The following is a 45,332-nucleotide window of genomic DNA, read 5'->3' on the forward strand; positions in this document are numbered from 1 at the left end:
AGCGCTTGGGCTGGAAGACGCCGTACGAAGTGCATACAGGGGTGAGCGTTGCACTTATGTGTTGAATTCAGGCAGCGCATTGATCTGTTTTCCTGAGCTAGTTCTGCTTCGCCCTAGGCCTGAATCGACTCAAGCCTTCGGGCTTGTGCTGGTCAGGTTTATACCTGCATTACCCGCCAAGCCCTTAGAGCTCTTGGCGTTTTAACTCAATGCCTGCGCTCTACAGGTCAGAGAAAAACCATGAAATCCAAGTTGAAAATTGCTGTATTTGGCGCCATCGCTGCCCTTGCGGGTATTAGCTTCGGTGCCCTGGACCAAATCCAGCACGACCGCCTTGTGGCAGCCGAACTGTACGAAACCTGCAAATCCCAGCCTGCCCTGGCTGCGTGCGTAGATCGTGATTTAGCTGTCCGTAGCGTCCACTACATCTTCAATGGTCAAGAAGTCCGTGATCGCAACCCAATCACTGCCTTTGGCGCCAACGAGTAAGGAGGTGGATATGGAAACTCAAAAACTACGTAATGAGTTCGCAGTTCGCGCTGCGCACCTTCGTGAAAACTTCGTGGGTACTACTCCATCGCTGGTGAAACTTGACGCTTTTGTCGAGGAAGCCGCCAAGGAGTTGGACGCGAAACAGATCATGTTGGACGAAATGTTCAAACTCTTTGATGAGTTGGGCATGGGCATGATCTATAAAAACTCGATCAACCAGTACGGCTTTGCCCTGGCTGATCCGAGTGAAGAAGGAGCCTTCCGCTATCAGCTTTTTGATGCGAAAGGGTTCTTTGGCCACTCTACGTTTACCACTGCCGAAGAAGCGATTCTGGAGCTGTGCGATAACGGATTTACTGAGCTGGTTGCTATCGACACTTTGGACAAGTTCTCAGCTACTCGGGAATGGAAATTCTCGACTGAGGCACTTGCTCTACGCACAGGCGTGGAGACAGGCAAGTACACTTGGAAAGAGGCTCAGCGTAAATACGCTGACCTTGAGATGAAGTACGATCCTGACCTCTGGGTCGCTTGATGGTCTGACAAAAGAAAAGCCCTCTCACGATTTCGTGGGGGGGCTTTTTTTCGTCCTCAGTTTCTTGGCCGGCTTGCTCGGACGCCATCTGTTGTGGCAAAGCTCTACAAAAGTCCAAAATCCGAATCTGTCGCAAGTTCGGTTGAACCCGGCAGGTGCTATCAGTAGGTTGAATCTCCCAGCGCCGAGGTACACATGACCGAAATTCTAATAAACACCGCTCTATTCCTACTTTGTGCCTTCGCAGCCACCTACACCCCATGGGTGAAACGGTTAGCAGGTATTCGCGCATCATCTGCCCACCAAGTTTCATTTGGTTTATTGGTGCTTGATCTGTACATTTTTTCACTGAATGAGACGATCCGTGAATCTGGCACTCTTTACGGCGTGGCGTTTAGCTTTATTCCGCTCGCTGTCGGTGGATTCGTTTTTTACTCCATTCGCACTTCCAGCCGATAGGAGCGGGGCTCAGACCCTGTGGTGGGGGATGACAGAATTTTCGGCATGTCGCTGACACAGCAATTCAAAGGCGATCATGGTTCCACTTAAACATGAGGCCACACGCCATGCCGACTCAACTCCATGCCATTCTTGCTGACTCTAAGGCCGTCTTTGCTCGCGGCCTAAATCTGTACCCGAGTACCCCTGACGCCGCTGTCTTCAATGCACCGCGTCCGTTGTTAGGCGCAGAGCTTCCACGTAACGATTGGCTCCATGGGCGCTTCTTTGTAGAGGTCAATTTGGCGGATTTGAACGCTTCGGAAATCGTAAAGAGGAATAATGAACTCGATGCGCGTTTGGTCATTTCGTGTACTGATGCTGAACTGATCGAAATGATGCTGATCGGTAACAAGTATCGAGAGCGCTATCGCGAGTATGCTTTCGCGGATCAAATGAGCATGCTGCTGCCGAACCTCTCCAAAATTCAGTCCCTGCCATATGGTGAGGCTGTTTCGTTGCTCGATGCGGCTCAGGCCTTGATTACGGCTGATAGTGCTCCCTAGTAGCCATTAACTAGTGAGTGAGAGTCCCGCTAGATGTTTGGATACCTCTTACCTTTGCGGTCTCCCCTCCTTGGATTTGAGGGAGCGGAGGCAGTAGTCGGGCGAATGGAGCATTGTTAAAGGCGCGAATCGCCTTCGAGGTGTACCATCAGGTTAACCTCAGTGCTACTTGCTGGAGCCCCTGCGATCCAAGCCGATTTTATATCGGAACCTCTGCGCGAACCGATTTGACACCCTCATGCCCCGGTTGGCACCCTCGCAGTTGCCAAGTGTTCATTTAATTGTTCAAGACGTGAGGGGCATAGCTTTGAAGGATTGACGCTGAATGACCTTGCTGACCCGTTTCTATGTAAACCCTGATGCACAGGGAATCCTATGACGAGGCTTTTCGAGAATCAGGATGGAATCGCACTATCTGACAGCCCTGCTTTAGAACCACGTCCTACGGACACCGTTCTGCCCTTCCAAGCAGCTGGCCGATGGAAGACGGTTGATGCCTACGCCATGCGCCGGATAGTCCCTTTGAAGGGCGAAGACGGAAACATCATTGGCTACCGACCGATGATCCAGCAGGGTCGCGGTGTCAATCGCAAAAACTACTACGAGGTTTTCAGGATCACGCCAGAGGTTGATGCTGCAATGGCCTTGGCCATGGCGCAAAGGTGGCGCGATAACATGGAAGCCGAGCTGGGCATCGACATAGGCCAGATAAGCTCCAAGTCCGCATCGAGGTTTGTTCCCGGAATCAGCTTGATCGTTTTTAGCAAGCCTCCGTATCGAGCTTGCTGGAAGTGGTCATCCCCAGGCAATACTCCTGTCACGAAGTACATGGGTAAGCGCTTGGGCTTCCAAGCATCCTACCGAGAATTGGTTCAGCGTATCTGCGAAGCCTTGAGCCTAGAAATGCCTGACGAGCTTATCGCTCCCACTCCTAACCCCTCTCAATACGCGTCACTCTGCGCGATGGGTATCGAGGAATTGCCTGATCGGCGCAGCGTCCAACTTAGCTGGGCAGCTCGCCAATTACAGTAAGTCCACCCAGTTGAGTAGCGCCGGCATACGCGCTGCTCCTACCCTTGAGTCCTTACTTCTCAAGGCCCAAGTTTTGAATATCAAGAGTATCGTCGTCCTACTCGCCGCCAGCTTGGCTTGCAGCTCTGCCCTAGGTGCTGAGCCAACTATTCAGGCCGTCACTTTCAAGCACCCTGATGGCCGTTCGGCCCCTGCTGAAATCTACATTGATGGCGAGATAACTCCTGCCCTGCCCCGTCAGTTGGCGGCGTCACTGGCCAGCAACAGTATCGAGCGCGGAACGATCTATCTCAACTCCATTGGTGGCGACCTTCAAGCTGGTCTTGAGTTGGGAGAGTTCATCCGCAAGACGGGTTTCAATACAGCCATTGGGAAGCGAGGGAATGCTTATGGCAAGCCCACTCCGGGATCGTGCCAGAGTGCTTGCTTGATGACTTTCGCCGGTGGCGTGTATCGCTTCGCTGAGCCACGTACCTTCTTCGGCATTCATCGTTTTTATTCTCGATCATCTGGTTCGGAAGATTTGGCTTTAGGACAGGTTTTATCAGCTGCGATCACTGGGTATTTGCTTCGCATGGGGGTGTCTCCCTCGCTATTTGAGAAGATGGTTAATGCCGGCGCTTCTCCGCAAAAACTCTCTGTGGGAGAGGCATTGAAACTCAATCTGGTCAATAACGGTGTACTGCCAGTTAACTGGTCCATCGTGGGAAAAGGTGGCAAGGTCTATCTCCAGGGTGAGCAACGGACTTGGAACGGAACAGGTCGTGTGCAAGTCGCTTGCTCCAGGGCGGAGGGTATGACGCTCACAGCCCAGTACGACGCCGAGCAGAACACACAAAAGATCAAGGCTGATGCCAAGCACCTATCTCTACGCTTGGATGGGGGGTTCATGGGCGTTGAAAAGGGGGCCTTAACGCGCCCTATAAGTATCAATGACGGATTCCTTACAACGACATTCAGAGTGTCGAGAAATGCCGCGTACGAGCTTGCAGGCGCTAGAAGCGTCGGGTTTGCATGGTTGCCGGCTGAAACCTGTAGTGGTCTAATGAAACCGGACACCCATTTAGGCGAGAATGCTCGCCATATCGAGGTGTCAGATGACCAAGCAACGTCGTGTCTTTTCCGCTGAATTCAAACGCGAGGCTGCTGACCTCGTACTCAAACAAAATTACAGCTGCATCGAAGCCAGTCGTTCACTCGGCATTGGCGAGTCGGCCCTGCGCCGTTGGGTCAGTCAGCTTCTGCAGGAACGCACAGGCGTCACCCCGCAGAGCAAGGCGCTCACCCCAGAGCAGCAAAAGATCCAGGAGCTGGAAGCCCGAATCGCCCGTCTTGAACGAGAGAAATCGATATTAAAAAAGGCTACCGCGCTCTTGATGTCGGAAGATCTCGAGCGTTCGCACTGATCCATCAGCTAAGCGCCCATGAACCTGTTGACTGCTTGTGCAAGGTGTTCGAAATCACCCGTTCGACTTACTACGCCCATCGCCTCAGGCGGCGTTCTCCGGGCGTTGAGAGAATTCGATTACGCAGTCGAGTCAACGAACTGTTCACCCAGAGCCGAAACGCTGCTGGCAGCCGAAGTATCGTGTCGATGATGCAGGATGATGGCGAGCAGATCGGGCGTTTCAAGGTGCGAGGCTTGATGCGGGAACTGGGGTTGATCAGCAAGCAGCCTGGCTCGCATGCCTACAAAAAAGCAACGGTCGAGCGGCCTGACATTCCAAATACACTGAATCGTAAATTCGATGTTCCCGAGCCAAACAAGGTTTGGTGCGGTGACATCACCTACATCTGGGCGCAAGGGAAATGGCACTACCTGGCCGTGGTTATGGATCTCTATGCTCGCCGGATAGTGGGCTGGGCGTTATCAGGAAACCCGGATGCTGACTTGGTCACCAAAGCACTGGATATGGCCTATGAGCAACGCGGGAAGCCTCAAGGGCTGCTGTTTCATTCGGATCAGGGATCGCAATATGGAAGTCGCCACTTCCGTCAGCGTCTGTGGCGGTACCGCATCAGCCAGAGCATGAGTCGCCGGGGCAATTGTTACGACAACTCGCCGATGGAGCGAGTATTTCGCAGCTTGAAAACCGAGTGGATACCTTCAGTGGGTTATATGTCGGTTCAGCAGGCACAACGAGACATCAGTCATTATTTGATGCATCGCTACAACTGGATACGGCCTCACCAATTTAATGGCGGGCTAACGCCGGCTCAGGCCGAGAAAAAACTTAACGTCGTGTCCGGGATTAGTTGACCACTACAACCACAATTTTCTATGGCTTTGACCTCTCCACTTCCAAGCATACGGATCTTGTCAGTTCGTTCATCCACCATTGCTCCGACAATTAATCTTCAGTGCCGCCGATGACACAGCAATTTCGGCCCGAGAATTCAGCAATCACCAAACAGGAATAATCAGATGCTGATTCCACACACAGAGCTTGATCCTCAGACGCTCGATCAACTGCTGAACGACTACGTTACTCGCGACGGCACCGCTGATGGCACGTATACAACGCTGGAAGAACGGAAAGCCCAACTTCTAAAAAGCCTTGAGCGTGAAGAAGCTTTCATCACCTTCAACCACGAATATCAGCAGGCATGCCTCATTCCAAGGCAAGAGGCACCCGCCGAAGCTTTGAGTGAATTTGAATCTGCAAAAGCTAAGCGCGTTTTGGAGCGCGAGGAAGCTGCGTACGAGGCTAAGTGCAAAGAGGGGTTCGATCAGCTTTACCAAAAGATGCAGGATAGCGAAACGTTTCCGATCCCCCTTGGCCGCACAGTCCAGACCCATGGGGTCCATGTGTTACAGGTTGAAGGCAAGGTTTCGCTTCTAGATTTGCAAGAGGTGCTTCGCAAGCACTCCCTAGGCGACTACGGATTGGTGTCTTGGGGCGACAAGTTAAAGAACTTGGAAGCGATAGCCAAAAAAGACTACATGCTCTCTCGATATGAGGTGCGTGGCCATTCTCTGTGCGTAGAAATGATGACCGGGCACCCACAGACAATGGTTCGACTCCCAAGCGACTATTGATCCTTTCTGACTAGATCGAAGCGGCCACGAAGCATGGTCGCTGCAACGCATAATAATTTAGGAGTCCACCTTGTTCAGTAAGAACCCCTCAAAGGAAAGTCTGCGGCAAATGCTGGAAGCTCACAGCGTGAACGCAATTCTTCTAGATAGCTCTGTACTCAAGGTCTACGCAGCCGAACAGGCTCCGTCTAAGTCCCCATACCGGCCAAAGAAAAAAACGGAGCCCGATGTTTACCAGCTGGAAATTGAACGTCTGGCCCAAGCTCAAACAACTGGAAGCATTGCGCATGTACCTTTAGCCTCGACCAGTGCGGAATTGGATTTCAAGGCACTGGAAGTGGAAGCTGTGGCTTTCATGCGCAAGCGTTGCAGGAAGTGATAGCAGTTCAGTTGAAACCAACAGGGATGTGGGGCAATTCTGGCACGATGTTCTTATAGGGCTCTGCCATGCTCCCCCGTTTTGTACCCCTCCCCTTAGCGCTCGCAATCCTATCCGGCTGTGCCGCTACCAACAATTATGATTCGACAGCCAATCCTTTTGATGAACCCCCACATCTGATCGTTTCTGCTCCAGCTCCACAACCTGCACTGGAGCCTATTCCGTCAACTGTTGAGCAGCCAAGTTCCAGGCAAGCGCGAACCAGTGAGCAGCCTCAACGAGGCGAAGCCCAGACATTCGGTGTAACCGATGTACCGTTGCAGGTCAGAGTTGTGGAGTCCGTTGATACTGCTGTGAGCCACCATGCCGTGGAAATGACTGAGGAAGCGGACAGAATTGGATCGCTAGGTGACGTGCAAGGTAAAGCCGACCTTCTTTCCCAGGCTGGGTACTCAGGAAACCCGAAGGCTTTCTACGACCTCGCTCGGATGTATTTGGATGGGACACTTCCAAAGGACATGTCCCTGGCAGTCAATTTCATAACTATGGCCCATGAGGCCGGGTATGCGGAGGCTACTCGCGTTCTCGGTATGCTCTACATCCGTGGTCAGGGTGTGGTGGAGGATGTTGGTTACGGCAGGAAGCTTTTGGAGCATGCCAGTAAATCCAGCCCGAGAGCAGCGCGTGAATACGGCCAACTGCTCACAAACCAGTCACAACCCCACCTTAATGACCCAGACCTTGGGATGCAGTATCTGCGGGATGCGTCGGATCGTGGGGACCGCGATGCTGCTCTTTTTCTCTCAGCCGCTCTTGCCAAGGTTGGGCGGACTGCCGAAGCGGAGCAATTCACTCTGCAAGCTGAGTCGTTACCCTCCCCGGCCCCTCAACCGGTCCCCAGGGGAGACGTTAAAAGCAGGGCATTGAAAGGGGACACGTCAGCAATGTTCACATATGCCCAGCAAGTGTTGCTTCGCAAAATCCCGTCTCCGAACCCAGAGTTTACGGCTTACTGCTGGCTGAGCGTAGCCAAGGATATGGGGAGTAGTGAGGCTGCAAATGAATTGGGCTTGATAGGTGGCGTGCGATCCATCAGCGATAAGAAACAACCTGGACGCCTCGATCAGTGCATCAGTGATCTGCACTATCAAATAAGCGGCTCCAATTAATCAGGCAAGAGCCTGGCACTGCGCCGGGCGACAAAGAATCAAGGAGTGCTGCATGACGGCAAAAAAACGGGTGATGGTTCTCGATGATTCGAAGACTATCCGAACCACCACAGAAGGCTACCTCCGTGAGTTGGGCTATGACGTTCATTGCTGCACCGATGGCATCAACGGAATCAGCCATATTGTGAGCTTTGCTCCAGATATTTTGCTGATCGACATGGAAATGCCCCGCCTGAACGGACTTGAGACAGTCCGATTGATCCGTGGCAACAGTACGTTTAAGAGCACACCCATCGTAATGCTTTCGTCTAAAGACGGCATGTTCGACATGGCCTTGGCCACCGATGCAGGTGCCAACGACTACATCGTCAAACCCCCACGAAAGGACGCAATCGAAGCTGTTATCAAGAAGCATCTTGGGTGATGGGGATGAGCAACCGTCCCACGACGCTAATCTTCATTCAGGCACCAAATTTCTTCCTGGCAGGCGCTCCGCTTGACACTTGGGAGGTGCTGTCCGATGCCAACTGTACGTACGAGGTTGAGTCGAATGGTCGGCTGATCCGTAAGGATAAATTCGACGGTTCACGCTGGGTGTCGCCAGATTTCACAGGCAGCTTTACGATTTCGATTACGCCGAGGTACGAACAGACCGCCCAGGTGTACGTTCTTTTCGTTGTGTGTGGCATGGTTACTCATATGCACCAGACCGAAGGACAGTCCATAACAGCTCTGTACTCAGGCAGCTGGAAGTGGATTCTTGAAGCTTTGGTGGTGGACAAGGCGGCCGTTGAATCATCTGTGTCTTACAGAGGTTGTATTCAGCTGATCAAGAAAGCAGAGTCTGACCCTGGCTACAAGACAGGAGACTCAAAATTAGACTCGATGATCGGCATGGCACTTTGCCGTCCAGCGCTTATCCAAGGCAAATCACCGCGCAATGCGCTAGAGTACTTGGAAGAACACCAGCTGCGGGCCGTTACCGGCTGGTTACGAGCTACCATCACCGACTGACAGTGCAGCATGACTTTGGGGCACTGTCAGCGGTTGGTTGAACCAACTTTTACTGAGTGTCCCCATATGGGCAACACGTGTCATGGTGCACATATCAGACCTAACCTCACACTTGCCGTTTCAGGCAAGAAGCTAGGGTCTGAGAGCAGCAAATCTGATGATTTAGCTGCAATACAACAATTCCTTTCCCGTGAAATCGAGGATCGGCTCGGTGCAGATTTTTCCACGAAAATGCCCGTCGAGTTGATGGAATCTTATTGTTTGGCGACGGTTAGACACAATGAACCTACCGCCGCGCTTCTTTACGAGCTGATTACGAACTTTATGAAGGCGTACGCGAATCCTGAAACCAATGCTGACGCGTTGAAGGCTTTCGACTACCTCGCTCATCTGGCTGAAAAAGCTGCGCCGTAGCCAGATTACTTTCGCCACTTCCAGTTCTGTTGCCTGACGATTTCTCTCTCGGGTAATCCTACCCCCGCTGACACACCCCCTTCCCCACTGACCATTACTCCATCAAATTTGGAGTATTGGTCATGACTGATCAGCAACTTTCTTTCCTTTCTGCTGAACCTGCTGCGTTTGACGTGAATGCAGTTGATGACGCTTTGATCCGGTCTGTTCCTTTAGACGGTGGGACCGTTGGCGCTGCGCTTGCTCAACGGGCAGTCGATGACTGGGTGTTAGGCCTTGGCTTCACCAATTGGAAGTCGCTTATCGACCATGCTCTCCAGACAAGCCATTTCGAGCTTTATGCTTCCGAAGATGGTTGGCTCGGGTTGCGCAAGCATGGCTATAGGTATGCGCCGATCCCTCGGCTCCCTGCGGGTGGTTCGGCATACGTTCAACAGCGATTGTTGGTGATTGCCTCAGCGCGGAACGCTGCCCTGGACCGACAAGAGAAAATGGTCGCAGCAAACCCTCATTTTGCTCACAAGTGTGTAATCGAAAATGGTTACTGCGACCTGACGGTGAAACAGGGCGTTCATGTGATTCGTGCCGGCCTCCAGGTCGATGACCTTAATTTCGATGATTGCCCTGGCCAGTCCATCCAGTTGGTCAAACAACTGGAGCATGTGCTGTTGAGTGCTGGTGTTCAAAACGATGCGCATTTGACTAGCGGGTGCAAATCCCTAGCGGCACACATTGTCCGATTAGCACTCGGTGTCCGCTGATGGCTCGGCGTAGGCAAATTCACCATGGCTTGCTGCGTAGCTGTAGAAAGACAATCGGGCTTTCCCAGCAAGAGCTAGGCGACCTGCTGGGCGTTTCAAGAAATACGGTCAGAAGCTGGGAAGTAGGAAAGGAGCCGCAATTCTTGCCTCACATCTGCAAGGGTTTGATCGCCTACGTTGTGCTTCCGCATATCGCCATAGAGCTTTCCGGGGGGTGCTTGTCCACTATCCGTTCACGTATGCGGCTTCATCAGGAACAACTCGCTGAGCAGTTGGGAGTTTCGCGCTCAACATTGTCACGCTGGGAAAATGACACACCCCCTCGTTGGGTATCATTTGCGATTACTGCTTTAGCATTCAAGGACTAACGACTATGTACACCTTCACACACCCTCTTGCTCCGACTATCACCTACACGTGCGACCTGCCGGTTTCCATCGCGTCCTACGCTACCGATCATTTGTCCGAGTATGATGTTTTCGTGATTGAGTCGTTGTCGTCGCAACACGGTATCGGCATCGAGGTTGTCGAGAAATCTACCGGCATTGCTCTGGGCATTGTCACCATTCATTAGGGACTAGGTAATGACGAACACCGTTTGTGCTCAGCCAAAATTGTCAGCTGTTCAGGCTAATGTTACGCGTTGGCTCAGCCAAAGCTGGCACGCTCGCGTATCCCACGGCACAGCAGTCGAAATCAATGGCGAGCGTATTTGCAATACTGCAACTCTCTTAGTGCTTGAGCGGCACGGCCTAGTTTACAAGCAACCCTGCGGGCTCTGGTCTGCTACCAGCGCCGGGAAGCAGATGAACGCGCAGTTTGGCGAGTCGGTTGTTGACTAGCAAAATTTCCGCGCATGCGCGGAAAAAAATCCGCTTAGCAGCGATTCAAAAAGCCGCGCATGCGCGGAAATAACAAATCGGGTTGCACTGTTACATTGCCAGGAAATTTGTACATGCGTGAGATAACCGATCCCTTCGCTCTCTACTATCGCCTCAAGACACCCTGTTCCAAGTGCCCTTTCCGAAAGGATTCACCGATTGAGTTAAGGCCTGGGAGGCTTGAAGGGATAGTCGAAACTTTGCTTAAGGACCAGACGAGCACATTCACTTGTCATAACACCTTTTCGAGCACTCGCGATGATGATGATTGTGATGATGATGCCGAAGATTCTGGATCAATCGACTACCGGAATGGTGAAAAAATGTGTGCTGGGGCAGCAGCCTACCTTATGAAGGTGCAACGACCATCGGTTGGGATGCGCTACGCCATGCACTCTGGCAGCATAGCTTTTGACCAATGGGACAAGGCCGCTGTTACGGTTATTGACCCGATCATTTTGAACACAAAATACTGAGTGCTGGCAGACCCTATTAAGGGCTAATGGCACCATTGCTAGACAAGCGGTGACAGCTGCTTGGGGGGAGCTTTACTTGAAACTCTGCAACTTTGTGAGAGCCTATGAACGTAGCCTCATAGCCCTGAATCAAGAAACACTTGATCTGGATGGGCGCATTGCCCGTATAGAGGTCAAATGCGATGCAAGACTCGAAAGTCGATTGGCGTCGAAACTTGCGCTCTACAGGCGCCAGCGGGAAGCCTTGATCTACAAGCACCGTGGCGCAGCGAGTTGGATCACCACAGTCGCCCAACCAATTTTCTCTGTCATTGGTAAGCGTCTAGGCGGCGCCTATCAAGGCTTTTTCAGTCAGGCGAGTGAAACTCACGTCAGTATGCGGTTCCTGCATTCCAAGCTTGGCCCTGAGTGTTCGCTAGAGCTGAAAATGACGTTGGCTCGGCTGTGTACCGAGCCATCAAGCGAGTTGGCTAGCTTTCGCATCAAGCGGTCCATCGTTACGCCCATAGCCGGGCGTAAGGATGATGACCTGCCACTCGAAACTTCAATCTGTGACGTACTTATTCCGTTGGAAGCAGTTTAGTTCCGTCAGCAGTGACCTTCGTTCCGCCAATCAGCTTGCCTTCGATCTTCTCAACTACGTCGTGTTTCAGACTGGGAATGCCATTGTTTTGTTGCTCAATCCGGTATCGGTTGAACACCAAAATATCAGGTTCCGGGATGCAACCGTGTTTAGCATCGCACTTGGCTGGTTGCTTGTTCCGAAGGGGTTCTATTTGAAGACACTCAATATCCGAATGACGGGCCTTGCAATCAAAGCCTTCGAGGCGAAGATCGTTAACCGTATTCCTTGTTGATGGGCTTGGGTTCTCGATCCAACTGCTCGCGCAGCCGGTGATCAAGCCGCTTGCAGCGACGACAAAGCAGATTTTAAGCAGCATGTTCAATTTCCATAGCATGAATACCACAACGCTACTGCGGGGGCGCTGTGAGTTCCACTCAACTCGACGTACTTAAGGGTCATTTATCAATGCGAATGAGATACAAGGTTCAGACAGCTCTATTGGCTGCTGTCTGTCTGGGAATCACGACTTGGGTTGGCGCACTGGCATTCAAGGATGCGAAACCATCGGCTAGCTCTAATCAGTCAGAATCTCAGAAAACTTCTGCGTCAGGAAATGGGGCGCAGAATTTCGGCCAAGAACATTGGCAATCGATGGATGATTTCCGCAAGGGTTTGCCGGTACTACTTTCGAACTCGGACAAAACCCCTGGTACATTCAACGTTGAGGCGTTGGCTCGACAACTCTACAACGTTCGGGTTGGAGGGCTACCTGTTTGCACACCTGATGAGGTTAGCGCCCAACAGTACATTTACCTTTCCGAGATTGCTCATAAACTGGAGCGCTACCAGAATGCCACCATCCAACTAAATGTACTGCTAGATAATCCACACGGTATATCGGACTGCCAGTTTCGAGTACTTGATGGTGCAACATATATTCCTGGCGTCACACAGAAAGCACGTTAGTGAAATTTCCGCGCATGCGCGGGTTTTTTATTGAGCCTATCAATTTTGCGTTATCGATAGGACTTATCCATTCAAGACCTATGGCCATGGGCAACTGACGAATCTCCATCTTGCTCCTACGCGAAATCTACAGGCCTATCACCCTGTCGAAATCACAGATTTCGCGTAAGCGCGCCCTCACCATTCGATCATTCTGCATATTCCAGAGAGAAAACCCTTTGTTTACAATAGGTTGCGCTCTGGTTTGAACAGAAATATATCCATATGACTGATCCCGTTTACGGGCTCAAAACTCCTAAAAACTGGCCATATTCCGCGCATGCGCGGGATTTCCGTTTCTACCTATTAAAGGCGAGCATCTAATAGCAATTATCAATTATTGCTAGCCTGATGACACATCAGAGCTCAGGGTCAAATAGGTCATCACTAAAGCGACCGAGGTTCACCCTATGTCTGATGAAGAAAGCACTTTCACTGAGCGTGCTAGCTCTTGGCTGAAAGAGTTCGAGCCGACGCCAGAGCAGATTCAAAATGCGTATTCGAAGATGCTCTGTAAGCTCGACAAGAATCCTGAGATTATCTGCGCAGATACCGAAGAATGTCTTGAGTTGCTTGTTAAAGCGTATGGAGGTGCTGGTGGCGCTGTTGACGATTTACTTGCCACTGTCGAGGCGGCGAAGGCCACTCAGCCTCAGATACAACAAGGCCACGGCACTGCCACTTTCGATTTAGGGAATCTCTACGAGGTCAACGATGGACCTGCTGTAGAGCTTTCAGCAGAAGAGAAACGGGATGCTTTTTTGAGGCTCAAAGCCCAGATTGGCGGAATGCCACTAAAGCGGGACTTGATCGGCTCCAGCAGTGTGTTCTGACCAGGAGGGTGGATCAATCCAGTTGCGCATTGCTTGCTACCGCTTTCTACCTTTTAGCGGCTCAAGTGGCAGGCAAGGTGCGTAGTGGGATTCGATGTAGATATTGGCCGAAAACATTTCTACGACCTGCTTTAAGGTTTCCTCTTTGAGCAGGTCGGCAAGGTCGGAGGAATTCGCTCGTATCTCACCCCACGCACGGATTTTAAGTGCCTTGGGTAATTGGCTCAGCTTGACGAGTTTTTCATTTCCGGCGTAGACCAACACTGGAACTGGCCAGCTATCCAACCCTGATGACGACACTTGATCCATACACCCTCCAAATTCGTGAGTGCGTCTATTTGAGTGCATTTTCGTTTTCGGTGCATGTCAACTTGATCGCTTTACTCGTTATGCTCCCATTATCGAATCCTATTGAAGGATTTCTGTCTTAAGGTATTCAAATGATCGTGGTTGTGGGCTCTCGTTGCCCAGAGGCAGTTTTCAGATACGCGATGTTGATCAAGGCTCTAGGCCACACTACGCTTGGGGTGAAGGCAATCTCACCCCTATTGAGTTGCATCCAAGACCCCAGGTCGGGTTTGCTGTTACTCGAAGACGGGTTCGTTCCGAACGCGTCAGCTGGCACCCTGATCAATCAGATTCGAAGCACGCCAGGGCCAAAGTCAGCCATTCCGATAATCAGGGTATGGAAGGGTCTGGTTCTTGCGAGTGGCTACGACTTAGAGTCGGTCGTCACTGTCAGTGGTCCCGTCACAGGTTCAGACCTTGAGGGCGCAATGCGAAGTCTCGGATTGGGTAAGGGAGGATAGGGCAGGAAAAGCAATGCACAAACTCACCATGGCAGCTCTCGCTGCTGTCGTTTTGGCCGGCTGTTCATCGGCTCCCCAAGAGCAACAAGTAACCACTTACTCTTATGAGTCAAAGGTCCATTCGGGCACTGTTAATGTGACTGAGAAACAGTACACAAGTAGTGTTTTGACGTGCGCACCTAACTGGCGCGATGGGCCGATCTATACCCCAAAAGGCATCATCCCTATTGGCCATGACCACCTCAACTTTGTCATCAATTTGTTCGCTGATGGCCAAGAAGAGAAGACTTACACGTTCGATGTTCCGCAAGCCCTCGGCAGCCGGGTGCTGGCAAAGGACTTTCAGCAGGGCAAGGAATTCATGCTCCAAGCTGAGTCCAATGGCATCGTCCAGCAGGGTGAGCATTTCGCGTATCCAGAAGGCTATTACGTTCGGATAAGTCAGCCATCAGTGCAGGGTAGTAACTTCGTCTCCTGCATCGGCATTGACCACATGTACGTTCTCGACTCCGACCTTCAAGCATCTTCCAATCCACCGATCCAGCTTGATCGAGTTGTAGTGCCGTTCGTCATGGATCAGGTGAATCAGCCCGTTAAAGTATCTTTCGGTAGCAAAATCCAACACATCGCTGAGATACGAGTTCAACCATGAATGCCTGCGTGATCAAGCTCGACCAACAGCGCTTATACACCGATTTGCCGGCTAGCCTTGTCCGCGAACTGCTTTCGGACGTACTAGCCAGGTATGAGAGCTTCTTCACGTTCAGCGAGCCTGTATACCCTGATGGTCAGCCGGAGCTGCTTTATGAGGTGCTATTCAACGGTTACGGGCTCAAGCCATGCGGAGCAACCGTTGGGATAGAAGTCGTTGATCTTCGCGCACTGCGCGTTGAAGCCAGCGCTTCACCGAATGACCAGTGGAAGGACGTTTTCGCTGGACGGATTCTCGCGGCGACTTTCGCCAGCACCATCAATTGCCCATAGGAACTGGAATGCGTTACCAAGCCCTCTTTCTGCTGTTTGCAGTTGGCACCGCGAATGCTACGACCCTAGAAGTCGAAGTGTCTCAAGGCAGCCATGAAACCGAACGCTACACCTATCAACTCACAGATGAGCGGCAGACACTCGATCTACGCGAGTCCGGTCGCTACACCGTGGCGATACAGGACAAGATTCGAGCGAAGGAAATTTGCCGAGAGGCAGAATTCCGTACCGGAATCATGATGACTCTGAGGCAGGTCGAAAAACCTGCTCATGGGAAATACCTCGTTGAGGTGGTTGGGCAAGTCTCAAAGCTCAAGCGACTTGAAGAAAAGGAACACCTCGACTGTGGAACCAACATGGTTCCAATCATTGAAAATGCGGCCTTTTCTGATACCTCTTTGATTGAGGTCGGACGACCAAAAGCCATGGTCGTGGACGGCAAAACAACCCTACTGCTGACAGTGAAGGAGTAGGGTTAAGCCCCAGTGTACCTAGGGTCGAACTGATAGATTCGATTCTAGTGGGGGTCGCTGTATTTCCGGTCATAGGGCGCTCCGTAGTGGGCGCCTTATATTTTTGACGGGCGAGGGGGGTGATTAGGTATGCGTAACCCTGCTTTTGAAATGAGGATCAACGCCATCAAACCGGGAATCGTTGGCTATGTAATGCAATTGAAGATTCAGAGGTGCTTGACCCTGCTGCGTTCGATTCGGCATTTACACACCGACATGCCGCCAATCAAAACAATGCAAGCTGATTTGGATGGGCTTCCAAGGTGTCTAACAGTGGGGCGTAATGAACCCTGTAGCCGATCAGGTTGAAGCGCACCTCACACCCTTTGCAGATGAAGAAGTTCTGGATGTTCTCCAAGCTTCCAGGATGAACCTGAGCCCTCGGGGCTTCGAGTTGCACTTCTCGACAGAGCGACACGGCTGGCATATCTATTGTGTCGAGCGAATCGATGCAGAGATGAAGTAAGCCATTGTGAACTGCATACGCAATGTTGGTTGATGCTTGTCTCATAGGCGAAGCCACTAAGGTTTAGACCTGCATGATAACTGGGGTATGGCAGCTAGTAATCACAACCTATGACCTTTGTACCCTAGTTGGGTGGAAACACGTCGGGCACTTCGTGGATAGTGAGGTAGCACATTGACTTGATGACCAACTCACGGCATGCAACCAACCATTCACTTCTATGATTCCCAATTCATTGGCGCTCCTGCGTACGGGCAGCTGGTGTCATTTGACTCTCTATTTCTGGCCGCTGGTGATGTGGCCGACTATCAGGCTAAGATTTACCTGCGCCCAGATGTTTCGTTTTCCCCCCAGGCAGTGGAGCAGGGCGATTGCTTTGCAGTTGACATGGCCAGCGGGATTTCTGAGTACCAATGGTCCCGAAAAGCATTCGATCTATTTGCTACCCCAGGGGCGCTGCACATTGGGATCGGTAACACTGGAGCTCTGGACAGCTTCATACGCTTCGCGCAATACCGCTGCCTGAGCACTTTACCCAACACCTCATTGCCGTCCGGTGCCCATTATCTGGACCTTCTGACGTTGTGCAGAGCTATCAACGCGTTGAGGCCCGAAAGCGCAGCAATCTCTCTACCCAACGAGTGGGGGGAATTGAGGAAGCGCGAGTACATCTGCAACCAGATGCCACATGAATCCCGAGCTCGTACGGTAAAGGAGCTTGCTTCCAGCATTATGGCTGCAAGTCCTAAATTGATGGCCCACGCTATAAAGCATTCATCCCCGGCCAAGATTGGAGCTTTATGCGGTTTGGTTCATGGCCAAGTCGAGAGCCTATCCGAAATGCGGCCCGTTTTTCTCTGCCATGAACAGCTACTCACTGATCGAGGCTACGGGGTCTTTTTGCCTTTGGGAACAGACCCTCAATACCAAAACATTGTTTACATGATTGACCTTCAAGCGGACCTATCAGCGTTAATCGCAGATCGCGGTTCCAGCGTATCCCGGTTCATTCGCACCGAACCTTCACAGCAGGACAGACCTGTTGTTCGGGTGAATCTCAACCGAATCCCGTTCGCAAGTCCACTGGGTGTTCTTGATCGCGCCACCGCGATGAGGCTTGGAATTGACCCTGGCGAGGTAAAGCGAAATGCGGGGCTCCTACTCGACAAAACCGATCTGTGCTTGGCACTGTTAGAGGTGTCAGGGGCTTCCGATGCCAATCTTAATGGGGACCCCGATTTCCAACTATTCGGCGCAGAGTATCTGCAAACCGACCTTGCTCTGCTCCAGCAACTTCATCGAACCGATCCCTCAAAATGGGAAGCCCTAATCTCGACGGCTCAAGACGCAAGGATTACGACGCTAGGGTTGAGGCTGATCAGGCGCTGCGCTCCTGCACTATTAGGTGAGAACGATTTAAAGCTATGGCATGCGCACTGCGCGAGCCGGCTGATCGGCAGAGCTGATTTATCTCGAATTAACGCGACAAAGGATTACTGCAACACCATCGCAAGCTCGACCGCTTACCCGCAGGGTATGCGTGCTGCTGCACGCCATTGGCTCCACACAACAGAGATCAGGAATGAGTCCAGGAACAACTTTTGACCCATTCGAAATTATGGGTTTTACCGGGTATATCGACCCTGCAACTGGCAGGCAAGAGCAGTACCTGACACTCGCGCATTTCGTTTACTCCGAACGCTTTGCAGGTGTAGACGAGCATTACCGGCGATATTTGCTCCAGATGGATGACCCGGAGATATTCAGGCTGGAGGTGGATGGTGTCGGAATGGTTGGGCAAGAAAATGAGGACTGGATTGCAGCAGGGCAGCATCTGCTATACGCCGGCATATTCATGCAGGCCCTCTCAAACCGTGAGCGATTTGGACAATTGCTGACGAATGCCGATCAATTGTCTATCGCGAGTTGCGCATTCAGTCAGGATGCGGCACAGGCGATGGGGCAATTCATCGGCGATGTACTCAACCCCCAGGACAAGCTGAAAGTAATGTTCCTTGGGGATTGTCGTTACGAGGACTACATCGGCAATTGCATGAGCGTGATCTTCGGAAAACGTGCGCCTCAGTGCTTGCTGGCTTTGGAGGATGATGGGTGCTCGCTTGGAGTTTCCGCGTTTGCACGTAAAGCGCTAGCACCGTTTTCGTTGCTCAGTGCCTCCCTAACTGACGAAGCACTGGTAGAAAACATTCGACGCCGCTGCACTCACGTTTTTCATTTTGAGGGTGGCCATAGTTCGGACCTTACGGAGCGAGTGCTTGAGCAGTTGCGATCTGCCGAGTTCGCAATTACGCCCATCCCGGAAAAGCCATGAAGGTGTTGTTCACGTATACCCCTCGGGTATTAGTGCTTGCTTCGCTGTTTCTCTCGGGCTGCGCGGCTAAGAATCCAGAATGGCTAAGATCACCATCTGGAGCATATTGCGCTTCCGGCCTCAGTGGTTCTTGTTTAAAAGCCCTTGCTGCAAACATTTATACCGACGCAACTGCAAAGCAGGTAGCTGCGCAGGCGGCCTCAGCTGCGAAATTGTCCGGCACTGCGACCAAGGTTGCACAAGTCGCTAGCGCAAGTCCTGGGGCCGGCTCAGAGGCCGTGAAGGGAGGGGAGGGGGCAGTGTCGAACGGAACTGGCGGGGAGGGCGCGGAATCAGTTTCGGATAAACCAGCTGTAGAGAAAGTTGTCGATGCCAGCGCAGTTGAGCCTGCAAAAGACGCAGATGGTTCTAATTTCACTACCGCAGCTGCCAAGTTCGATGGCTCAATTCCCAAGCTTGTATTTGGCATTGCTGCTATTGGAGCCACAGCTGCTAGCGCTGATGGGTACACGCCTACCGATAAGGCCATTCAGTCTAAAGAGGCTGGTGCCATTTTGAATGTTGGGTCAGGCCCGGTTTCACATGCGCAGGTCGCCCAGGCGGGAAAGATTTCTGACAAGGAGCTTCGTGCTGATGCACTTTCAGGGCTTATTTCTCTGCATGCTCGATCAATGTCGGAGGATCAGATCAACACTGTATTGAATGAATTGTACTCTCTCGACAAAGCGAAGTATGCAAATGCCCTAATCGTAAAGCTTCCCGGACTTTTGAAATCTGGCGATTTGGAGCGAGCCAGTGCGTTGCGTGGAGTGTTACTTGCCTCCAAGTCCGAGACGGATAGGCCGTTCTCGATGCTCGCTTTCGTCGCTTCCTGCTACACGATGGCAGGCATGAAGCAAGATGCTGGAGCAATCGTCCAGGATTTCTTAGAGGATGGGGGCGAGCTATCCATTGATGACCAGAAGCTCATCACCTTAGCGATCAGTGTCTCGAACGGTTCATACCCAATGATGCAGGAGTTCTACGACTTCAAGTCGGACGAAGCACGGCTCAGCGCTTACCTAACCATTGCAGTGATCGCACGGCAACTCGACAACCTAAAGGTCGCTCATCGAGCTGTTGCTGATGCGGTGAAATTCATTCAGAAAGCTGCTGTGAAGGTGGACCGTGAGAAAGCCCTCAGCCAGATTCTTGCAGTTTCACCGGGCATCATCTGATTTGGCTGAATAAGCCCGGTATCAATGGACGAGGGTTTTGGCTAGCAACTAACCCTCTAGGCGCCTTAAAAAGCACCTACAAGATGGTTTGATCCACCCCAATTAAAATTTGGGAATTTCACACCCTTCGTCGATGACACAGCAATTTAGCCTTGAAGATTGACCCATCAAATGAAAATTCGGTGGGAGCAACACATGGCCACGCAAGCACAAGTAGTCACCAGCACTGAACGCATCGGGTTCGTTATTCCGACTGAACTCGCCGAGTTCCCAATCAACCCGAGTACCGACCTGCGCCTTACTCGTGAGCAGGAGCAGGCTTTCGGTTTCAAAATCATGCAGCTGACCCTCGATCAAATGCAGGCTTTTGCCTGTGATCGTGAGGTTGTATCTCAAATGCTCAATGATGTTGAGGGCGCATTTACTAAGGACAACAGTGCGGAGAAGGCCGTGGCCCTGGTCAAAGTTGATGGTTTGTGGGTACGCAACGGCTCTGTGCCAAGCGCAGAGTTCGCTCATCTTGCACGCCAGCGGATTGCACGGGTTCGTTCAGGACTAGCAGCGATGAGCGCTCTTGATGGCCAAGACCGAGACTTGTTCTACATGGGGGCGTTGGATTCCCTGCGCGTTGCGCTGGCCGAGGTTGTTCCCTACGACATGATTCTGGCGAAGGCCACCAAGTCTTTCGCGGAGCGCTGTTCAGACTTGAGTTCAGCCTGCCGGGATTTGGTCATGTATGTGTCTAAAGAAATGCACCTGAGCCGTCCTATGGTTCAGCGATTGTGCGAGCAGTTCTGGTTGTCCAACAAACTGCCTGCTATCTGCTTTGGTGCCAACCGCTACGTTCAATCGATCATGCCTGCCAGTGCAAAACGGGACTTCCGTTTCGGCATCCTGGAGCGCCAGCAACGAATCGCCCGAGTCGCATTGGCAACCGGCGTCCCTGTCATTGAACTGCTTGGTAGTTGGTCGGTATTCCACAAACAGCACCAGCAGATTGATCGACTGTCTGGAGCGTTCGCCAAGGTGAACACCAAACTGGCAGATAAGGTGGCGCGAGAGTACGGGTTCGCCACTGACTTCGGTGAGGTTCGATCTGCTGCTGACCAAGGGCTGACACGCGCAATCACCCTTTACGCTCCTGAGAAGGGAATGAAGTTTTCCACTTATGCCGTTACTTGGATCAAGCAGACGATCATCAGAAGCCTAATTCAGCAAGACCTTATCCGTCTCCCCGAGGGTAGCTACAAGTTGCTCGGGCGCGTGCGAGCCGTATTCGCAGACTCTCCTAATGCAAGTGACGAGTACGTTTGCTCAGCTGCCAACGTAAGTTCTGCTGAGCTTGATTCACTGCGGCCCTACTTGCTGGGCAACGGTGCCATGTCTCTGGACAGCATGATTACTTCTGACAACGAAGAGTTAGGGCTTCATGGGGTGATTGCTGACGAGAACAATGACTTCGCCGCCGATCTGGAGAAACAGAACGAGGGAGAGTACGTGGTGGGCCTGATCCGCGAGGCTCTGTCGGAGCAGGAGTTTTTCGTACTGTCACATCGTACTGGCCTGGGCGGCGTGAAGGTGTTCCAAGGCATTGAGCTTTCTCGCCGCCTGGACACATCGCCACAAAACATCAGTCGTCTGGAGAAAAAAATCCAGGCAAAGCTTTCCGCTATTCCAGGATTGAAAGCAGTGTGGGAGCAAATGTCTTGCTGATTAGCAGCGGGCTTTCAGTTCTAGTGCTGACTCGATTTGTTGCGCGGATGCTGAGGGGTTATCCAGTACGAGTTGGCACATTTCAATCACACCCTCAAAGTCACCCATGTTGAAAAATAGCTGCGCCATTTCGATGTGGTTGTCAGCAGTTTCATCCCGTTCTTCAACAGTAGGGCTAATCGGCAGACTGTGTTCGACACCGGCTCTAGCGGATTGAACTGACCCGCTGCTCATGGCGCTGTTTGAAGGCTCTAGCTGATCAGTGGCTTGGCGCTTTTGCTCTGGTGATAGTGAGTACCCGCTTTGACGCATCGGCTGTTCTGGCGCAGCAAGGTTGTCGGCTGGCACCTTTTCCCCTTCTACCGTTTTTGATCGGTTGCTTATCGTGTGCAGCCAGAGGGCGAAGAATGCCCCCAAAGCCACTAGTAGGCAGATCAGGCCTGCATATTTGAATCCCACAAAACACCTCAACAAAAATCAAGTTTGGCTACTGTATCTGGTTCGACAAGCTGTTTCCGCTCAACCATATGCAGTTTAGGGGATTCTGGGGTAGCACTCTGAGATATAAGACTTGGAGTAAAAGTCCGTGATTGAAACCCTACCGCTAACCCGCCGTCGCTTTAATAAGTTGTCTGCCGCAGCCATCGCTGCAAGCGCACTCGGCCTAGGTGTCGTATCCACAGAAGCAAGGGCCACGATGGCAAGCGTTGCAACGCTTCTTTTCATTGACCCTGCAACGCTTGAGTACAAAGTCTTTGGCCCCTGCTGCTACTTCTGCCAGGACTATATGATCGTCTCCCACTATCAGCCGGTCGTGCTTTGTGAGGTAGTCAAAGGAGGCGGGGATACGGTGGTGGGCCAACCTATTGGTGGGCCATTGTCTGCCGGCGTTGATTCGAACAGCTACACCAGCATGCACGTACGGCTTTGGGAAATCCCAGACTGGGCTGTGAACATCGCTATGCTCGGCCAAGGCTGCAAGATGTGCGGGGTTGATCAGGCCAAAAGTAACGCCACACCGTCAGTAGTCGGCGCTGTCACGGGTATTTGTTCAGCGGCCACAGACAAGATTATGGGCGCAGCCACATCTGCCGCGAACAACGCAATGCCCAACTGCTTCCCCAAGCTTTTGTACACGACCGAGGTAGACCCGGCATGGAATACCGGCTGTAGAGACTGGTTGATGTTCACTCCCACAGAAATTGAGTGCTCAGCAATCGGAAGTACGATTTCGAGTATGTTTGGGCTTGAGCGGTGTATCGGCACTCAGTGGGGTCCGCTCTATCCCCGTCAAATGGCCAGTAACAATGACAATCCTGTTATTGCTGCTGGGATTGCTGCCTACCGTGCTCTTCATACCGCTCGTAATGCAGTGGGCACCTTGCCCTTCGACACCTCGATGATGGTGGGCAGACTTCAACAAACATTCCCAAGCACGACGATTGGTCTGGGAGCCGGCAGTTTTGCGCTCGACTCATTCATGAGGCTTCACAACGTTAACCTCAGCGAAATTTACGCATTTGTCTGGTGGCTACCAGTGGTCTGCTGCAAAGAATATGAGGAAATATTTGGATTCTGTGAGCCTTCGGTTCCTTGTGGTTAATAGTTTTTTCCGCGCATGCGCGGGATTCACCACGTTTATCTTGAGACAGATGGGATGGCAAATTTCCGCGCATGCGCGGAAAAATGTGCTGTAAGCGATGACACGCTTATTTATCGCTCATGCTTTTGGCAGCCTAATGAGGAAGCCATCATGAGCAAAAGCACGCAAATCAATACTGCACCAACATTGCGGCAGTTCGCGACATACCTTGCCGAAGGAGAATTGGTTGTTACCTCTAAGCTTGGGACTTCCACCGTCAGTCGAGTGAAGTTCAGGCAATTAGAATATCCAGCTGGCGTGGGGGAGGGTGAGGCCTTCATCCGCCAAAGAGTAATGACAGAGTTCCCAGTCGCCGAAACCATGCTTGGGCCCATGTTTGAATTATGCATCTGCGATCAAGCCAGGGCAGTTAGCAGTCTTTTGGGGGCATGAAAAAGGGGGCTTAGCCCCCTTCTGTTAAATGACGCCTACTCCGTAGTGTTTCGCCAGTCTCTTAGCAAGTTGAACAGCAGTGTGGCTTTCATCCACTACGCCGGCAGCGCGAGCAGAATCTGGCATTGAGCGTGCGGCACACTCATCACCTTCCTGCGCGAGAACCATCACCGTCTTGTGCTTAATCTCTTTGAGAGCAGCTGTCCCATCGTCCCCCAGCCCTGAAAGAATTATGACCCCCATCCCCCCTGTCTTCGAACGCCGAATAGATCGGAGACTGGCGTTGATCGAAGGGCTCGGCTGGTTGGGCAACTGAATACGGCGTGTAGACAACCGCTCTCCCGAAACCTCAACCACAGTATCTCGCTGTACCAGATATGCGTACCCAGGATGGATTAGGATTCCATCAGTGGCAGTTTCAACCTTCCAGCTGTTCTGGCGGCTGTTCAGTACCTTTTGGAGGGATGCTGAACCACTGTCGCTACTGATGTGCTGCGCGATGATCAGTGCGATAGGGAGGCTGGGAAGGCTAGTCAGAAATTTGGCCAAGGCATCGGGACCGCCACTACTGGACCCAATCAGCCAAATGTCGTTTCCGTGGGTAGCCTGCTTTGAAGTGTTAATTTCGGCAGCGAGGTCTGGTAGAAGCCGGGTTATTTCATCCACGATCTTCTTGCGCCAAGCCAGTCGCTGATCGTGTTGGAGAGGGTATAGCTGGGTTTCACTGAGGATCGACTTCGGCTCACTCTTATCGAGCATTTCCAAAACGCAATCCAAGTCCATGATCGACGGCTCGGAGTAGTCGATGACAATGATGTGATCATTGCTTTGGGAAAACACACCGTCCTCCAGCGCAGCAGTGTCGTAGACAGAAATCTCCCCAAACAACGGTTGCAGAAGCTCAACCATGATTCCTGCTTGAGTTCCGTTTTTTGTAGCTATTCCGATTCTCATGCTGCTCCTACTGCGACGATTTCTGGGCACACATTCCGCACCGCTTCGGTGAAGGTGGCACGGTCATATGGTTTGGGCAGGAACTCAGTCACTCCGACCTCAAGAGCCATGTCTTTAATGTTGCCGCGAGTCGTCAACATGATGATTGGGGTTTCATGGAACTGTTTGATTGCTCGAAGTCGTCTGGTCAGCTCAAGGCCGTCCATTCGTGGCATTTCGCAATCCACAACAAATAGAGAAGGCACTCCGATGCGGGGTAACTTGTCTAGGGCATCGTGACCGTTATTGGCCGTGGCTACATCCCAACCATGGCTGACGAAGTGTTTGGTCAGAAGTCTTTGGTAGCCAGTGGCGTCATCCACAATCAACACCAGCGGCTTGGCTTCGCGTTTCACTCGGCGAATGCGGAACATTTTCGCTTTGTAACCGGTCTCGGTCATCTTGAGGTTCAAGCGAGCCATTTCGATTACATCAAGGACCAGGGCAGGTGTGCCGTCATGCACTTCTGTACTGCCGATGACACCTTTGACTGTGCTTAGGATGCCTTCGAATTTCGTGACGTGGATTTCAGGCATCGAGATACCGTTCTCAACCTCGATGGCAAGGCGCGTGCCTCCTTGCTCCACCAGTACGAGGCTCGTATGGCTTGGGGATTGTGCGGTATTCCGTTTCAGGTCTGGCACTGCCATCAGATCAGCTAGGTGGACAACATCGTAGGACTGGTCGTCATAGGAAATGCTGGCTTGGCCCGGTTTCGCTTTAATAGCCAGCAGTTCGGTCGTCGGATAATCGAGCACCTGGGTCATGTTGAAAGTCGGAATGGCAAACCACTGCCCGCTGATACGGCAGACAAGCGCACGATTCGAGCCGACTGTAATAGGCAACTCAAGGGCGATTGTTGTCCCGGCTCCCATCTTAGAGGTAATGTGCAAGTGGCCACCCAGGGCGCTGATACGGCTTCTCACAATATCCATTCCCACCCCGCGCCCTGCGAGTTCTGTAACGGAGTGTGCCGTAGAAAACTCGGGCTCTGTGATCAGATGTAAGACTTCCTGCTCTGACAGGGTATCGTCAGCCTTGATGAGTCCCTGGGTGATAGCTTTCTGCTTGATCGCCATCGTGTTGATACCGCACCCATCATCAGTCACTTCGATGACGAGTGATTTCGCTCTACGGCTCGCTTTCACAGTGATAACCCCAACAGCTGACTTGCCCACCTTTGTCCGTTCATCTTCTGTCTCTATGCCATGAGCAACCGCGTTCGTTACAACGTGGCGGAGGGAGTCACGGATAGATTCAAGAAGCTGGCGGTCGATTCGGGTGTCACTACCAATGATCCGCAGGTCAGCCTTCTTCTGGCTCAGTTGCAACGCGCTACCCAAAGCGCCCAGCAGGCTTGGCTTTTCATTGTCGAACATTACTAGCCGTGATTGCAGGAGGTCGCGCTGCAAGCTCGCTGCCACCTCACCTTGGAATGTGATTGCGCTGGCCATGATAGATGTCTGCGTAATGATGTCGTTTGCGTCTTGCAGCAGCTGTTCAATTTGCGCCAGCGTTTGAGTATGGCTGTGTGATAGGTGATTGAACCTTTCCAGATAAAGCCTCTGATCATCAGTGGTGCCTTCGACCTCTGATGTTCTGGAAACGGTGTTGGTGATGTTGTTGAAATGGCGCAACTGTACTGTGGTTTTATTACTGTGCATCAGAAGCAAGCTGAGCTTTTCACGCAGTGCTGCGACAGCTAGGGTCATATCCCGATTCAGCGTTGTCTGCCGATAGGATGATGCTTTGAGTTCGTTGGAGAGCTTGACGGAGTTGTCGAGCATAGCCAGCTCGACCTTTATCTTTTCTGCACCTTTGTTGCCTTTACGTTCGTTGCGAGAAGCATCGCGGTGGCTCTCGGTAGCCTTGTTGATAAGGCTCATCACCTGCGGGCTGATTTCCCGCACAGGGGTTTCAATTTCGGTGTAGTCCGGCTCGCCCTGGAAGAAGTCAGCGTCGAAAACGACTCCTTGAGCGGCAAGGGATTTTGTCGCCTTCTTGGCGTCGAACTGGCGTTGACGCTCACCAACTGCTCGGCCACGCATACCTCTGAAACCACGCCGGGTATGGCTTTGTTCTTCGTCAGAAGGCGGGGAAACCTCTGCAATAGCATTTTCGCTTTCATGCTCGCTGGCTGCTTTAGTGCCGCTATCGCTTTTAACTGGAGTTGCAATACTTGGGACCAGCTCATCTTCGATTAAGACAGCTGGTTCTAGAGTTTCCGATTCCGGCTCAAGCTCTGGATAGGTTTCAGTCTCGACTTCTATTGAAGCAGAAGCAGCCGCATCAACAGGTTCTGAGACGGGCGTGGGCTCAGTCGGTGTAGCTGTAATGGCCGGCGGTTGGGCGGCTACTGGAGCACCGTAGGATGCACTAATGATCGCCGCGAGTTGGTCTCCGTCAACTCGGCACAACTCGCAGGCATCACTCACGAAGTCATTCAGCGCGGGCAGTGATCTGTAAGGTTCCCGGTTTCTTACCGCATCGCTCATTGTGATTAACTGGTTGAGCACAAACGTAGTCAGATCAATGCAGTTTTTATCGGGCTTAATTGCACCAGATGCCATGGAGTCAAATAGGGACTCCATATGATGGGTGAGCGTTCGGATGGCCCCAGCACTGATAATCCCGGCAGAACCTTTCAGTGTGTGCATGTGGCGACGAATAGTCAGCGTCACCTCACGGTCAGACGTGTCTTCCATCCAGGCGCTGATATTCTTCTGAAGCTCAGGAATTACCTCATCAGCATCACAGACGTACAGGTCATAGTCTTCCACGTTGTAATCAAGCTCTGGCTTAACCAGCACTAAATCTGTGGTTGATGTAGTAAATTCGTGTCGATGGGGTTCCGCAGACTGAGGCAATTCCAAACCTGGGATTTCTTGGTAGGCAGCGACTCCGTGAGTGGAGTATTCGTTTTGTCCCTCGCCCATCGGTTGCATTTCAGCGTCATCAATCTCAGTTGCTCGCTCAGCAAGCAGATTTGCGCCGATTAGCGTTCCTGCAATCTCAAGCCATTCTGGGAGTTGGGCACTACCGTTTTCCCACGGGAAATCCTTCTGGTACAACTCAACGCTATCCAGCAGTCCTCCGAACGCATCGGCTTGCTGGTTGGTGAGTGAGTCGTCTTTGCCTTTTAAGGCGTAAAAGCGCGCCTCAAGCACGTCAAACAGAGTGCTGATTGCTACGGACTTAGCCGAGCCAGAACAGCCGTGGATCGTGTGAATGGCTCTGCATTCTTCCTCGGTAACAACCAGCTCGCCGCGATTTAGGTAATCGCGCAACTTAGTGAGGCTTTCAGCGAACTCTTCGTCGAATAGCTTTTGTAGCTCTGGATCGTACCCCTCTGGCATTGCCGGATCAGACTGAGGGTTTGCCAATTCAGCATAGGGGGGTGTATCGGTTGTATGAGAGTTACCGTTGGCCTGCGTGTGTCCTGTAAGCGTGGCCACCTCACGGATGGCATCAACTAGGAATAGGTTGATCTTGCCCTTTGCTGAGTAGTCATCCATGCACCGGAGAATTGTTTCGCATGCACGCACGAGGGTTTTAGCTGCGCCTTTGTAGTCGAACGAACTGTCGTCACTTCGCCCAGGCAACATAATCGCAAGCTCAGAGGCATGACGGCACAGCTCAGCAAACTTCTTTTCACCCTTGATCATGGACGCGGCATTGAGCCGCAAGCATGCAGCTGAATAGCTGTTGAGTTGGGAGCTGACGTTGGGTGCTCCGTCCTTGTGAAATTCTTCGATGATGGGACGAAGTTCGAAGATTTCCCGTAGCAGGGGGTCCATACCATCGTCTTCGGAGCCGCTGGCCTCGAATTTAGCCAAAAGGTCGCTATGGGTGATTGTTCTGAATTCAGAAACATCGAGGCCCATGTCGCGCACTGCGCTGGTCGCAACTTCGATCAGCGTTGAAGGAGGCTGTAGCTTGCTGGTGATGTACCCCAGGTACATTTCTATAGACACCAGAGCCCTTGCTGCAAGAATCAGCTTTGGCGACTCTGCCAACACGCTGTCTCGAACCTCTGCGCTGATGACTGTGACAATCGCGGCCAGAATGTTGGCGATTGTAATTGAACCGGCGAACTCGTAGACGTTGGCCAGTTCGCGGAGCGAATCCAAGGCCGCAAGAAGCTTGTCAGACCCAACACCACTGTCTACGTGGGTGGCAATCATCTGGCTGACTTTTTTCAGCTCGGCAGTTGTCTCGGTAGCAATTCGGTCGATCACATCAGGGGTGACGTTTTCGATTTGTAAGAGATCAGCGGCCTCATTTCGCCGCATGTTGGTCAGCCTCGAATCCAGGAATAGGATTTGGGTTTTGACTGTCTCAATCACCTCTGGGGTGAACTGCTGTGGACTTGTAACGCCTTTCAATGAGTCGGCCAGATAGAAGCTGACCTCAGATAACTCGTCCTCATCGAAGATGCCAAAGATGTTTGCGATGGTACGCATTGACGCGTCAAAAGCTTGGACCTGAATCTCAAAACCTTCCGGGTGCCTGGCATTTACGGCTCGACCAAACGCAATCATCGCGGATTCCAGGCGCGGTTTGATTTCAGGCAACACGTCTGTGATTGAGCGGACACTCTGGGTGGCAAGCTGGTTTTGCAGCTGGTCAATCCTTTCTTCCTCGACGTTTTGCTTAATGTCGAAGTGGCTCACAACCGCTATAGAAGTTTCCGTTTTCTTGCGGCTGATCGACAGTGCGTTGAGCAGCGATGAGAATTTTGCCGGGGAGAGGTTGAGTTTCGCTTCCGTTTCCCCCAGTGGGAGCCGCTGGGTCGCAACCATTACAACCCGTAGGGCTGTCGTCATTACCGGAGGGACGTAGTAATTGTCAGCAATGATCACGTCGATGATTGCTTCGCCCACCCACCAGTAGCAGCCAAGCTCTGGATCATTCGTTACACGTTGGAGTTCGCGCAGGTGGTCCCGCATATCCGACCATGCAGCATCACCGGGCTCTTTCAGAGCCTTCGCATACATCGGGCCAAACTGAGAGGCAGCCTTCTTGAATACGCGCTCACGCTCATTCAGGTCGCAATCACTTTCGTGTAGTGGCGGACTTTTAAACCCGAAGGTGAGATTCACCGGCAGGGCGCTAGCATCTGACATTGGGGGCACCCCACGCAGAGCACGCATCTCATTGATGTACTTGAGAACCACGCCCGGAGAGTCGTGAGCGCCTTCGATGACCATGCTGATGTAGCTTGGCAAAACTTGCAGGGAGCTTTGGATTGCAAGCAATGCCTTATCCTGCTCTGACGGCTCAAACCTATCTAGGGCGACACTTGCCAGCGTTCTTGCTTCGTTTGCCAGCTCGAAACTGCCTGTGCTAGCAATAACCCCTAGGGAGGACGCTATGGTGGCCAGCAGATTGTTAAGTTCTTCCTTGCTGGCAGCAAGCTTTTCGTTCTGGTTTGCAAACCAGATAGGTTCTGCGCCGTTAGGAGGGGTGAAGATGCGGTCGCGAAGGCTGGTGATGCTCACCATGGCCAGCTTGCAGCGCTCGATGCTCTTTTCAATTGGGGTGCGGACCCAAGACAGGTGGGCAACTTTCACAGCGTTCATGATTGTTTCCTAAAAACAGGTGCGGCAAGTGAGTGAAGGCGCTCAAAACCTTGGGCGCTCCAGTTTGCTTCTTCGGCGGGGGCAGTGATCAGATAGCCCCCGTCAGCTAGGAGGCAAGACAGGAGGTCAAGAATTCGCTTCCGCGTCCTGCTGCGGTAATAGATGAGCATGTTCTGGGTGATGATGATGTTTGGCGCTGTGAAGTTGATCGGACGTTCGCCCAGGATGTTGTGTTGTTCGAACGTAACGAAATCTTTGATCCAGCCAAACCGCATCCGCTGTCCGCTCTCGATCCGTCCAGCAAATCGTTCTGGTATGGCTGCGTTGGTGCGATAGATTCCAGACAGGGCGGTGTCAATGCAGGGTTCTGACACATCGGTGCCATGGATGTGGAAGTTTGGGAAGCTTTGCTGGGACAACTCAACCGCCAGGGAATAGGGTTCTTCCCCGGTTGAGCAGCCAACCGACAGGATGCGAGGTCTAGGAAAGTCACGGGCCAGCTGTGCGACTAGCTGAACAACCGATGGGTTTCTGTAAAACCTAGTTTCGTGATTCGTGGCGAGGTGAATAATTTGTGCCCAGGTCGAACGCGAGAGCTGCCGGCTGATTGCTAGACGGTACAGCGATACTGCTGTTTCGTTTTGAGCAGCCGCAAAGCTTTCCAGAGCCCGAAATAGCGCCGGCTGGCGTTCTTGAGCAACCTCAATTTTGAATCGAGTGAATAGCAGGTCTATCCACACTTCCTGATCGTCGAGTTCAGCAATAGCTTCGGCCATTCCACCACCTAGACTTTAAAGCGTGCGAGCGTCATACCCACGCGCTGCGCTTCGCTATTGAGGTTGCTGATCGCTGTTGCCGTCTGCTCGCTGGCCGAACTGTTGTCGGACGAATAGTGGTGAATTTTGTCCATCGTGTCGGCAACTTCATCCGATCGTGAGTTCAGGTCTTTCGTTTGGCCCGCAACGCTGATGATCCCATCGACAACCTGGGTTACGTGCTCACTGATCGCCTGCATAGCTTTGATAGCGTTCGAAGACATGGATGTCAGCGACTTAATGTCTGACTGGCTTTCCTCCAGGACGTACTGTGTGTCCTTTGCTGCCGTATTGATGGATTGCAGATTCGCGTAGATGAGGTCAGCTGCCTCTTTGGCGCTATCGGTCAGCTTTTGCATTGCGTCGCCGCTGAGTTTGATCCGCTTCGCTACCTCGGGCTCGGTAATAGAGTCCGCTGCAAGGTATGCGTTGAAAGCTACCGTTGCCGACTGGTTAGCGACTCGCCGTACAACATCTACCATTTGCTCCAAGCTTTGGATGTTTTCACTCATCGCTTTGGCTTGGTGCATGATGTTCATGTTGGATTGGGAGAGTTTCACGACTCCTTCGTGTACCTCTTGCACAGCATTGGAGCCCGTCTTGATTTGCGTCCCTACGGCAAGAGATGAATCTTTGGTACGACTAAATACGCCGTCGAGTTGTTTGGTGAAGTCATTCAACTCAGTCACCAGCTTGGCGATGTGTTGAATGGCTTGATCCTGCTCAGCGCGGCTGCGCTCAGTGCTTTTAGCCATTGCAAGTGTCTGTTCAGATGCAGCAGACAGGCTAACGATGGTTTGCTGCACGTCCTGGACGACTTCTCGGACCCGAGGAAATACCAAGTTAAGGGCAGTAGCGATTTCGTGTGTCGAGTCCCGTTGCTCGGTAAAACTCACTGTAAGGTCGCCATCCCCTGCCGTTTGAATCTCTTCGTTAAGCATGCGCAGGTCTTGCGAGCGCTCTTTCTGAGACGACTGAATCGTATTTGCCAAGGACTCGGCTTCCCGAGTGTGAGCCCGCGCCTCGCGCAGGATTAGCGTCACGCCGCTGATCACGACAATTAGCATCAGGCCTATCGAACCCATCATCAGCAGTGGGGATACGAGCCGCGATTGAGGAAGGGAGGTAATCGAGTGCTGGAGGCCATTGATTGCGGCTTCCAGGTTCTCTCTTTCAGCCCAAATCGACCGGGCATAAGGTGCGTTTTCCACCGTCCCGCTGGAAGACTCGACTGCTTTAATTGCTAAACGAGAAAGCGATTGCGCTGACTTATAGCTTTTCAGCAAAGGCTCGATCAGGGAGTTGTCCCTAGGCATTGAGCTGCCCACAGATGCCAGGGCAGATACATAGGATTTGCTAGCGTCGAGAGCCAGATTCAGGCTGTCTGAGGTTGGTGAAGATGAGCTGGACAGCAACTCGATGCCATCAGAGAGGCTGCTTTGAGCTTTTACCAGAACCTGTTTAAGACGCGCATCCACTGCTTGGCTTGCCTGAATCCGCTGAATTGCTTCTGCGGATTCTGTCAGTAGTGTGCCTGCCATTTGACTGGCTTCGCTTGCTTGTCGCTCAAATGCGGTATTGCTTCCCCGAGAGTTGCTGATTTGCTGAATCGCGGTCAGCACCTTGCCCCATGCTGTATCGAAGTGCTCAAGGCTGCCATTGCCATTGCCGATGCTGGGAAGTGGCGGAATGCCCGCAGTATTGTTGCCCCGGCGAAGGGCAGATACAGAGGCGTCAACCTGACCTGCAATCTGTTGGAGCTGGCCTATGTAGCTGGCATCTGTAGATGCTTTGATAGATAGGGTGATGGCGTTGAGCGCTGAGCCTTGGAGTGTGTTGGCCTGGGCGCTGTAAAAGCGATCCGCATTGACCCCGGCGCTGTACTGGTATGCGCAGAAACCAGCGAGGCTCCCAGTCAAAACCATTGCGGCGAGGCAGGTTGGGATAAGGAGATTCTTGCTCATTTAAGGCCTCTGGACTGGTAGTTCGACTGCACGGAAGTTCGGGTCGCGGATGATGTTGTCGAGGTGGATCAGTGCCCACTTTTTCGATCTGGCCGAAACAACCCCCACGCAATACGGGGTTAGCTTCGCCGGAATAGCCATATCCTCAAGGGCCGCATCCTCCAGCTCGTAGACCGGGATCATGTCTATGATCTCGTCTGTTTGAAGACCGTAAATTGAGGTGGAAATCGGATCGCGGAGAATCAGCGTTGTAGTTCGGTCGTCGTTCACTTCCTGCTGGCTGCCGGTGGAGAGCCCTAGGAAGGTCGGGAGGTGGAAATACGAAACCAGATCACGACCGATCCGTGCGTTCCCCGTGAAATACGGTTTAGTGCCGGGGATGATCAGCGGGTCGGTTGGTGTGGGCGTAACTGCGTCCAGGTTCGATGTGACGCATAGACACAAGGTATCGCCGAGGCGAAACGCGGCGAGGCGTTGGTCTTTGCTCGCGACGTTACTCATACAGACCCTCCATGGTAAGCAGGGCCTGCTCAATGCTGTCTTTCGAGAATGGTTTGGTGATGTACAGATCGGCGCCGGCAATCAGCCCTTTCTGCTTGTCAAAAATACTGGCCGCGCTGGAAAGCATGGCTATAGGCATTTTTTCAAATTTTGGGTTGGCCCTGATGATGCTCACCAGTTGGAGCCCGCTTAGATCAGGCATTTCCACGTCGATGAAACACGCATCAGGCATGTTTGAGTTGATTATGTCCAAGGCTTGAAAGCCGTTGGTTGACTCGATCAGCTCTTTTCCAAGCTGCTGTACTAAAACTCGATTCGCGAGCTTCCGCACAGCTGACGAGTCATCCACTACGCAAATTCGATGAAGTCTCATGGGTCTATGTTTCGCTCAACCATTTACTTACAAGTGCGAACCCAAAGGCCACGAATCGGCGGGTTCCGATGGCAAAGCGATGAAATAAATGTGGTCGTTATCCTCTAGGTCGAATTTCTGACTGGAGGCAGCATGGGGAAAAGGTGGGCTATCGCGAGTGATCCGCAGCTATTGGCGCGGATCGCGGAGCAGGAACGTACGAAAGGCGAGAGAGGCCGTACAGGAGCTAACGTAGCAATTCCAAAACTGGGGACTGAGGTTGTTGGACAACCACTAGCTGAGAAGAAGAAGCCCTCTGCCGCGAGCAAGCGAGCTCAGAAGGTGGCGTTGAATAACCAAGATTCAAGGCGTGACAGTCTGCACTTCGATGCGGAATCGACAACGTTAAAAATTGTGTTTGCTGGTGCGGAGCTCCTAAGCCTAAACACATCACTGAGGATGCACCTCGCAAAACAGGGGCAACTCAAGACCACTTGGCTTAAGAGGGTCGAAGCTCTGATGATCTTGAACCTTGGCGTGTACGATCTTTGGAAAGCCAATCAGGCGTTGGCGTTCCCACTGATCGTCGAGGAAGTCTATGCGACGGGAGCGGTTAACTGTCTGGACGTGGAGTCAGTAACTGCTGCCTGCAAACCCATTATTGATGCGCTTGTCAGGACGCGATTCATCCCGGATGACAGCCCTGAGTTCATTGCACAGCCCATCGCATACACGTACCGCCAAAAGCCGAGCGGGCTAGTACTGGTACTCCGGCCCGCCCCCAAACCTTGGGGGTTGATTTCAGAAAGTACGATGGATTTAGCCCGGAACATCCCCGAGTTGCCTTTGTGATTAAAGCGAGAACAGTGAGTGTTGACGTACCCCGTCAGGCCGTACCTGACGATCTGCGGTTCAAGAACGAGCGTCCCAGGGCATGCCAACCCCAAAATTGTGGGTTAGAGAACTAAACCTGTCGCTGCGGTTGCAGGAATTTCGAGCCATCAAGCCTGCTTTGGAGCAAACGTAATACTGTCGCCGCCCTGAGAATCAGACCGGACAAACCTTGCTCTGGAGAATTAAAACTGTCGCACCGTGAGTTGCACGCAGAGTTAATCAGTAAAAGAATGCCCGAGACCGGGACTCTAGGACAGATTCCCTAGCCGGATGCTGGGGTGCCATCCTCGTTGCACACCTTTGTTTCGGAGGCGCCGCGACAGCTTTTATTCTCCCGCGACAGTTTTAATTCTCTAAAAGGCACAAGATCGGTCCATCCGCCGTTATAGTGATGCGGAACATGTTCCGCGCTTGCGGTTTTGTTCCGCGCGGAACAATCGACTCGATTTTGAAGGTGGTGAAAAATGGCGGCAGCCCAGACAACACGCGGGGTCGCGGGTGGTAGAAAGCGCATGCGAAGGGATGTGCTGGACGCCTCACGCTTCGACATTCGAGCGGTCAATAAGGAATTTAAGCAGATTCCTATCGAGCTCATGAAGCCAGGCTTGTTCCAGACCCGCCGCAGTTTCAAACCAAAAGCTCTTAAGGAGCTAGCTGCTAGTTTGGAAGCTACGGGGTCAAACATCACGCCCTTGATTATCAGGCCTCTCAAATTTGCTGTGGGTTACGAAATCATCTGTGGTGAGCGCCGTTGGCGTGCTGCCCAGCTAAATGGGTTTGAAACATTGCTGTGCTGCGTAGGGGAGTACACCGACCAGCAGGCACTGTATTTAAGCGGTGCGGACAATATCCAGAGGGAAGACCTCAATCCGCTTGAGGAAGCCCAGTCATACGAGTTGATGCTTGAGACTGGTATGACTCAGCTGGAAGTGGCAGATGAGATTGGCAAGTCCCGCTCCCATGTTGCTAATCACCTGCGCCTTCTCACCTTGCCCTTATCGGTTCGCGACATGATTGGGCATGAACAATTGAGCTTCGCTCAAGCTCGACCGCTGTGCAGCCTATCTATGCCTGGACTCCAGATCGACATTGCCAGGAAAGCTGTCGCAAAGCGCTGGTCCTCAAAGAAGATTGAAGCTGAGGTTTCCGAAGCTCAAGAGAAGCGTAAGCGTCCTCTGCGGAGTTCTGTTTCTGGTGAGGATGTAGATATTAAAAGGCTGCGTGAACAGGTCGTCGAACAGACAGGCTATCTCTGTGCAATCGTCAAAACCGAAAAGGGGGGATGGCAAATAGGGTTTAACGCCGGCACGACAGAAGAATTCCAGGGCATTCTCGACCGCCTTGGCGTCAACACCGACATGCTGTAGGCCGAAAAAGGGGACTTTGCTATCCCACTATCAATGTAGAGATAGCTCGCCAACTGAGACGCCCTATGCGTAGCCAACTTTTTTTCCTAAGCCTGCTGACAACCGCGATTCTGCTAAGCGGTTGTTCATTCAATCAGGCGCCCGAGGTGGCTCTTACACAGCCAGCCTCCAAATATGATGATCGGATGCTTGATTCCCTTGGGAGTCAGCAATATACCGAGCAGCAGATGATCTACATGCGCAAGCTGAAAAACCTTGAGCACAATTTGGACTCGCTCGACGAGAAGCGCAAAGCGCTCGAAGCTTCGATTAGCGTTGGTCAGCTTGAGGCTGGAGTCGGGAAGTTACAGGCAAGCGATAGCGAAGCAGCTCGAATGACTGATTTTGCGAGTGCAACTCATGATTCGCAAACCCGTATGGCACGAGAGTCTGCTGATCACGCGGTTAAACAATCCCTGATCGAGAACGACCGTGATCGGCAGCTGATGAAGGCCGAGTTGGATGCTAATCGTCGTTTGGTTGAGTTGGATCAGAAGTACAGCCTTTCAATCCAAAGTGCGCACTCACACACAGAGAAGTCGAGGCTGCAAAGTGAGCTTGAGGTCGAGAAGGCCAAGGCAGAGGCGCAAAAAAAGAAGGCTGTGATTGAAGCTCAGACTGCGGGTGATATTTCGCGCCTCGAACAGGACTACCAGTCGCGGATTTCAGATGCGCAGCACAGCGCAGCTGCTTTCAGTCAGGCAGCTACCCAGCAGTCCCAATCTCAGCGGATCAAGGTGGCTTTGGCCAACGCAGATGCTCGGCGCCGTGTTCAGGCTGACATGTCTGCGACCCAGGACTCAGTAACCACGCTAGGGGCGGAAAAGGCATCGGCAGCACAACCCTTGCATGACCAAATTTCGAAACTCAACGAACAGATCATCGCTTTGCAGGGGCGCGTGATGAGTGTTGAGTCCGGCTTTGATGCAAAGATTGCAGTTCAGCAAGCGAAGTTGAATGGTTTCCGCGAGCAGAATGAGCAGCTGGCCGAAGTGGAGCAAAGCTTGATAAATGCGCCTGTGATAGCTACAGCGCAGCCACTGGGTGACGTGGCTTCGCGGGATGTTCAGCGTCTTGAGAGTGAGTTGAAGCAGGCTACGCGGACTATTCTTGTGCGTAAGGCGAACCAGCTTGCCGAGATTGACCAGCAGCTTTCAAGCGCAATTGATGCTTTCTCAGGGCGACTGGACAACATGCTCACAAGTGCGCCATCGGTTTCGAGTGTGGCCACCGCAAGCATCGAGAAAGCTGCAAGTGAAAACGCTATACGTTCTGAGCTTGCAGAAAAGCGTACTCAAATCAAAAACGATGCTCGCAGTCAGATTGCCGAGCTGACGGTTAAGGTCGAGATTGCCAAAGCATCTGTGGTCGCGCCGGTACTGACTAACCGCGCTGTTTACTCAGGCTCCTACGGGGACACCCCAGCTGCATTTGCCGCAACAGAAACCAGTTCGGTGCGTGAGTTGGTTGCGAAGGCAAAGGCCGCGAGTAAGCCAGTAGTTGTCGCCAAAGCTGCTCCATTTCTTCCAGCTATTAAGCCGCTCAAGGTGGATGATGCAGGTGTCGCGCCTTTGATCATTGCATCCAATTTTGAGCCAAAGACACCGCGCCCGTCCCCAAGTCAGATTGATGATGTTGTTATCGCGACTGGTGTTATGGCAGGCGGGAATATAAAGCCGCTAATAGTTGCCCCCAGCGCGACCACTTACGTTGTCGTTTATCGCTACTCAGAGAAGGGTTCTGCTGATAAGTTCATGGCCTATCTGCAAGCATACGGGGTGAACGATTTTGCCTACCGCTACTCCCAGAAGCTTGGGCAACACATCCTGGTCATGGGCAAATATACCTCGAAGGATCAGGCCGCTGGTCGGGTAGCTTTCTTGAACAAGACCACTTTCACCAGTACTGCTCAAGTCGTTGAAAGCGATTTGTAGGTAGGGGAATGTAGATAATAGGACCGCCTCTCACAGGGCGGTTTTTTTTGGAGTTAATCCGCGCATGCGCGGAAATATTAAGACCTTAAAGCGGTAGTTGACCCCTTCGATTTCCGCATTGCGCGGGTAATTGATAGTTATTTTGCCGGTTGAGGACTATAAATTCTAAAAGTTAATGTGCCGATAAAAACGAGGTATAGTCAGTGTATACGGGGGTTAAAGTACTTTAATGCTGCCTTTTTGAGCCTCAGAGCTCTCCGCATTGCGCGGGTATATTGCCTAAAATTGCTTGATTATCCGCCTCAAGAGGTTAAAGTGGTCGCCAGCGCTATTAGGAGATAGGCTATGACTACCCAATCGAAGAAAAACACGCCTGAGCTGACCAAGATCGCTAAGGCCATTGCAGCTGCTTTGAGCTCGCCCGAGTCTCGTCTAGGCAAGGTGATTGCTATCACTAACCAGAAAGGCGGCGTAGGAAAGACCTCGACCAGCTTTAACTTTGCTCACTACCTCAATGAGTTGGGCTACCGCGTATTGGCGGTAGACTTGGACGGCCAAGGGAACTTCACTGAGCTGTTCTTCAATCAAGACGTATTGACCCACTTTGTTCACACCCCAGCTTTGGCGCTGTTCAGCCCTGGCATCGTGGACAACTTCCAGCCATTGGCCCATCCAAGTGGAATTGATGTTCTGGCTACGCCACGCAACAGCCATGAACTCAACGCAATAGATTCGTTGCCTATTTCCGTGGCAGAGGTGTTCTTCAACAACCTTTCTGCCATTGCAGAGCAATACGACTTCATCTTGTGTGATACACCGCCTGCACCGGGTGTGCGTACAACCGCTGCTTGTGCATCTGCTGATTACATTTATGCGCCTGTTCTCGTAGACACGTTTGCTGAGTCTGCACTTGAAGGCGTTGTCAGCAGTATTGCCAACATTGGACAGATTATTGATGCCGACCTTGAGTTGACCGGCATTCTGATCAACCAAATCGTACTCGACGGCACCAAGGATTCTCAGCAGCAATACGACAACCTTGCAGAGAAGATTGGTTCCGCATTGATTCCGACTCCCATCCGTCAAAGCAAGCCTTTTGCACGCGCACAGCGTCAAGGTGTGCCTGTTTGGCACCTGCGCACAAGCGGTGCAGAGCGGCAAGCTAGCCTTGAAACCCGCAAGGCGTACGGAGAAATGGCAATCCGCATTCCTGAAATCTCAAAGGAGCGGGTCAAATATTTCACTCACGTAAGTCGTCGTGTTCGCGCCAAAATCGCGGACGAGGCTCGCGGCTAAGACCGGGAAGAATTTATGAAAACTCGCAACTTCGCAAACCTCGGAAACGGCACTGCTGCTGCTATCAATTCCGGCACCATCGGCGTTCAAAAGGACAAAATTGTCCATTTAGACCCCAACGCAGAAATCCTCTACGATCCAGAGGAAAACATTCGCAATGGACAGCTGATCGACGACAGCATTGAAGGCTTGGTTGAGCTGCGACAAACCCTCGATGAGGAACAGTTGCAGCCAATCCGCGTGTACCCGCTACCGCCTCATAAGCTTGATCCAGCAAAACCTGCAATGAAGTACGGCATCGGCTTCGGCCATCGTCGTACGCTTGCTTGCCGGCTGACCAGCGACGATAGCCCGTTGATCACCGGGAAGGCTCGGAAGGTCTCGGCAGTTATTGACGTGGACTGGCTTAAAAAGGGCCGGTCCTATCGCCTTCGTTGCCAGATTCGGGAGAATACTGCGCGTGTTGATCTGAATCCCGTGGAGCTTGGGCAAGCGCTGCGTGATTATCAGCGTGAGCTTGGCGAAGAGGAAAAGCGCCACGTTTCTCAGGCTGAGTTGATGGATGTATATGGGCTTAAAGAAAAGACCGTTTACAACCTGCTCAAGGCTGCCGATTTCCATCAGATTGCAAGGGATGTTTGTCATCGCCAGCTGCTGAATGATCTAGACACCATGATCACGTTTGATGTGATCTGCAAAGCCAACGAACCTCTCGCCCAGGCTATTTATGAAAGCCTGCAAAAAGAAGGTGCGCCAAGCAACCGGTCACTCATTCGCCAAGCTCGTATTCTGGCCGAGGACAAAGAGTATGTGTTTGATGCTCAGTCATTTGAATGGCCCGGCAGCGTTGAGAAAGTTGGTGTAAAGCCTCCGACTGCCGTGCAGGTTGACCCAGTTGTGCCTGAAAGCGCTGGGCAGGGGGCCTCTCCAGCATTGCACCCAAGCCCGGAGCACCCGGCCAACGAACCTTTGTCCAATGGTGGAAGTGCAAGCGGTGCGGGCCAAGAAAAACCCTCGGATCAAATGCCGGACAATGGGGGCAGTGGCGCCAATACTGTGCCGGTTAATTTGGCCGCTACTCAAAATCCAGTAGTGCCTCCTGCACAAGAGGCGGGGCAGGGCGGTCAAGCTCCAGAGAAGCTAAACGGCGTAGCTGGCTCTCCACCCTCTGACCAGCTGGCCTCACCTCAAGTGGCTCCTGCAACTCTTGAGCCTGTCGCAGGTAAGGCTCCGGTCATCGTGGTGGAGTTCAAGATGGGTGCCGAAGCATCCGCTACCTTCACTGGCGAATTGCTTGTTGGCAGGAAGGCAAAGGGCGCAAGCAATGGCGTTGTGGCCTACCTCAACGAAGGCCGTGAAGAACAGACCGAAGTGCCGTTGAAATACATTCATCTGGTGTCAATCAACCACCTGTAGCAACAAACCTCCGCGCATGCGCGGATAGATAAGGGGAGTCTTCGGACTCCCCTTTTTTTGTTCATTTGGGGACATTCGGGTCTTGCCCTGATGGCCGCAAGTCGCCAATCTGTAAGTGTTCCATGTGACCTCCCCGCTTTGTGTTTTTACGCAGAGTTTGGTCACTCCTCAGAACCTATTGCGTCATCGCGATTGTTTTGAGAGCTGATCCTTGTGATGTTTTTCATTGCATGTTTCGGCAACCTGGGTTTGGACTAGAAGGCTTAGCCATCGACTTCCAATCCCGTTCTCGGTTTTGGATTTTGATGGCTTCGGCTTAATGGTTCAGATCGAGAGTTGTCACTTAGACGGCTTGAGTTAGCTTGGGTCTTATAGGTGATTTTGTGTCTCCCTATTTGGTTCTTGTGTGGTTCGTCCGCCTCCCAGTGGGTTGATGCAGTAGCAATATGGTTTGTGCTGGCTCGGGTTTGCCCTGGTCTTCACTTGCCCAGTTTCTGATCGCCTTTACAGCTTTTGCTAGAGAGTCGGCCAGGAACAGCAGTGTTGAGGCATGAGATTTTTCGGTCCCATCGCTGCCCTGTGTCTTTCTATTGTTAGTGTCTTGAACGCTGGCTGATTGATGCACACCTCGGACGTTCGGTTTTACCTGTTAACGCTGGTTCGAACTGATGATCTGTTTGATGTTGCTTTAAACGAAATTTGAAACGGTGTTAAGCGTGTGATTTTTCAGCCCAGCTGGATTATCGCGTCCTTCACCAGCTATCGGCACCCAAGGTTGTCTGATGGCATCTGTGGGTTGCTTCTCGATAACTCATAAGGTGACTTGTAATGAGACACACTCTGCTATTCGTTTAAGTGTCGCTGCTCTTGTTGGTCATGTTGCCTTCAATGATGCGCGCCGCGATTTAGTAGGTGCCGTTGAATCTCGTTGTGCGGCCTGCGCTGCAAATGATGTTGAGAGCACTACAGATTGATCTGTCCCGAAAAGCCCGGAAACTCGGGTTTTTCACATTTACATCTGCTCCTAGGCACAGCTTAGGTTGCACCCAGCCAAGGCAACAGCACCATAACGGTGTCTGAAACCCTAGTTTGGGAACCCACGCTTAGCGTGGTTCGTTCTTTAACAAAGCGACACCACCAACCCATAGGGGCAGACCCCCTAAGGGAGCTGCCTTTTTCTTAAGGAGATAGGCAGCTATGATCCGCAAACGTGAAAAATCGAAATTTAACGAACCGCTTTCCGAAACAGTCCAAAAGTTGGTCGATCAATTCGGTGGCTGGTTGAACGTGTTTAGTCGTGTGACTAACTCGTTCGACAGAGCACTGGTTAACCTCGGCAAGACTGTGGACTGCCCGTTCCCGCACCGTCACGGTAACGGAGGGGGCAAAGGAAAGTTCCGCCTATCGGCCTCTGATGAGGTCGGTCATGAAGGCAGGGGTATTTGCACCTGCATGCAAGATGGCGGTATGGGCGCAGTATCGTTGTTGATGGAAGACGGTGTAGGCGGGGGGCAATATGCCCAATGCTTGCTTACCGTTCTCCGCGCACTGGACCCTGCGACGAAAGACACGCATGTTCGGAAGGAAACCGCCCCAGTGGTGGTAGGCCCAAAGAACAGCGTCATGGACCCGCAGGAGGTTGCGAGACGAAAAGAGAGACTGGACCTCATTGCCCGAGATTTGGTTTCTCTTGATCATCCAACCGCTGCCCCGGCTCGGGCATACTTCAAAAACAGAGGTATCCCACTAAACTCAAACATTCAGGACGTTAAGTTTCATCCCGGCCTCAAACACTGGGCTGACAGCGAAACCGAACCTGAGAAAAAAGTCCTCTTAGGAACATTTCCTACGATTGTAAGTGCGTTCCGCTCTAAGGATGGACGTGTAGTGAATTTTCACCGCATTTTCATCACCGCAGACGGAGCAAAAGCCCCGGTGAAGGAAGTCAAAAAGATTTGCTCACCGATGCCTGGATTTTCTGGCTCTGCTATCACTATCGCAAAGACCGAAGGGCGTGTTCTCCACGTCACTGAGGGAGTTGAGAAAGGATGGGCAATTCATCTGGTAACAGGTGAGAGCACGAAAGTCGCTTACTCATGCACTACCTTACCAACGGTGCATGTGGACAGGGCGATGTACGACAGTGTTGTTATCTGGAGTGACTGCGACCCGGTTAAACCGAATCGCACACGTCAATCCGGGGATGGTCAATACTTCGCCTGGGAACTCGCTCGTCGCCTCTTCACAGAGGGCTTCGACGTGACCTTCATGATGCCTGACGGGAACCCGGCCACCGCAAAGGGGCGTGACTGGGAAGACGTTATTGTTCAGGAAGGTGTACTGGACCTCTCTGGGTCTTACTACCGATTCCAAACGCTGAAAACTTTTGCGGCAAAGGGTGGTGTACATAAGCGGCAAATCGCTGCTTAACTGCTTTGCTGTCTGTCCTGCTGCGCTATGCGCAGTAGGACGGCAGCTTCCTTCATGTCCTTATTTTCCATCATAATGCGCACATCATTTTTTACGTGTGTACTGCATGGCCACCACGATTTCCCTCATCATTCGCGAAGAAGAAGGCAGCCGCCTTCGAGCCGCGTACCAACGAATGAAGATTACCAAACGAATCACGCAGGCTGATGTTTCTGCCGCGTGCGGTTGGACAAGTGCGAGCACCTTCAATAGGGTTCTGAGCGGCAAGATACCTCTGACCTTGGGGTCCGTGACTAAACTAGCCAAAGCCTTGGGTGTGAGTCCGGGTTCCATTTCACCGAGATTGGTACAGGAAACTGATGCTGACGAGTCCTCCAGGTCAATCCGACTGGTTCCTGTAAGTGCCGTCAAAGATATTCGGCGGGGGAGTTGGGGGGAGCCTTTCCTTACGACACAGTGCTTCCCTTTTTTTACTGCTGATCCAACCGCATACGCCCTTACGTTTGATCTTGAAGTGCCACCGGAAGGTACGTTGGGGTGGGTGGTCATAGTCGAGCCAGCGGGGAGCCCGGTAACTGGTGACTGCGTGGTGATCCGGCACTCCCCAGGGAAGTATTCGTATGGTCGGCTCACGATAAGCGACGTGGACGGGGCCTTTGCAGTTGAGGTTGATGGCTTAGGGAAAATCCTTACCACGCCTAGTCGTTGCATGTTGGTCGCTGCACTGGGACGGCACAGTGAGTTGAGAGATTTCCGCGCATGCGCGGAAAAATAGGTCAGGTAACTACAAAACTCTCGCTTGCCTTCAAGGAAGGAATACGATAAAAATGGTGTGTTATATGTGTTAAGCCTTGCTTACACAACCAGCTCACCTTCGCGTCATCGCGGATGTTTTCTGGACCTCATCACTCACACGTCATCGTGTAGTGATTTGGAGACATTGCAAAATCATTTTGGCATTCAGTTTGTCTGTATTGCCGCACCGAATATGCCAACCACGTCCTCTTTTGAGTAGATGTGGCCAGGGGCTTATTCTATTGCTACGCGAATTTCGCGCTAGCGTCTTGCTTCCCCTTTGCAAGACTATTTTTACCAATCCATGTCAGAACTAATCAGCGTCTTCGTGCGTCTGGAATTCTGCGAGCTTCTATTCCCAATTGGGATTCACGTCTTGAGCTGACCTTATTCAGCTCCGGCTGGGTATTGTCTGCGCTTTGCGTAACTACCCAGCCTCCGCGCTCTGGGTATCTAATTAATACCCCTGTGCGCGGCAGGTGGAGAAGTTATATGGCATTTTTTAAAGAGTATTCGATGTGCTCACTCCATGCAGAGAGACAAGTCCAACTCCGTCGCCAGATGGAACAGGAGACTGCTCAGGCTCGCGGATCAGCTCTTGTGGCTGCAATGCTTGCAGAAGGTGATTTGATAGATAGGGCACTTGAGCCTTTGAAGTTGAACCACTTGGAGAAAATGAAATACGTTGCTAACAATAGCGTGTTCATTAAGGCCAAAGATGGTCATGAAGCCATCCAGATTGTTTGGGCCGATGCTCAGGTAGTTTGCATTCATCGTCTGCTTTCAAAAGAGTATCGTTCCGAGTTTCAAGCCCACTGGCTTGGAGTTTGGTTGGAACCCTTGCAAGAGCATACAAAAAAATCACTCGTAGAAGAACTCAGGCAGAAGGTCCAATACCGAGAGCTTGTGCGATGCACAGTGGGCGTAAATAGCGAGCTTGCTTTCGCTGCAACCCCCGCTGTTGTGTTGCCTAACTACGAAATGAGAATCTAGTTTGAGTAGAAAGCGCTTGTGAGATAACTCATGAGCGTGGGTGTTACTTGGGAATAAACCCCCAATTGCACCCGGCCTCTGCCATCGGGTGCAGCTTTTTTAACTCCGTGGCAGCGGGTGTGGAGGAAATATGACACAACGTATAGATAGCGATCAGTTTGTAGTTAGGAGCAGTGGGTCACTTGTTTGGACTGCAATGGGCGATAGCTTATTGGGCCTGAATTCATAGAATAAGCGCAACGCTTGAAACGAGAGGCAGAGAGCCAGCCACCGGTAGAATCCAGGCTCTCACA

46 protein-coding genes are annotated in these 45,332 nt (G+C 52.1%); 37 read left to right on the forward strand and 9 right to left on the reverse strand.

Annotated elements, in window-relative coordinates; genetic code table 11:
• The first annotated feature begins 240 nt into the window (after positions 1-240).
• The 18 genes from GHO41_RS13540 (at position 241) to GHO41_RS13625 (ending at position 11,780) form a co-directional block, all read left to right on the forward strand.
• Entirely contained in the window at positions 241-489 is a 249-nt protein-coding gene (locus tag GHO41_RS13540; RefSeq protein ID WP_153433815.1) for a hypothetical protein, read from the forward strand.
• A 10-nt stretch (positions 490-499) separates the two neighbouring features.
• Entirely contained in the window at positions 500-1,027 is a 528-nt protein-coding gene (locus GHO41_RS13545; RefSeq protein WP_153433816.1) for a hypothetical protein, read from the forward strand.
• Between the two features lie 195 nt (positions 1,028-1,222).
• Positions 1,223-1,486 carry a hypothetical protein gene (locus tag GHO41_RS13550; protein ID WP_153433817.1) on the forward strand — a complete coding sequence of 88 codons (264 nt, stop codon included), beginning with the start codon at positions 1,223-1,225 and terminating at the stop codon, positions 1,484-1,486.
• 107 nt (positions 1,487-1,593) lie between these two features.
• Positions 1,594-2,031 carry a hypothetical protein gene (locus GHO41_RS13555; protein WP_153433818.1) on the forward strand — a complete coding sequence of 146 codons (438 nt, stop codon included), beginning with the start codon at positions 1,594-1,596 and terminating at the stop codon, positions 2,029-2,031.
• Positions 2,032-2,553: 522 nt separating this feature from the next.
• Entirely contained in the window at positions 2,554-3,063 is a 510-nt protein-coding gene (locus GHO41_RS13560; RefSeq protein WP_153433819.1) for a hypothetical protein, read from the forward strand.
• A gap of 73 nt (positions 3,064-3,136) precedes the next feature.
• Entirely contained in the window at positions 3,137-4,192 is a 1,056-nt protein-coding gene (locus GHO41_RS13565; protein ID WP_153433820.1) for a hypothetical protein, read from the forward strand.
• Positions 4,161-5,323, forward strand: a protein-coding gene (locus GHO41_RS13570; protein WP_153433821.1) for an IS3 family transposase whose coding sequence is annotated in 2 segments (ribosomal slippage) — positions 4,161-4,416 and positions 4,416-5,323 — 1,164 coding nt in all. Because the reading frame shifts where the segments join, the coding sequence is not laid out codon by codon here. The genes GHO41_RS13565 and GHO41_RS13570 overlap by 32 nt, the downstream gene beginning before the upstream one ends.
• A 165-nt stretch (positions 5,324-5,488) precedes the next feature.
• On the forward strand, positions 5,489-6,103 hold the full coding sequence (locus GHO41_RS13575) for a YheU family protein (protein ID WP_153433822.1): 615 nt from the start codon (positions 5,489-5,491) through the stop codon (positions 6,101-6,103).
• Between the two features lie 70 nt (positions 6,104-6,173).
• Complete coding sequence (locus tag GHO41_RS13580; protein WP_153433823.1) at positions 6,174-6,482, forward strand: hypothetical protein; 309 nt, start codon at positions 6,174-6,176, stop codon at positions 6,480-6,482.
• A gap of 374 nt (positions 6,483-6,856) precedes the next feature.
• Positions 6,857-7,651, forward strand: a complete 795-nt coding sequence (locus GHO41_RS13585) for a tetratricopeptide repeat protein (RefSeq protein WP_153433824.1) — start codon at positions 6,857-6,859, stop codon at positions 7,649-7,651.
• Between the two features lie 52 nt (positions 7,652-7,703).
• Entirely contained in the window at positions 7,704-8,075 is a 372-nt protein-coding gene (locus tag GHO41_RS13590) for a response regulator (protein WP_153433825.1), read from the forward strand.
• A gap of 5 nt (positions 8,076-8,080) precedes the next feature.
• On the forward strand, positions 8,081-8,665 hold the full coding sequence (locus GHO41_RS13595; protein ID WP_153433826.1) for a hypothetical protein: 585 nt from the start codon (positions 8,081-8,083) through the stop codon (positions 8,663-8,665).
• A gap of 66 nt (positions 8,666-8,731) precedes the next feature.
• Positions 8,732-9,079 (forward strand): hypothetical protein, encoded by a 348-nt coding sequence (locus GHO41_RS13600; protein ID WP_153433827.1) that lies wholly within the window; start codon positions 8,732-8,734, stop codon positions 9,077-9,079.
• A gap of 122 nt (positions 9,080-9,201) precedes the next feature.
• On the forward strand, positions 9,202-9,840 hold the full coding sequence (locus tag GHO41_RS13605) for a hypothetical protein (RefSeq protein ID WP_153433828.1): 639 nt from the start codon (positions 9,202-9,204) through the stop codon (positions 9,838-9,840).
• Positions 9,840-10,208: a helix-turn-helix transcriptional regulator gene (locus tag GHO41_RS30730; RefSeq protein WP_153433829.1), complete on the forward strand. Its 369-nt coding sequence runs from the start codon at positions 9,840-9,842 to the stop codon at positions 10,206-10,208. Before GHO41_RS13605 ends, GHO41_RS30730 begins: the two co-directional genes overlap by 1 nt.
• A 5-nt stretch (positions 10,209-10,213) precedes the next feature.
• A complete protein-coding gene (locus GHO41_RS13615; protein ID WP_153433830.1) occupies positions 10,214-10,414 on the forward strand; it encodes a hypothetical protein in 201 nt (66 codons plus the stop codon).
• Positions 10,415-10,795: 381 nt separating this feature from the next.
• Positions 10,796-11,197: a hypothetical protein gene (locus GHO41_RS13620; RefSeq protein WP_153433831.1), complete on the forward strand. Its 402-nt coding sequence runs from the start codon at positions 10,796-10,798 to the stop codon at positions 11,195-11,197.
• A gap of 76 nt (positions 11,198-11,273) precedes the next feature.
• Positions 11,274-11,780, forward strand: a complete 507-nt coding sequence (locus GHO41_RS13625; RefSeq protein WP_153433832.1) for a hypothetical protein — start codon at positions 11,274-11,276, stop codon at positions 11,778-11,780.
• Here GHO41_RS13625 and GHO41_RS13630 read toward each other — a convergent pair.
• Positions 11,758-12,138: a hypothetical protein gene (locus GHO41_RS13630; RefSeq protein WP_178126512.1), complete on the reverse strand. Its 381-nt coding sequence runs from the start codon at positions 12,136-12,138 to the stop codon at positions 11,758-11,760. The two genes, GHO41_RS13625 and GHO41_RS13630, sit on opposite strands and share 23 nt — an antisense overlap.
• A gap of 47 nt (positions 12,139-12,185) precedes the next feature.
• Here GHO41_RS13630 and GHO41_RS13635 point away from each other — a divergent pair, with 47 nt between their 5' ends.
• Together GHO41_RS13635 and GHO41_RS13640 are read left to right on the forward strand one after the other, a co-directional pair.
• Positions 12,186-12,728: a hypothetical protein gene (locus GHO41_RS13635; protein ID WP_153433833.1), complete on the forward strand. Its 543-nt coding sequence runs from the start codon at positions 12,186-12,188 to the stop codon at positions 12,726-12,728.
• 449 nt (positions 12,729-13,177) lie between these two features.
• Positions 13,178-13,600: a hypothetical protein gene (locus tag GHO41_RS13640; RefSeq protein WP_153433834.1), complete on the forward strand. Its 423-nt coding sequence runs from the start codon at positions 13,178-13,180 to the stop codon at positions 13,598-13,600.
• A gap of 36 nt (positions 13,601-13,636) precedes the next feature.
• Here GHO41_RS13640 and GHO41_RS13645 read toward each other — a convergent pair whose 3' ends face one another.
• Positions 13,637-13,909, reverse strand: a complete 273-nt coding sequence (locus GHO41_RS13645; RefSeq protein ID WP_153433835.1) for a hypothetical protein — start codon at positions 13,907-13,909, stop codon at positions 13,637-13,639.
• A 513-nt stretch (positions 13,910-14,422) separates the two neighbouring features.
• On the opposite strand from GHO41_RS13645, the gene GHO41_RS13650 reads away from it, so the two are divergent.
• From GHO41_RS13650 to GHO41_RS13680, 7 genes are all read left to right on the forward strand, one after another.
• Positions 14,423-15,061 (forward strand): hypothetical protein, encoded by a 639-nt coding sequence (locus GHO41_RS13650; protein WP_153433836.1) that lies wholly within the window; start codon positions 14,423-14,425, stop codon positions 15,059-15,061.
• Positions 15,058-15,393, forward strand: coding sequence for a hypothetical protein (locus GHO41_RS13655; RefSeq protein ID WP_153433837.1), 336 nt, complete (start codon positions 15,058-15,060; stop codon positions 15,391-15,393). The genes GHO41_RS13650 and GHO41_RS13655 overlap by 4 nt, the downstream gene beginning before the upstream one ends.
• A gap of 8 nt (positions 15,394-15,401) precedes the next feature.
• Positions 15,402-15,866 carry a hypothetical protein gene (locus tag GHO41_RS13660; RefSeq protein ID WP_153433838.1) on the forward strand — a complete coding sequence of 155 codons (465 nt, stop codon included), beginning with the start codon at positions 15,402-15,404 and terminating at the stop codon, positions 15,864-15,866.
• Positions 15,867-16,569: 703 nt separating this feature from the next.
• Entirely contained in the window at positions 16,570-17,976 is a 1,407-nt protein-coding gene (locus tag GHO41_RS13665) for a hypothetical protein (RefSeq protein ID WP_153433839.1), read from the forward strand.
• Positions 17,954-18,703, forward strand: a complete 750-nt coding sequence (locus tag GHO41_RS13670; protein WP_153433840.1) for a hypothetical protein — start codon at positions 17,954-17,956, stop codon at positions 18,701-18,703. The genes GHO41_RS13665 and GHO41_RS13670 overlap by 23 nt, the downstream gene beginning before the upstream one ends.
• A complete protein-coding gene (locus tag GHO41_RS13675; protein ID WP_153433841.1) occupies positions 18,700-19,920 on the forward strand; it encodes a hypothetical protein in 1,221 nt (406 codons plus the stop codon). The genes GHO41_RS13670 and GHO41_RS13675 overlap by 4 nt, the downstream gene beginning before the upstream one ends.
• Positions 19,921-20,115: 195 nt before the next feature.
• Positions 20,116-21,633, forward strand: a complete 1,518-nt coding sequence (locus tag GHO41_RS13680) for a sigma factor (RefSeq protein ID WP_178126513.1) — start codon at positions 20,116-20,118, stop codon at positions 21,631-21,633.
• On the opposite strand, the gene GHO41_RS13685 is transcribed toward GHO41_RS13680, so the two are convergent.
• Complete coding sequence (locus GHO41_RS13685; RefSeq protein ID WP_153433843.1) at positions 21,634-22,092, reverse strand: hypothetical protein; 459 nt, start codon at positions 22,090-22,092, stop codon at positions 21,634-21,636.
• Between the two features lie 127 nt (positions 22,093-22,219).
• Between GHO41_RS13685 and GHO41_RS13690 the strand changes: the two genes are divergently transcribed.
• Both GHO41_RS13690 and GHO41_RS13695 read left to right on the forward strand, forming a co-directional pair.
• Positions 22,220-23,236 (forward strand): hypothetical protein, encoded by a 1,017-nt coding sequence (locus GHO41_RS13690; protein WP_371928914.1) that lies wholly within the window; start codon positions 22,220-22,222, stop codon positions 23,234-23,236.
• Between the two features lie 150 nt (positions 23,237-23,386).
• Positions 23,387-23,668 (forward strand): hypothetical protein, encoded by a 282-nt coding sequence (locus GHO41_RS13695; RefSeq protein WP_153433844.1) that lies wholly within the window; start codon positions 23,387-23,389, stop codon positions 23,666-23,668.
• A 24-nt stretch (positions 23,669-23,692) separates the two neighbouring features.
• On the opposite strand, the gene GHO41_RS13700 is transcribed toward GHO41_RS13695, so the two are convergent.
• From GHO41_RS13700 to GHO41_RS13725, 6 genes are read right to left on the reverse strand one after another with little or no spacing between them, the layout of a single operon-like run.
• Positions 23,693-24,577, reverse strand: coding sequence for a chemotaxis protein CheB (locus GHO41_RS13700; RefSeq protein WP_178126514.1), 885 nt, complete (start codon positions 24,575-24,577; stop codon positions 23,693-23,695).
• 41 nt (positions 24,578-24,618) lie between these two features.
• Positions 24,619-30,243, reverse strand: a complete 5,625-nt coding sequence (locus tag GHO41_RS13705) for a response regulator (protein WP_153433846.1) — start codon at positions 30,241-30,243, stop codon at positions 24,619-24,621.
• Complete coding sequence (locus GHO41_RS13710) at positions 30,240-31,019, reverse strand: CheR family methyltransferase (RefSeq protein ID WP_153433847.1); 780 nt, start codon at positions 31,017-31,019, stop codon at positions 30,240-30,242. Before GHO41_RS13710 ends, GHO41_RS13705 begins: the two co-directional genes overlap by 4 nt.
• Positions 31,020-31,027: 8 nt before the next feature.
• On the reverse strand, positions 31,028-33,022 hold the full coding sequence (locus GHO41_RS13715) for a methyl-accepting chemotaxis protein (protein ID WP_153433848.1): 1,995 nt from the start codon (positions 33,020-33,022) through the stop codon (positions 31,028-31,030).
• Positions 33,023-33,523, reverse strand: coding sequence for a hypothetical protein (locus tag GHO41_RS13720; protein ID WP_153433849.1), 501 nt, complete (start codon positions 33,521-33,523; stop codon positions 33,023-33,025).
• Positions 33,516-33,872 carry a PleD family two-component system response regulator gene (locus tag GHO41_RS13725; protein WP_371928915.1) on the reverse strand — a complete coding sequence of 119 codons (357 nt, stop codon included), beginning with the start codon at positions 33,870-33,872 and terminating at the stop codon, positions 33,516-33,518. The genes GHO41_RS13720 and GHO41_RS13725 overlap by 8 nt, the downstream gene beginning before the upstream one ends.
• A 156-nt stretch (positions 33,873-34,028) precedes the next feature.
• On the opposite strand from GHO41_RS13725, the gene GHO41_RS13730 reads away from it, so the two are divergent.
• The 8 genes from GHO41_RS13730 to GHO41_RS13765 all read left to right on the forward strand — a co-directional run bounded on the left by GHO41_RS13730 (position 34,029) and on the right by GHO41_RS13765 (position 45,039).
• Positions 34,029-34,727 (forward strand): hypothetical protein, encoded by a 699-nt coding sequence (locus tag GHO41_RS13730; RefSeq protein ID WP_153433851.1) that lies wholly within the window; start codon positions 34,029-34,031, stop codon positions 34,725-34,727.
• A 506-nt stretch (positions 34,728-35,233) separates the two neighbouring features.
• Complete coding sequence (locus tag GHO41_RS13735; protein ID WP_153433852.1) at positions 35,234-36,136, forward strand: ParB/RepB/Spo0J family partition protein; 903 nt, start codon at positions 35,234-35,236, stop codon at positions 36,134-36,136.
• A gap of 65 nt (positions 36,137-36,201) precedes the next feature.
• A complete protein-coding gene (locus tag GHO41_RS13740) occupies positions 36,202-38,109 on the forward strand; it encodes a hypothetical protein (RefSeq protein WP_153433853.1) in 1,908 nt (635 codons plus the stop codon).
• A 345-nt stretch (positions 38,110-38,454) separates the two neighbouring features.
• Positions 38,455-39,405 (forward strand): ParA family protein, encoded by a 951-nt coding sequence (locus GHO41_RS13745; protein ID WP_153433854.1) that lies wholly within the window; start codon positions 38,455-38,457, stop codon positions 39,403-39,405.
• Positions 39,406-39,420: 15 nt separating this feature from the next.
• On the forward strand, positions 39,421-40,821 hold the full coding sequence (locus GHO41_RS13750; protein WP_153433855.1) for a hypothetical protein: 1,401 nt from the start codon (positions 39,421-39,423) through the stop codon (positions 40,819-40,821).
• A 1,197-nt stretch (positions 40,822-42,018) separates the two neighbouring features.
• Positions 42,019-43,251 carry a toprim domain-containing protein gene (locus GHO41_RS13755; protein WP_153433856.1) on the forward strand — a complete coding sequence of 411 codons (1,233 nt, stop codon included), beginning with the start codon at positions 42,019-42,021 and terminating at the stop codon, positions 43,249-43,251.
• Between the two features lie 175 nt (positions 43,252-43,426).
• Positions 43,427-44,026, forward strand: a complete 600-nt coding sequence (locus GHO41_RS30735; RefSeq protein ID WP_371928917.1) for a helix-turn-helix domain-containing protein — start codon at positions 43,427-43,429, stop codon at positions 44,024-44,026.
• 512 nt (positions 44,027-44,538) lie between these two features.
• The gene (locus GHO41_RS13765) at positions 44,539-45,039 is read left to right on the forward strand and encodes a hypothetical protein (protein WP_153433858.1); all 501 of its coding nucleotides are present in this window, start codon (positions 44,539-44,541) and stop codon (positions 45,037-45,039) included.
• Positions 45,040-45,332: the final 293 nt, after the last annotated feature.

The sequence above is a fragment of the Pseudomonas sp. FSL R10-0399 genome, assembly GCF_009600165.1.
Lineage (GTDB): Bacteria > Pseudomonadota > Gammaproteobacteria > Pseudomonadales > Pseudomonadaceae > Aquipseudomonas > Aquipseudomonas helleri.

What these genes read in the sequence shown, in the direction of transcription:
- GHO41_RS13735 (WP_153433852.1), top strand. Translation starts at nt 35,234, where the DNA reads ATGGCGGCAGCCCAGACAACACGCGGGGTCGCGGGTGGTAGAAAGCGC.
- GHO41_RS13715 (WP_153433848.1), bottom strand. Translation starts at nt 33,022, where the DNA reads ATGAGCAAGAATCTCCTTATCCCAACCTGCCTCGCCGCAATGGTTTTG.
- GHO41_RS13660 (WP_153433838.1), top strand. Translation starts at nt 15,402, where the DNA reads ATGCGTTACCAAGCCCTCTTTCTGCTGTTTGCAGTTGGCACCGCGAAT.
- GHO41_RS13710 (WP_153433847.1), bottom strand. Translation starts at nt 31,019, where the DNA reads ATGGCCGAAGCTATTGCTGAACTCGACGATCAGGAAGTGTGGATAGAC.
- GHO41_RS13615 (WP_153433830.1), top strand. Translation starts at nt 10,214, where the DNA reads ATGTACACCTTCACACACCCTCTTGCTCCGACTATCACCTACACGTGC.
- GHO41_RS13720 (WP_153433849.1), bottom strand. Translation starts at nt 33,523, where the DNA reads ATGAGTAACGTCGCGAGCAAAGACCAACGCCTCGCCGCGTTTCGCCTC.
- GHO41_RS13550 (WP_153433817.1), top strand. Translation starts at nt 1,223, where the DNA reads ATGACCGAAATTCTAATAAACACCGCTCTATTCCTACTTTGTGCCTTC.
- GHO41_RS13745 (WP_153433854.1), top strand. Translation starts at nt 38,455, where the DNA reads ATGACTACCCAATCGAAGAAAAACACGCCTGAGCTGACCAAGATCGCT.
- GHO41_RS13595 (WP_153433826.1), top strand. Translation starts at nt 8,081, where the DNA reads ATGAGCAACCGTCCCACGACGCTAATCTTCATTCAGGCACCAAATTTC.
- GHO41_RS13590 (WP_153433825.1), top strand. Translation starts at nt 7,704, where the DNA reads ATGACGGCAAAAAAACGGGTGATGGTTCTCGATGATTCGAAGACTATC.
- GHO41_RS13670 (WP_153433840.1), top strand. Translation starts at nt 17,954, where the DNA reads ATGAGTCCAGGAACAACTTTTGACCCATTCGAAATTATGGGTTTTACC.
- GHO41_RS30730 (WP_153433829.1), top strand. Translation starts at nt 9,840, where the DNA reads ATGGCTCGGCGTAGGCAAATTCACCATGGCTTGCTGCGTAGCTGTAGA.
- GHO41_RS13765 (WP_153433858.1), top strand. Translation starts at nt 44,539, where the DNA reads ATGGCATTTTTTAAAGAGTATTCGATGTGCTCACTCCATGCAGAGAGA.
- GHO41_RS13605 (WP_153433828.1), top strand. Translation starts at nt 9,202, where the DNA reads ATGACTGATCAGCAACTTTCTTTCCTTTCTGCTGAACCTGCTGCGTTT.
- GHO41_RS13700 (WP_178126514.1), bottom strand. Translation starts at nt 24,577, where the DNA reads ATGGTTGAGCTTCTGCAACCGTTGTTTGGGGAGATTTCTGTCTACGAC.
- GHO41_RS13695 (WP_153433844.1), top strand. Translation starts at nt 23,387, where the DNA reads ATGAGCAAAAGCACGCAAATCAATACTGCACCAACATTGCGGCAGTTC.
- GHO41_RS13620 (WP_153433831.1), top strand. Translation starts at nt 10,796, where the DNA reads ATGCGTGAGATAACCGATCCCTTCGCTCTCTACTATCGCCTCAAGACA.
- GHO41_RS13640 (WP_153433834.1), top strand. Translation starts at nt 13,178, where the DNA reads ATGTCTGATGAAGAAAGCACTTTCACTGAGCGTGCTAGCTCTTGGCTG.
- GHO41_RS13540 (WP_153433815.1), top strand. Translation starts at nt 241, where the DNA reads ATGAAATCCAAGTTGAAAATTGCTGTATTTGGCGCCATCGCTGCCCTT.
- GHO41_RS13645 (WP_153433835.1), bottom strand. Translation starts at nt 13,909, where the DNA reads ATGGATCAAGTGTCGTCATCAGGGTTGGATAGCTGGCCAGTTCCAGTG.
- GHO41_RS13545 (WP_153433816.1), top strand. Translation starts at nt 500, where the DNA reads ATGGAAACTCAAAAACTACGTAATGAGTTCGCAGTTCGCGCTGCGCAC.
- GHO41_RS13600 (WP_153433827.1), top strand. Translation starts at nt 8,732, where the DNA reads ATGGGCAACACGTGTCATGGTGCACATATCAGACCTAACCTCACACTT.
- GHO41_RS13730 (WP_153433851.1), top strand. Translation starts at nt 34,029, where the DNA reads ATGGGGAAAAGGTGGGCTATCGCGAGTGATCCGCAGCTATTGGCGCGG.
- GHO41_RS13575 (WP_153433822.1), top strand. Translation starts at nt 5,489, where the DNA reads ATGCTGATTCCACACACAGAGCTTGATCCTCAGACGCTCGATCAACTG.
- GHO41_RS13750 (WP_153433855.1), top strand. Translation starts at nt 39,421, where the DNA reads ATGAAAACTCGCAACTTCGCAAACCTCGGAAACGGCACTGCTGCTGCT.
- GHO41_RS13630 (WP_178126512.1), bottom strand. Translation starts at nt 12,138, where the DNA reads ATGCTGCTTAAAATCTGCTTTGTCGTCGCTGCAAGCGGCTTGATCACC.
- GHO41_RS13585 (WP_153433824.1), top strand. Translation starts at nt 6,857, where the DNA reads ATGACTGAGGAAGCGGACAGAATTGGATCGCTAGGTGACGTGCAAGGT.
- GHO41_RS30735 (WP_371928917.1), top strand. Translation starts at nt 43,427, where the DNA reads ATGAAGATTACCAAACGAATCACGCAGGCTGATGTTTCTGCCGCGTGC.
- GHO41_RS13680 (WP_178126513.1), top strand. Translation starts at nt 20,116, where the DNA reads ATGGCCACGCAAGCACAAGTAGTCACCAGCACTGAACGCATCGGGTTC.
- GHO41_RS13755 (WP_153433856.1), top strand. Translation starts at nt 42,019, where the DNA reads ATGATCCGCAAACGTGAAAAATCGAAATTTAACGAACCGCTTTCCGAA.
- GHO41_RS13655 (WP_153433837.1), top strand. Translation starts at nt 15,058, where the DNA reads ATGAATGCCTGCGTGATCAAGCTCGACCAACAGCGCTTATACACCGAT.
- GHO41_RS13705 (WP_153433846.1), bottom strand. Translation starts at nt 30,243, where the DNA reads ATGAACGCTGTGAAAGTTGCCCACCTGTCTTGGGTCCGCACCCCAATT.
- GHO41_RS13740 (WP_153433853.1), top strand. Translation starts at nt 36,202, where the DNA reads ATGCGTAGCCAACTTTTTTTCCTAAGCCTGCTGACAACCGCGATTCTG.
- GHO41_RS13675 (WP_153433841.1), top strand. Translation starts at nt 18,700, where the DNA reads ATGAAGGTGTTGTTCACGTATACCCCTCGGGTATTAGTGCTTGCTTCG.
- GHO41_RS13555 (WP_153433818.1), top strand. Translation starts at nt 1,594, where the DNA reads ATGCCGACTCAACTCCATGCCATTCTTGCTGACTCTAAGGCCGTCTTT.
- GHO41_RS13665 (WP_153433839.1), top strand. Translation starts at nt 16,570, where the DNA reads ATGCAACCAACCATTCACTTCTATGATTCCCAATTCATTGGCGCTCCT.
- GHO41_RS13650 (WP_153433836.1), top strand. Translation starts at nt 14,423, where the DNA reads ATGCACAAACTCACCATGGCAGCTCTCGCTGCTGTCGTTTTGGCCGGC.